Below are 57,671 nucleotides of genomic sequence, written 5' to 3'. Positions count from 1 at the left end.
AAAAGTAAAAATCACAAGATCAGCACGTTTAACTTTTTCGATTTCAACGGCAATATCAGGCGAAAGTGTATTGCTTTTTAATGCATTACGTTGCTCGAGGGCATAATTTAGATATTCGGTTTCATCAAAATCACTAAAATCATCAGCTGATGCAACAGGATTAAATTTCATTTCATATAAATCAGATACTTCAACTGTATGTCCAAGTTGTTCAAAAGTCTGTTGAACCGTAGTTTTCATAGCAGTTGTAAATGATCGTTTTTCAGGATGCGCGTGAACAATTAGTACATTCATTGGAAAATAAACCTTTAATCTTGGATTTTTTACGAACTTACTATGCCGTAAAGCTAAATCGTGGCATAGTTCATAAACCGCCAATTTTTACCAATTTACGCCAAAATATTAGCTGTATAGGATCTAAAAATATGAATCCTGAACTTCCTGGTAGTTATGTGAATTTATTAGTTGATGTACTTAAAAAACGGGGCATTGCACCCGAACAACTATTATCTGGAACAGGTATTTCAATTGATAAACTCAATGCACCTTTTTGGTATGTGGATTTTAATATTTTCAATTACTTGTTAGAACGAGCTGCACAGATTACCGATGAACCAGCAATCAGTGTATATCTTGCAAAAGAAATGAAAATTTCTTGTTATGGACATATCGGAGTCGCTGCAACAGCTTCAGAAGATCTTGGTTCCGCGATTAAAGTTTTGGAGCAATTTATCGGATTGCATTGTACAGTATTTAAGCCCAAACTTCAGGTGAATGATGGAAAAGCATACTTGTATTTTAATCAACCTTTACAACAATTTAGGTTTAACAGACATGAGATTATATTCTTGGTTTTTGGTTTTGCTCAGATAGTAGAAAATTTAGCTCAACAGCGGTTAGATATCCGTTTTGAATTCCAGCAAGATAAGCCAGATTTCTACAAAAAAATATTTAATATTAATCAGTTAAATGGTGAGTTCAACGCAAAAAATGACTGCTTAATATTGAATCAAAATGTATTATCTTTACCATTAAAGACAGCCGATGCATTGGTTGCGCGATTAACAATTCAGCAGTGTAAACAGGATATTCAAAAGCTATTTTTAAAAAGGAAAAATGTAGATAGTGCGGCAAAAAATGTGAAAGAAGAACTATATGATGAAGCACTTGGATTTCTATCGCTTAAACAGGTTGCTGAAAGATTACATTTGTCAGAGAGAACATTACAGCGCCAACTCGCGAAAGAACAAACTTCATTTCAGTTGTTAGTTGCTGAGGTTCGTAGAAAACAAGCAGAATTTTTATTAAAACAACAACATCTATCTATTGAACAAATTGCAGAACGATTAGGATACGCAGATATTTCTCATTTTTCACGTGCATTTAAAAAATGGACGAACGTTACACCTAAGTTTTATAGAGAGGTTGAGCGATACAAAACAAGAGTGGTTTTGTAGTATATATTAGTAATCTACAGAATAAATAAATTATTATATATCAATATCTTATATTGGTTAGTTGCGCATAATAACCGCATTATGTTACTTGCCGTTGCCATTGACTAGAAAGCTGATTTTCATTTGAGAATCGGCTTTTTTGTCAATGGTGCTAAGCTTTCTAGCGCACGTGCAGGCATTTAACATCAATGCTCATTATGCGAACATCGAAGAAGTGCGCGGGCGGGAGGAGGGACGTTCGACCAGACGCGCACTTCTTAGTGTGCGTCAAATCCTGTCGCTAAAGTAAATTTCGTCCACCATCTCTAGTGGTGGACTATGGTCCGGAAAATAGGACTTTAACAACAGCACTAATTTGGTGCATTCTAATTTTATATTATTTTTCAATTGTTTAATGTTGTGCATTGGATTGTCTTTTCAGTAAAACTTGTCAAAATTATTTATAAAAAATGTTGACAAATACATACCTAGTATATATTTTGTATATACAAATGCTTATTATTGTAGTGTTTATATGGCTAATTTCGAACATATAGCCCAACAGATTCAAGAAAGAAAGTTTTTAAGAGATCAAAAAATAGAGAAACTTATGGCTTCTTTAGATGAACTGGATGGCGTGGTGAATTTTAGAGTTAGTAGCTCGTTAAAAGAGGAATTTAATAAAGTATGTAAAGAAAATCAGTCAACAATCAGTCGAGAACTAAAGAGATATATGCTTACAGTAGTTAAGCAAGGTCGTTTTTAAATTTTGTTTTAAATAATCACTGCATGACTAGATGGCAGTCTAGTCATGCAGCTAATCACAAGGATCTAAATAGGAGATCATCATGACTGTTGCACATAGTACATTGCTTAGTTATCTAGGAAAACAAATCAGCTTTAAATATCCGGTTCCAGTAGAATATAACTCATCAGGTTTTGACCAAATTTCAGGTCAAGTAATTTCTGTCCTTATTGAATTAAATGAAAATCACCAACTTTGTGTGCTTCATGATGAAAAGACTGATTCAGCTGATTTTTTTGAGTTTGATCAAATGATATTTATGAAATAAATATCATTTGGTTGACCTGGATTTTTCAGGTCAACATTTTTAATATTTTAGTAGGCCTCGAAAGATTCACTTTTTAGATTTAATATCATTTTATATCAATCACTTAGTTTGTTTTGATTTATTAAAAATTTGAATCTTGTGATCTGGGCTTATTAGACTAGATAGCTAATTAAATGCGCCTTAGGGCGCATTTTTATTAGTTTTAGAGCGAGTGTCTACGAGCGAACTGATATTGTATGATTCTCGGTTCTTTTTCCCTGATTACAGGCTCCCATATGTATAAACACGGTAAGAACCGAGCTACGCTCGCCGAAAGTACGTTGCCGTATTTAAGGGATATTTCTCAATCATGGGTAAGATGCTCTTATTGTGGCCGTACAGTTGTATATTCGCAGTTAATCAAGCATCAGCGTATTTTTCATAATTATGGAGAAAAAGGCGGTTTAATTATCGATTTTTGAGCTTTATATGGATTTTATATGATGTGGGGCTTAGCAATCATAAAACGGCTTTAGAAACACGCTCAGGATCAGCTATAGGTGCTGGGTTGCGTTAGGGATTGAAGTGGGAAATAACAAGAGCCAAGAAGTTAGGAAAATTTATTTTTTAACGGCTCATAGAGACTAAAAAAATAATAATTTTTCAACTTAAGGGCTGAAGTTATTGAAACGAAAAAGCCCGACCGTTTACGGGAACGCCCAGATGATCCAGAGCATCATGCAAATTATTCTAAAAATTAAAATGGAAAAACATCTAACTGAGATTTCGCATAATGTATATTATGTTAAATAAGATATCTAAAGACTGTGGCCTACACACAACCATCCATCACGCGACATATAAGTTGTCATTTGCGACAGATGTTACGTCATTCACATGTCTATGTTGTGCATAGCATTCAAATTTAAATTACAACTTGGGTATTACGGGTTTACCTAATTTGATGATTTTTTTAATATCGTTACACATGCATGTACTTCATTGACCTGACTCTTGAAACTTTTCGGCTCAACTTTTCCCTATTTTACATGCTGTCCTACCTAGAGTTCTTAGCAATTCTTTAGCTCTAATGAATGAGCCTCGAATTACTCCATAATACAATTTAGGTTCATCATATTCATCAATAGCATCTTCGATACGATGCAATACTTCTTTTAATAAGATCGCAGAATTTGCATTTGGTAGATAAAAGTATTTATAGTAATTCTCATTAAATTTTCTACAAATTCCAGCTAATTAAATACAGGGCTGATTTAATTCTATTATCTGACATTATTTATTCCTTATAAAATTATTTGTAATCTAAATAGTCAATAAACACTGAGTTGAGAAGACACAACCTAGTGTCTAAAGCTAATAACAAATTTTATCTATTTCTGAATCCATGTGCTTTAGCTTGTAATACAGCATAGACTGAAATTAATGATAAAATACACATTGCTATTGTGAATGATGATGGGCCGATTTTTTGAAGTAATACACCACCTAGCAACCCTCCTCCAGCAACAGCCAAATTAAAGACAGTAACTAACATAGACTGAGCTACATCAGCACCTTCACCAGCTGTGTCAGCAATTGCTGTTTGCAATAAAGTTGGAGCTCCACCAAAAGTTATACCCCATAATGCGATACCACTAAGTACTAGCCAAGCATAGTTACCATTACCACCTAACCCTATTAGAATGGCAGCAACAGTAAAGCCCGCTAAACTTAGCAAAGTTAATAGGCGTAATGATCTATCCACCCAAACACCAGTAACCCAAATCCCAATGATTGAAGATACACCGAATAACAAAAGGACTAGATCTACCCGATCACCAAGACCTACCGAGGTTAAATAAGGTGAAATAAAGGTATACAAAACATTATGTGCAAGTATCCACAAGAAGATTACAGCTAATACTGAGCGAATACCTGGATGTAAAAATATCTCTTTGATCGACTGGCGTTTTTCTGCAACCTGTCCAGAAACGTTTGGAATTGCAACTCTAATCCAAATTAATAGAAGTAACGCGAGTAGAGAAATGATCCAAAATACACCTCTCCAACCAAACATACTTCCCATCCAAGTCCCCAAAGGTACTCCCATACATAAAGCAATTGGTTGTCCTACACCAACAATAGCCAATGCTCGCCCCTGTAAGTTAGTAGAGACCATACTTCTAGCATAACCTGCCAGTACTCCCCAAATAATTCCTGCTGACATCCCCGCGATAAAACGAGCAACTAACACAACAATATAGCTAGAAGATAAAGCCGTTAAGGTATTGAAAATTAATAGTCCGCTTATTGCCATTAAGAATAATGGTCTTCTAGACCAACTGCGAGTAGCAGCAACGACAGGAATAGCAGCTATTACAGAACCTAGAGCGTAAACAGATACTAATTGTCCTGCTAAAGCTTCTGTTACCTGTAAATCTCTACTAATCAAAGGTAATAAACCAGCTGGAATTGTTTCTGTCATAATCGTAATAAAACCAGCAAGCGTAAATGCCAGAAGTTTTAAAATTGGAATATTTTCTTTAGTATTTCCAAATTCAGCCGCACTTAATGTCTTGTTTTGTATATTCATGTCTAATTTGCTTTAACCTAGATCAATTATTAAAGATGAGTCACACCATTTTGGAACGATCATTCCAAAATGGTGTGTAAAAAAACCACCCTTTCTGAAAGTGATTTTTAACTATTAAAAATTAAATTGCACTCATTGCCACATTTACAATATCAACTAATTTTGCTGAAAGCCCTTTTTTACTATTCCCCTTACTAAAAACACGTATTCCTTGAATTGTACTAACAATAAATCTAGCTAATATCTCAGGATTTTTACTAGGATCAATTTCACCATTAGTTTGTCCATGCTTCAGCAAAGTACAAATAGCTTTTTCCATTCTTTGTAAGTTCTTTTCTACTAATTCGGCTATCCCCTCATCATATCGAGCCATTTCCAAAGATGCATTAGCTACCATACACCCCATATTCTCAACGTCATTAATTTCATCTGAGACAATTTTCATAAGCAAACGTAGAATTAAGTCTTTAGCTTTCCCTTCTTCAGACAATATAGCTATATTATCAGCGGTTATTTCGTAATAACGTTTTAAAGAAAATTCATAAAGTCCATATTTGCTTCCAAAAGTGTTATAAAGACTGCCTCTACCAAGACCAGTCCCTTCAACTAGATCCTGAATACTCGTACCAGCATATCCTTTCTGCCAAAATACTTTCATAGCAGCTTCTGCTATTACATCTTGCTCAAACTCCTTTGGTCTCATTTGAAACTACCATTATGGAATGATCATTCAAGAATGATATCTTTTATTAGAATGGAAGGTCAATAAGAAATTTTTATTGATTTTCCATTCTTGAAAATTAGAAGCGTTAGTTCATGAACTTAATTAACTGTTTTTTGAAAAAATATCTGTATAAATTATTAAATTTAATAAATATATTTTTATTTATAATAATGATTCATCAAAATCTCTATCCTTCTTTAATAATCTTCCTCACAATATGCTCATGCGTCGGTACAAGACCTGCTTGTAATCCGAGTGGCTTAAATACTTTATCTAGGACAGATTGAGTGAGTTTTCCTTTGTCTTGTTCTATGTCTGTTAATGTTCTGCGACTGACACCAACCAAATTTGCGTATTGTTCCTGAGACATGCCAAGTATATTTTTTCGTAAATACGCCAATAATTGCCCCAAGGTAATTTCATTCAATAAGTACTGCATATATAGATCAATAAGAACTTGCTGGCGATCTTGAGGCTGATTTTTTATATTCATAATAGTTCCCATCTTTCTAATTTAGCTTCAACATAATCGAATGAAAGTGCTGGCATATCCATAATCTGTTTTGGGACACCTTTATCAATTAACCGTTGTTTTAGCCCAACAAGATTGCTTGCTAATGATTTTAATGTCTTCATAGACAAATTTGGATCGCATAAATGTGCAAGTTTTTGGGTAATTTGCTCCCAACGATACTCTCCTCCTTCTTCATAAGGACTTCCCCATGTCGTTGATCTTGTCACGACTTCTGGATCAGCTTTCATTGGTGCAAAATCATAAATTGGAGCAAGTGAAATTTTTCCAGATTTTTTTAGAAATGAGGTATTTCGCCCGTGATTATCAGAATTGCCAAAAATAATATTGAGCAAATCTCTTTGTAACCATTCACAAATGAATTGTGTAGCATCAAAATTTGAATCAATCACTGTCAGTAAATCACATAGGTTGTCTATTACTTCAAAATGATTAAGATGACTTCCTGAAGCCTTATTTAATACTGAATAAACAGACTCCAAACCATGACGATGCCATTGTTGATTGCGCCATTCCACATCAAATCTTGGCAACCATAATGATGGATATTTTTCACCTTCGATCAGCTTCATTTCCGTTGTTTCAATGGTATTGAAACCTAATTCTTTTAGTTCTTGATAGTAATAGTATTCCGCTCTGAGAATATTGCAGTCGATCTCACTACGATTATTTCGAGGAAATTTAATTAAATAGTGTTGATCAGGTTGATCAAAGTTTTGTTGATAGGTGTCAATCCAAATATTTTGATCTTTTGTCGCGCGAATCAGTAACTTGGGCGCTTCACCACCCGCTCCTGTTGCACCACCACTAATCGCGCCCATTTGCTGTGCATACTCAAGAAAATCAACATTTCGATCAGCAACATCATTTTGACTAAAATAACGTAAATGCAAAGTAGAGTCAGGATTTATAGGCGGAAGAGCTTCTTTAATTCGCAAGTTTCCTACGGGCGCAATTCCACCTTTTTCCAATAAAATACTATCTTGCTCAGCATACGTGAGTCGTTGTAAGCCTAAAAAATTGACCCAATAACGGCGTGCTGCACCTGAAGGAACAATATCATCCAAAAAACCAAACCATGAGCTAGATTCATGGTTTATAAGTATTTGTACAGGTAGTGAGAGACTACAGGCATGTTCATCTCGCTTGTCCAGATTTTGGATTGCGTATTCTAACTCGTAGACCAATTCACTGGCGCTTGCTGAGCCCAGCTTAGGTTCTATTAGTTTAAGTTCTGCGATATCTAACCAATTCTGGTCGAGTAAAGCCTGTATTGTTAATTTTTGCATTGATATAAATGAGCAATTATTTTCTCAAAAATACTATAAAACTTGTTTTTTGTGAATATATTTGCTCAAAAATATTTGTTACATGATTTTATGAGCATAATTTTGCTCAATTCTATTTGTTAAATATGCATATATTTGATTCAAAATTACTTTATTCGATCTCATCTAAGAGCACTCAAGCAATTAAAGAAAAGTGTATGATTAGCCTCCTATTTACTTATGAATTTATCACTTAAATGAAGAATAGTTTTTCTGGTCACAAGCAAATTAGTGTGGTTTCTACTTTTTCTGAGCTTATTGATTCTAATTTTCAAGGAGAAAGTAATGCAATTTGTTGGTATAGAAACTTAGTTGGTGATTTTCAAGAGATCATAGGAAAACTTGAGATAAAAGAGAATATTACAGAGGTTTCTGTTGACGAGCTTTTAGCATTGCAACTTTCAGAAAATGGTAATTTAGCAAGAGAAATTATTATTGCGGATATTCAACAATTAACAGCTCTCGGTGCATCACCAGTGCTTAACTTGATCCAAAACTACGAGCGAGATGATGAGTTCGATTTTATTTCGACAGATGTTTATTCATTTCATGTCGATCGCTCGCCTATTCCCACTGATACTTTTTTATGTACTTACCATGGTGCAGCAAGTGAGATGTTGCCAAACGATCAGGTCGAACAAAAGATTTTGATTCCTGAAATCAGAGAAAAACTTAAGCAACTACATAATGGCCCAGAAGATGAGTTTGATAATTTTCTAGAAGAAAATTTCTTTGATCTGCATTATCAACCCAAACCAAATACAAAACCTGTGAGTTTAGGTTTAGGCCATTTATGGCGATTGGCCGTTGACCATCCATCACAACACGTTTTACCTTGTGTGCATCGTGCGCCTATCGAAAAAGAAAATGAATATAGACTGCTGTTGATCTGTTAAATCATGAACAAATCGACGAGTGTATATTCACTTTTAAGATGGCCGATCTATCAGAAATTTACAGTCCAAGACAACTGTGCGGTACGTGGAGCGCCTAGGAACAGGTAATCATCCCCAAAGAAACTTCCTGCATCTCTCCAATACTTTTTATTGAATATATTATCAACATTGAACCTTAACGTATTCTCATAGCCATAAGCTTTGAAATTGTATGCTGCACCAGCATTGAAAACTGTGTATCTCGGAACTTTTACGCTGCCTATTTTATTGGCATATTTACTTGCACTATATTGCATACCTGTCAGTAATCTTAAGCCTTCCACTTGTGGCAATTGATATGATAAATAACTTGCAAAACGTACTTTCGGAACATTTTGGGTTTGATGACCTTGATATTCAGAGACACTGATCTCCTTTAAGCGTGAACGCGTCAGTGCCAAAGTTGAGATTATATCTAAATTTCCAGTTACCTGCCCTTGCAAACCAAGTTCTAAGCCTACGTTATGCTGTTTGCCATCAGTTAAATAATAGTTATCAGCATTGGTATATTGATGATCTTGCTCTAGATTAAATATTGCTGCTGTAAGCAACATAGATGGTAATTGATGTTTGATGCCCACTTCATATTGGGTGGATTTGGTTGGGGCAAGTGTTTCAAATGCATTCCCGACAATTCCTTTTTCTTCATTACCGAATGCATACCACGGCGCTTGTCCACCATCACTTAAACCTTTACTAAATGATGTATAAACCTGTGTATTTTCCCAAGGTTGATACATCACTGCAAATTGTGGCAAGAATCGGTTTAAATCCGTATCACGAATCTTATTTGCTGCTGCATCATAAGCTTTTTCATCTAAAGAAAGGATTTTTCCACCCATGAGAACTGACCATGAGTCATTAAAACGGATTTGATCAAGCAGGTTTAATGCGGTTTGCTGACTATCAAGGGACTTATAGCGATTGCCTAAGGCTACATCTGTAGGCGCATAGTTCACTGTATTGTTGTAGATGTTACCTGTACCAACGGGTTCATTGATTGCATCATATTGTGCACGTCGTTTATAGGTATGAGATAACTCGATATTTAAGCTATGTTGCCATGTACCTGTTGCGAACTTGCCGTTTAAGCCTGTTTTAAATTGATTTGTTAAATAACTATCATCTGGACTACGGAAATCATAAATATCGTAGTTGCCATTTTCATCAAAAGTGCCATCAAAACCGAAACCCCATGGGAATGCTGAATAGTCATCAACCACGACACGGCTTTGCGAAGCAGATAAGTTTGCTGTCCAATCATCATTGAGACGATGCGTATATTTTAAACTCGTATTCAGACTTTCATTAGTAACGGATTTACTCCAGCTTTGATAACCCAGTAAGCGATCCCATTCCACATTGGTAGGTACAGTTTTTCCATCTAATAATTGATAGCCTGGTACCGAGCGCTGACGTTGGCGTTGTGATTCAATATCGAACTCAAGTTTGGAATCATCAGAAATTTTCCAATCCAAAGCAACTGAACCAAACAAGCGTTTTCCATTGGTATGTTCAACATATGGATGAATCTCTTCATGCGCTAAATTGATTCGATAGCCAAATTGTTGATTTTCACCCAGCATATCGCCGATATCCGTTGCAACACGATAACCACCCTGACTATCTGTTTCTAAGGTAACTGAACGAATGTCTTTTGGTCGTTTAGTCACATAGTTAACGACTCCGCCCGGTGTAGACATACCGCTTTGGATCGCGCTAATACCTTTTAAGATCTCGACTTGCTCTTTATTTTCTAGCGCAACATTTTGTTCGCCTCTCAACAAATTACCATTGAGTAGATAACTTGATCCTAGATTGAGTGCAAAACCACGCATCACAAAGTTTGAATAATAGCCAATAGGTGCGTAGCCCTCGCCGACCGCCGCATCATTTTTTACAATATCTTTTAGCGTTTTTGCGTGTTGATCTGCAATAAGGTCGGCATTAATAATATTGATTGATGCAGGGATTTTGGCAATGGTTTGTTCAGTAAAGCCTGTTAAATTTACGCTGTTCTGGTGATTGGCATTTTGCTCAGCTGTAACTGTAATTGTTGGGAGACGTTGTATCTCATTTTCTTGTTCCGCATATGCTATTGTTGGAGTAAATCCGAGGTATGAAAATGAACCTACGGTTAATAATGCGCTTTGTAAACGAGAAAATGGAAAAGTTTTCACAGTATTGCTTAACCCCAAAAAAATAATTTTATAGCTTCAACTTTGTGGCATGAGTATTCACAATTTTATTGGATTGAACAAGCATATTCGCTTACATATCTCTGATTTTTTAATGTGCTCGATATTCCGACAAAGAAAATGCCAGATTGAATGAAAACATGCTAATATTTCGAAAATGACAATATGCTATGTCAAATTAAAAAAAGGAATTGATATGCTAAAAATGCAACAAGTCAATATCACTCAAGAGTTCAATGCACCTGTCGAGAAGGTATTTGCGATTCTCAGTGAACATGAAAATTTAAATAAACTTTTCGCTCCAGCAAAAGTGACTCGTTTGAGCGATGGTCAAGATGCACGTAATGGGGTTGGCTCAGCACGTAAGCTATCTATTCCACTGACGCCTTCATTTGTCGAAACAAATTTGGTGTATAAAGAAAATGAACTAATTGAATACGCAATTACCAGTGGTATCGCACCGATCAAAGCGCATCGCGGTGTGATGAAGTTTACTGATCTGGGAAATAATCGTAGTCGTTTGGACTATACGATTAGCTTTAAGGGTCGTGTGCCTTTTATTGGGCCAATTATCAAATTGGCATTACAAAATGGTGTGAGCCGTGGACTTAAAAAACTAAAAGTATAAGTTTTAGAGAAATTCCGTATTCTCTAATTTTAATCTTAACTCCCATAATTTCTGATTGTGGGAGTTTTTATTTGCTGTATAGATCAACTTTTCTTTGAAAAATAATGTCTAAAATAACATTTAGCTGATTTTTACGATAAATTAGACTTATTCAACAACTTCACTCAGGGAAAAAGATGACACTTAAGCAGTTAAAGGCATTTTTGGCACTTGCGCGTACTTTAAATTATGCCAATGCTTCGCTTGAGCTTCATTTGAGCCAATCTGCTTTAAGTCTGAGTATCAAAAGTTTAGAGGAAGAACTCGGCGGTAAACTTTTTAATCGCAACACGCGCCGTGTTGAACTGACTCAAGAAGGTAAATCCCTCATTCCCTACGCAAAAAAACTACTGGCCAATTGGGATGAAATGGAAAATGACGTTAAACAACGTTTTAAATTAAATCGCGGTACGCTGAGTATCGCCTCGATGCCCTTTTTTACCCATGCGATCTTACCCGATGTGATTCATTCTTTTTTATCTGAGCATCCAAATCTTAATTTCTCGATCCATGATATTCCAAATGAAACCATTATCGAAAAAGTCCAAGATGGTATCTTTGAGTTAGGCATTTGTTTTGAACCAGAACTGACAGAAGGCTTAGAGTTTGTGCCTTTGTTTGATGAAGACTTTCTCGCCTTACTTCCTAAAAACCATCCCTTAGCAGACAAAGCACGTATTACGTGGCAACAATTGTTTGCCAATCCTTTTATTACCCTACAAAAGCCATCAATTGTTCGTCACCTAGTTGAGCAAAACTGTTTGCGCAACAATATGACTTTAGATTTAAAAATCGAATGCCATCAGATCTCTTCATTATCCAGTTTTGTTGCGCACGGTATTGGGGTAAGCGCGATTCCACGTCATTTTGCTAAACATATAGATTTAACCGAGAACGTATTACTTGAACTTGAGGATGGAACAATCCATAAAACGGTCGGTATCGTCTATAAAAAGAATTTTGAAATATCTCATATTTCGGCACAATTTATTGAGTCGTTGATAAGGTATAAATTTTAAATAACTCATTATTGAAATTGGTTTTATATTTCCCACTCTCAAATAAATATTTTTATTACAAATATTTTCAAATGTTTAGCTTTATTAATTATTGTTTTTTTACGAATAAAATCTATCCAAAAAATTAATTCATTAATTTAACTCATTAATCCTTGAGAAAAATCAACTTCTATACGCTTAGTCCTAATGCTAAAACTAAATCACTAAGGGACAATAGGACAATAATAGAATGAATAAGGTATATGCCAGCGCTGAAGCTGCAATCAAAGATGTGGTTGCTGATCACCAAACCCTCGCCGTTGGCGGTTTTGGGTTATGTGGAATTCCTGAACAGCTCATTGTGGCGGTTAAAGAAAGCGGTGTAACAGGTCTGACATGTATTTCGAACAATGCAGGTGTAGATGATTTTGGTCTAGGTATTTTATTGCATACCAAACAGATTAAAAAAATGATCTCATCTTATGTGGGTGAAAATAAAGAATTCGAGCGTCAATATCTGAATGGCGAGCTTGAAGTTGAATTGACACCACAAGGAACATTAGCGGAAAAATTACGCGCTGGCGGTGCTGGTATTCCAGCTTTTTATACGAAAACTGGTGTTGGAACTTTGATTGCCGAAGGCAAAGAAGAACGCAGTTTTGATGGTAAAAAATACATTTTAGAAGAATCGCTTACTGCTGATGTTTCACTGATTAAAGCTTATAAAGCTGATAAAGCAGGCAATCTAATATTTCGTAAAACGGCTCAGAATTTTAATCCTGAATGTGCAATGGCTGGAAAAATTACCATCGCTGAGGTGGAGCAAATCGTTGAGATTGGTGAATTAGATCCAGATGAAATCCATTTACCAGGAATTTATGTGAATCGCATTATATTAAATGCTTTACCTGAAAAACGTATCGAACAAAAAACTTTAAGCACGGAGGCAGTTTAAAATGGCTTGGTCACGTAATGAAATGGCACAACGTGCTGCACAAGAACTCGAAGATGGCTTCTATGTCAACTTAGGTATTGGTTTACCTACCCTCGTTGCCAACTATATTCCAGAAAATATGAATGTATGGTTGCAATCTGAAAATGGATTGCTTGGTATCGGTGCATTTCCTACTGAAGAAACCTTAGATGCAGATTTGATCAATGCTGGAAAGCAAACGATTACTGCACGTGCGGGTGCGGCATTTTTCTCAAGTTCAGAATCTTTCGCAATGATCCGTGGCGGTCATGTCAATATTGCAATTTTAGGCGCTATGGAAGTTTCTGAACAAGGCGACTTAGCCAATTGGATGATTCCAGGTAAGAAAGTCAAAGGCATGGGCGGTGCGATGGACTTGGTTGCAGGTGTTCAAAAAGTTGTGGTTCTGATGGAACACTGTGCGAAAGATGGTACACCTAAAATTGTGAAAAACTGTAGCTTACCACTGACAGGTCAAGCCGTTGTTCATCGTGTGATAACGGATTTAGGTGTCATGGATATTACGTCTGAAGGTGTTGAACTGATTGAACTCGCAAAAGATGTGACACTCGAGCAAATTCGTGCGGTAACAGGTGTGCCATTAATTTTTGATAAATCTTTAGTGGCTTAATGAGATTGGATATTCTGCTCTAGTCTGTTGAACTGGAGCAGTTTTATAACAACATACATTTAAAGAGATATAAAAATGAGTTCTATTGTTATTGTGTCAGGTAGTCGTACCGCGATGGGTGGTTTTCAAGGTAGTCTTTCTAGTTTAACCGCCCCAGAATTAGGTGCTGCTGTAATCCGTGAATCTATCCAACGTGCTGGTATTGCACCAGAGCAAGTCAATGAAGTGATATTTGGTTGTGTATTGAGTGCTGGCATTGGTCAAGGTCCTGCGCGTCAAGCAATGCGTAAAGCGGGTGTTCCAGATCATGTTGGCGCTGTGACCATCAATAAACTATGTGGTTCTGCGATGAAAGCAGTATTGATGGCATCAGATGCTTTGAAAGCTGGTAGTGCAAATATTGTGGTTGCGGGCGGTATGGAATCAATGACCAATGCACCATATATCTTACCTAAAGCACGTGGTGGCTATCGTATGGGACATGGTGAAATCAAAGATCATATGTTCTTGGATGGTTTAGAAGATGCTGAAACGGGTCGTTTAATGGGTTCATTTGCTCAGGATATGGCTAATACCAAAGGCTTCACCCGTGAGCAAATGGATAACTTTGCGATTTCTTCACTGAAAAAAGCTCAAACAGCGATTACAGAAGGATATTTCAAAGATGAAATCGTCGCTGTTGAAGTTAAAACACGTAAAGGTGTTGAAGTGATTGATCAAGATGAGCAACCACTCAAAGCAAATCTAGATAAAATCCCAACGCTACGCCCTGCTTTTAGCAAAGACGGTACGATTACGGCAGCCAATTCAAGTTCGATTTCGGATGGTGCCGCCGCTTTGGTGCTTTCTACAGAAGACTATGTTCAAGCAAATGGTTTAAATGTCTTGGCTAAGATTGTAGCTACTTCGAGTCATTCGCAACATCCAAGTGAGTTTACGATTGCTCCAATTAGTGCGATTCAAAAAGTACTTGATCGTGCTGGCTGGTCGGTTGAAGATGTCGATGCATGGGAAATCAATGAAGCTTTCGCGATGGTGGCTATGGCACCGATTCATGAGTTAGGTATTGATGAAGCTAAAGTCAATATTCACGGTGGTGCATGTGCGTTAGGTCATCCGATTGGTGCGACAGGTTCACGTATTATTCTTTCATTGATCTATGCATTAAAACGTTTAGGCAAGAAGAAAGGCGTTGCTGCATTGTGTATTGGTGGCGGTGAAGCAACAGCTGTTGCGATTGAAATCTAAATTATCAAATATCAATAAAGCATCTCAATAGAGATGCTTTTTTTTCATAAAAATGATGTGTGGAAAGGGTTTGGTCTGAGTTAGATTTATTTTTCTTTCTAGATTGAATGAAAAATAGATACTAGTCTCATGGAAATCCAAGTGTTTTAATGAATTAAGGGTGGTCAGGAATTGAGCCAACTCACTTCTATTCTTATCCTTTTGATTTTAAGTTCTGTCTGAAATAAAAAAAGCACATCAGCCTATCTGATGTGCTTTTAGTGTTTTATAGAAGAATCAAATCATATTAACTTAAGCATTATTCGGTTAAATTGGTTTTAACTTCTTCTACTTGTTGTTCTTCATCAAATTTATGACGTTTTAGGCTTAATATCGCACAGATTGCAATCATCGCCGGAATAGAAATCATCACAAAATTCATGGTATGCGGTAAGTTTAAGGTCAATAACAACCCTGTCAAAATAGGTCCTACGATAGCACCAATTCGCCCAACACCAGAAGCACAGCCTATCCCTGTAGAGCGAACGCTTAATGGATAATATTGCGCAACATAGCTATAAAGAAGAATTGAAGTTCCAATCGTCGCCGCACCCGCAACAGTCACTAAACCATATAACACATAAGCTGGAGAGTTAAATCCTAAGCCGATCAGTGCCACAACACCTGCCATGAGCATACCCATGATCACAGGTTTCAAATGGAATTTATCTGAAAGAATACCGCCACCAATTGAACCAATCATTGCGCCAACATTCAAAGCAAATAAGAATAAGATACTCTTACCAAGTGAATACCCTGCTGCAAGCATGAGTTTTGGTAACCAACTACTTAGTGCGTAAACCATCAGTAGGCACATAAAGAACAATACCCAGAACATCAGTGTGTTGAATGCGCGACCTTGTTGGAATAAACCTTTCACTGAGCTACCAGTTGGAATATTTTCCTCATTTAGCGTTAAACGAGTATTGCTGCTGATTGCCTGTTGAGGTGAGATTTTTTGTACAATGCTATTTGCTTGCTCAGTTTTTCCTGTTTTAACCAAAAAAGTTAAAGACTCAGGTAAGAATTTCCACATAACTGGTAATAAAATTAATGGAATCCCCGCAATCAAGAACATGATTTGCCAACCCTGACTTTCAACCAAATAGCTTCCTATCAGTGCTGACAAGATTCCGCCGATCGCATAGCCACTAAACATCGTGCCGACTAAGGTACTGCGAATACGTTTAGGGGCATATTCTGAGGTGAGCGCCACGAGGTTTGGCATTACCCCACCAATGCCTAGACCCGCCAAGAATCGTAAAATACCGAATTCAAAAGGATTAGATGCGAATGCACCTAAAAAGGTAAACCCACTAAAAAAAGTCACACAAATTAAAATTACATTTTTGCGTCCGATTTTATCTGCCAATGCACCGAATAGCATGGCGCCGAACATCATGCCGCACAATGCGGTACTGGCAAGCATGCCTGCTTGCACAGAAGTAAGTGACCACTCCTGCATCAGTAAGGGTAAAACCACACCATAAATGACCAGATCGTAACCATCAAAAATAATAATCAATAAACACCAAAGTAAAATACTCCAGTGAAAAGGCGTAAACTTTGCTTCGTCAATTACTGCATTTACATTAACTGTAGATGTTGTCATTCTGCATCTCCTCAATGAGATAAATTCCTAATCATTATTAAAACGACATACTGCACCTTAAAGAAAAAACATATAATTCAAGGTCTTATTTATATTAAAAATCATAACTCGCCATCATGTTGATACGGTTATCTGCACCTGTACGGCCATCAAAGGTTTCACGTTCACCGTAGACATATTCCATACCCAGCGTGATAGGTTTGTACGGGTTGTACATGCCATTGATCCAGCCTTGCCATAATTCTTTATTTTGATTTGAACTGTCTTTATTTAGGCGAGCGAAGCTATTGTCACTTTTGGCTTTCATATAGCCGTAGCCTAAGGTTGAACGGAACTGCGAGGTGAATTGATGTGTGATCCCTGTAGAGATGGAATCAAACTCATTGCTATGTATATTGTTTTGATCATCAATGGCATAACTGCTATTGCTCCACATCAGGAAGCGTCCATCGCCTTTGATATGGTTATAATCTGCTTTTAGAAAGGTGGTTGGCGTTAACTGATATTTTCCACCGATACCCACACCCCATGCCCATTCATCATCATTGCTAGTTTTTTTCTCTGCCACAAAACTACGCCCAGACAGCATCGAACCATTGTCGAATTTATGATTTACACGCCCAACAAAGGCAGGTAAACGCATTTTATTTTCAGGATCAGAGCTTGCTGTGTATTTAGGATCTTCAACCGATAATGCAAAGCTGGTATTCGCTGTAATATTGTCACTATAACGAACCAATGGTGAGCGTTGTAATGCCCCACCCACATAGGTCGCTGCATCAATTGTTTCTGGATAATACTCAGGTGCAATGAAAGTAGACCATGTTTGACCCAGTAGCCATTTGTCAAAGGTTAAATAGGCATGACGGATACGGAATTGATCGCGTGAAGCGCCACCAAAGAAATCCATTTCTAATTTTCCGCCCACATCGCCTGCTGCTGTTGGTGTGGTGAAATTGAGTCCTATGCGTGAGACATTGGCAGTTGAATGTAAACGATCTTTTTGTTGTGCTGCTTCCGCTGTACCTTTGAGTGGTACAGCACTGATATTGTTGTACATCGTGGATGCGCCTTTCGCTTGATAAGACGCATCGGCACGGATATAACCATATAAACTGACTTCTGCACCAGATTTTAGTTTAGGTGTCGGCGTTTGCGTGGTTACTGGAGTGGCTGCTGCGTTTAGATTGTTTGCTGGCTGTGTCGATGCAGGTTGCTGTACATAATGTTGCAACATTGCCCTTAACTCTTGTACTTCTTGGCGAAGCTGTGCAATTTCGGCACTCTCCGAAGCTGCATGAGCAGATGACATGACTGCCACAATCGACAGCGTCAGCACGCTTTTTTGCACCGTTAGTATGAACTTTTTCATTAAAATAAGTTTCCTTCTTTTTTGATCTTAAATACCGTTTTAAGATCGCTATTTGTTTGCGTTGTATCCTTTGCAGAAACCATGACTGCATCGCATTTTTTGTTTTAAAGCATTAACACATTGATTTATTTGGTTTTCACCTCCTTTAAAATACTTATATTGATAAACTAACTCTTTTTTTAGGACAAAAAGATCTAGCAGCGGCTATAAAAGTCACTGTTAACCATTTGGTAAAAAATAAGTTTAAATGAGTCCTTTAATATTTATTCCATCATAGATGCAAGACCTTGTTTAGGACGCTTGTGCAGAAAACGTTTGACGCCTCTTTTTCTGCGCGATCAATCCTTGATACATTAAAATTTGGCTATATGAAGACACATTCATAAAACCTGTGTGGTGAAGTAATTCCTGATATTCATCAAATGAAACAGTGAAAAAATCGCTTTCCATTCGTTCTAACATTTTCTGACATTGTGCTTCAGTCAAACCTTGTGCCAAGCAGACATAACGTAAAGCTTGAAATTGCTGAGGGTCTGTACAGGTCATCAAATCATAGGTCAGTAAGATTCCATTTTCTTTTAAATGATCATGGATCTCTGTAAAAAAAGTAGGCTTGTTTTCATCAGCAATAAAATGCGCCACCAAAATAGTTAGAGCTGCATCAAAACAAATTTGATCAGGTAAATGTGAAGTGTCACCATGCACAAATTCAACTTGTGCGCACTTATTCAATTGACTGACTCTCGCCTGTGCTTTCTCAAGCATGGCTAAGGAAGGATCAAGCGCTGTAAATTTCCAGTGCGGATGCCTGTTTAAAAGATATTCCAGCTCATAACCCGTCCCACATCCTACAATCAGGATATGAGCATCTGCTTTCAATCTGGACTGTAATATCGCATCTACTTGTTGATGAATGATTTCATATCCTGGTATTAATTTACGGATATGCTGATCATATTCTTCAACCACTTTTGGACTGCTGAAATCTTTTGCCATGGGTCCTGATCCTTTGCCTTTGCAACTTTAAAATGCTGCTTTTTCTACTTGATGTAAAACATCATTTAGTCGAATACAGTCCCTGTTAGATTCAGTTCAGCGCGCATAATTTCCTGTAACTTAAACTTCTGCGCTTTGCCTGATGCGGTCATAGGAAATTCATTAAAGAATTTGACATAACGAGGCACTTTATTATGTGAGATATGCTCTTTACAGAAATTACGGATACTTTCTTCATTGGTCTGGTGGTGTTCATGCAAAATAATGCAGGCGCATAGCTCCTCACCATAACGTGTATCAGGTAGACCAATCACTTGTACATCACAGATCGCAGGATGGGTGTATAAGAAGTCTTCTATTTCTTTTGGAAATAGATTTTCACCGCCGCGAATCACGACATCTTTGATACGACCTTTGATTTTGACGAAGCCCTCTGCATCCATCTCCGCAATATCACCAGTATGCATCCAGCCAGCGTTATCAATCACTTCACGAGTTTTTTCTTCTTCGCCCCAATATCCAGCCATCACAGAGTAACCTCGAACACATAGTTCACCTAATGTGCCTTGAGGAACAATTTGCCCTTCGAGATCAACAATTTTAATTTCTACATGAGGATGAACATGTCCAACCGTACTGACGCGTTTATCAATGGTGTCACTCACTGAGCTTTGTACACTTACAGGTGAAGTCTCAGTCATGCCATAACAAATCGTAATTTCTGACATATGCATGCGATCAATCACACGCTGCATAATTTCACGTGGGCATGGGCTTCCCGCCATGATCCCTGTGCGTAAACTGGAGAGATCAAACTCGTTAAACTGTTCATGCTCTAAGATGGCGATGAACATGGTTGGTACGCCGTATGCTGCTGTACAACGTTCGTTGTGAATTGTCTTTAGTGTTTCAAGTGGATTAAACACTGCTGATGGATACACCATGGTAGAACCATGTGTGATACAGGCTAGATTTCCCATGACCATACCGAAACAGTGGAATAAAGGTACTGATATACATACTTTATCTTGTGGCGTTAAACGAATACCCTCTCCTACAAAATAACCATTATTCAAAATGTTATGATGGGTGAGCATCGTGCCTTTAGGATTGCCTGTTGTACCTGATGTAAATTGGATATTAATGGTTTCATCAAACTGCAACTGTTGCGTTGCTAACTGTAATTGATCGAGTTGTTGCTGCGTTGGTGGTACGACCAGATCACTGAAACGATGAAAACCTGTATGTTGTTTTTCATCAATTTTGATCACAAACTTTAAGAAAGGCAGACGTTCTGAATGGATTTGTTTATTGGTACAGAAATCAATTTCAGGAGCTATGCGTGTCAGAAGCTCTTGATAATCTGTGGTTTTAAACTGCGATGCGATAATCAATCCTTTGCAAGAAACTTTATTTAACACATATTCGAGTTCATGGCTTTTATAGGCGGGATTTAGATTGACTAAAATAATCCCTGCTTTAAATGCTGCAAACTGAGTGACTGTCCATTCGACACAGTTCGGTGACCAAATACCGAGTCGATCGCCTTTTTTCAAACCAAGCTGAAGCAAGCTACAAGCAAAAGCATTTACTTCATCTTGCAACTCTTTGTAGCTTAATCGTCTATTCTGATGTGAACTTACGATTGCTTCTCGCTCAGCGTATTGCTGGCATGCTTGGTCGAATTTTTCTCCAATCGTCATCCCAATTAAAGGCTGCGAACTTGGTCCAGAGGCGTAGCTTAACCGTATGTGTTGCATTGAATCATTCTCCTTGATTCTTTCTAATTCTCATCTTAACTGGTCTAATTGTTGTTACTGCAACTACTCTTCAAACCGCCTATTCCATGATGTTAATCGCCGTACAAGTCTATTTTTTCCGTACTGCATCCACACAAAAATCAGCTATTTGCTTTGAAAAATAGTCTTTGTGTTGCTGGTCGAACTTCGTATTTTGAGCAGGGTCTAAAGGCTCAACTACAACGTAAGTCATTGCACCAACTACACAGAGTGCTGTGGTATTTAGATCTTCCAGATCGAACTCACCACTTGCCTTTCCATCTGCGAGTATTTTAATCACACTCTGTTTAATCAATTGCTTCACACGAAAACGCTCATGTTCTACCAATGAATCAACTGGCTCAAACATGAGTGAATATGCAAGCTGAGGACTGTTTAACGCCCGTTTTACAAAAGTTGCTACTGCTTTGTGCAACTTATGCTCTGCTGACAAATCACTGTCTGTAATCGCATCAATTACCAAAAGTTCGGTATTGATTGCTTCTGACAGAACTTCAATGAGTACCTGACTCTTATTGTCAAAGTAGCGATAAACCAACCCACTCGAAACGCCTGCTTGTTCCGCAATCGTTTGTATCTGTGCGTCTTTAAACCCTCCCTCCGAAATTAACTTTCTGGCAGAACTTAAAATCGATTTGCGATTTTGTTCCATCCGTTCTTGCATTAAAGATGATCGTTTATAACTCATGAAATTTATTCTCTAACAAATAAAGTGAATTGTAAATCATTTTATGAATCTCTATTCACTTTTTTAAAAAATCATTGTATGGTAATTCACAAGCACCTACAACAATGCTTATGGAACAACAAATATAACCAATGGGATGTATACAATGAACCTACGTAGCTTGAATTTTGGTCTAGATGAAACACTCGTTGCACTTCAAGACTCAGTTGCCGCATTTTGTGCAAAGGAAATTGCACCAATTGCTCAGCAAGTTGATCAAGACAATAAATTCCCTGCTCATCTTTGGAAAAAGTTTGGCGATATGGGCTTACTAGGCTTAACAGTCTCAGAAGAATACGGTGGCACTAATCTCGGCTATCTTGCTCATATCATTGCGATGCAAGAAATTTCGCGTGCTTCAGCGGCGATCGCTCTTTCTTACGGCGCACATTCTAACTTATGTATCAACCAAATTAACCGTAATGGAAATGAGCAACAAAAGCAGAAATATCTGCCTAAATTAATCTCTGGTGAATACGTCGGTGCCCTTGCGATGTCTGAACCGAATGCGGGTTCTGATGTGGTCAGTATGAAGTTACGTGCTGAGCAGAAAGGCGATCATTTTGTTTTAAATGGTTCAAAAATGTGGATTACCAATGGCGGTGATGCAGATGTCTTAGTGGTATACGCAAAAACTGATCCACAAGCAGGTGCAAAAGGCATGACCGCTTTTTTAATTGAAAAGGACATGAAAGGTTTTAGTCATGGTCATCACTTAGACAAACTTGGTATGCGAGGCTCAAATACCTATCCATTATTTTTTGACAATGTAGAAGTACCTGTTGAAAACGTGTTGGGTGGTGTCGGTAATGGCGCTAAAGTCCTGATGAGTGGTTTGGACTATGAGCGTGCAGTTTTAAGCGCAGGTCCACTTGGCATTATGGATGCCTGTATGGATGTCGTGATTCCGTATTTACATCAACGTGAACAATTTGGACAAGCTTTAGGTGAGTTCCAATTAATGCAAGGCAAACTTGCTGATATGTATTCAACTTGGTTGGCGTGTAAAGCGCTTGTATATGCGGTTGGTGCGGCATGTGACAAAGCAGATCACGATCGTAGCTTACGTAAAGATGCTGCCAGTGCCATTTTATATGCAGCTGAAAAAGCGACATGGATGGCAGGTGAAGCGATTCAAACTTTAGGTGGCAATGGTTATATCAATGAGTTCCCTGCTGGTCGTTTATGGCGTGATGCAAAACTTTATGAAATTGGTGCAGGCACATCTGAAATTCGTCGTATGTTGATCGGACGTGAATTGTTTAATGAAACCAAATAATAACGATAAATCAGGATGCATCATATGAATCAATTACAAAGCAAAATTAATGTGCGAAGTGAAGACTTCAGAACAAACCAACAAGCTATGCAGACTTTGGTTAATGATTTGACACAAGTTGCCCAAAATATTGCATTAGGTGGCGGAGAAAACGCACGTCAAAAGCATTTAGCACGTGGAAAATTGCTTCCACGTGAACGTATAGATCAACTGATTGACGTTGGCACAGCTTTTTTAGAAATCGGACAACTTGCTGCGTATAAAGTTTATGAAGATGATATTCCTGCTGCGGGTGTGATTGCGGGTATTGGACAGGTTAATGGTGTGACATGCATGATCGTTGCCAATGATGCAACGGTTAAAGGTGGTACTTATTATCCACTTACGGTTAAAAAGCATTTACGTGCTCAAGAAATTGCTGAACAAAATCACTTACCTTGTATTTATCTTGTAGATTCAGGTGGTGCATATTTACCTATGCAGGATCAGGTCTTCCCGGATCGTGATCACTTCGGGCGTATCTTCTACAATCAAGCACGTATGTCGAGCCAAGGTATTGCCCAAATTGCGGTCGTCATGGGGAGTTGTACCGCAGGTGGTGCTTATGTTCCTGCAATGTCAGATGAAACCATTATTGTACGTAATCAAGGCACGATTTTCTTGGGTGGCCCCCCTCTGGTTAAAGCAGCAACAGGTGAAGTTGTAAGTAGCGAAGATTTGGGTGGTGGTGATGTACATACGCGTCTCTCAGGTGTTGCTGATCACCTCGCTGAAAATGATGAACATGCGATTGCGATTGCACGCAATATTGTTGCCAATTTGAATAAAAAACCAAACGAACTCAATAAGCAGATTGATGAACCATTGTTTGATGCGAAAGAGTTGTATGGCGTAGTTCCTACAGATGCACGTAAGCCATTTGATGTGCGTGAAGTGATTGCACGTATCGTTGATGGTTCTCGTTTCGATGAGTTTAAAGCTCGTTTTGGCTCAACCTTGATCACAGGGTTTGCATCACTTTATGGGATGCCTGTCGGAATTATTGCCAATAATGGCATTCTATTTTCAGAGTCAGCTCAAAAAGGTGCACACTTTATTGAGTTATGTACCCAACGCAATATTCCGTTGTTATTTATTCAAAATATCACTGGCTTTATGGTCGGTCGCCAATACGAAAATGAAGGTATTGCCAAGCACGGTGCCAAACTGGTGATGGCGGTGGCAACTGCAAATGTACCAAAACTTACACTCATCATTGGCGGTTCTTTTGGTGCAGGTAACTACGGTATGTGTGGACGTGCTTATTCTCCACGTTTCTTATGGACTTGGCCAAACTCACGTATTTCGGTCATGGGTGGTGAGCAAGCAGCCAGCGTACTTTCGACGTTGAAGCGTGATCAGATCGAGCAAAAAGGCGCAGAATGGTCAGCACAAGAAGAAGATGAATTTAAACAACCGATTCGTGATCAGTATGAACGTCAAGGTCATCCTTACTACGCTTCTGCTCGTTTGTGGGATGACGGTGTGATTGATCCAGCGCAAACGCGTCAAGTACTTGGTTTAAGTCTAGCCGCTGCAATGAATGCTCCAATTCAACCGACTAAATTTGGCGTGTTCCGCATGTAAGAGGTGTTTATGAGCTATCAATTTTTACAACTGGAACAGCATGATCAAGTGGCATATGTGTGGCTGAATCGCCCTGAATTACATAATGCTTTCAATACAACGGTGATTGAAGAATTGCATACTTGTTTTAAGACCTTAAATAGTCGTGATGACGTTCGAGTGGTGGTTTTAGCAGGTCGTGGCAAAAGCTTTTCAGCGGGTGCAGACCTGAATTGGATGAAACAAGCGGGTCAAGCTTCTGCAGAAGAAAATGAAGCCGATGCTTTAAAACTCGCACAGATGCTTGAAGCACTCGCAACCTTAAAACAGCCAACGATTGCACGTGTTCATGGCATCGCTTTTGGTGGTGGTATGGGGTTGGCATCTGCATGTGATATTTGCATTGCCAGCACAGATGCCAAATTTGCAACCTCTGAAGTTCGATTAGGTCTTGCCCCTTCTACGATTAGTCCATATGTGATTCGTGCGATTGGCGCTAGACAAGCTTCACGCTATTTTTTAACTGCTGAACGTATCTCAGCGCATGAAGCAAAACAAATCGGCTTGGCACATGAAATTGCGGATGCAGAAGATTTAGATAAAAAAGTTCAAGAGATTATTGATGCTTTATTGCTGGGTGGACCACATGCCCAAGCAGCATCTAAGCAACTGATTCAAATGGTCAGCAATCAAAGTATGAATAATGAATTACTTCGACTAACTGCTCAACATATTGCACAAGTCCGTCAAGGCAGTGAGGCAAAAGAAGGCTTAACCGCTTTCTTAAGTAAGAAAGCCCCTGCGTGGACTTCAAATTCTAATAACAACAATTAAGGATGATCAACATGTTTGAAAAGATTTTAATTGCGAACCGTGGTGAGATTGCTTGCCGTGTGATTCGTACCGCCAAAAAATTAGGTATTGCAACGGTTGCGGTTTATTCAGATGCAGACGCACATGCACAACACGTTAAACTTGCTGATGAAGCGATTTATATTGGTCAATCTCCTGCAACACAAAGTTATTTACAAGCTGATCGTATTATTCAAGCGGCGATTGATACAGGAAGCCAAGCGATTCATCCCGGTTATGGTTTTCTTTCGGAAAACGATCAATTTGCCTTAGCTTGCCAGCAGCATAATATTTGTTTCATTGGTCCTCCAGTCGATGCCATTTTAGCGATGGGCTTGAAAGCAACTTCTAAAGCTTTGATGGAAAAAGCAGGTGTACCTCTAACACCGGGCTATCACGGAACAAATCAAAATGCTGAATTTTTAAAACAACAAGCAGATCGTATTGGCTATCCTGTATTGATCAAAGCCAGTGCTGGCGGTGGTGGTAAAGGCATGAGTCTGGTGGAACGTAGCGAAGATTTCCTACATTCTCTTGCGTCGTGTAAACGCGAAGCCAAATCGAGTTTTGGTAATGATGATGTACTGATTGAACGTTATGTGATTCAACCACGTCATATCGAAGTACAGGTATTTGGCGACACACATGGCAACTATGTACATTTATTTGAACGGGATTGTTCTGTTCAACGTCGTCATCAAAAAGTATTAGAGGAAGCCCCTGCTCCACAAATGCCTAGCGAAAAGCTCGATGCGATGCGTCAAGCTGCAATCGATGCTGCGCGTGCGGTAAATTATGTCGGTGCAGGTACGGTTGAGTTTATTGTTGAACAAGACGGTACGGCGTATTTCATGGAAATGAACACACGCTTACAAGTCGAACATCCTGTGACTGAAATGATTACTGGAGAGGACTTAGTTGAATGGCAATTACGTGTTGCCTATGGCGAGCCTTTACCAAAATTACAACATGAATTAAAGATTCACGGGCACGCCCTCGAAGCACGTATTTATGCCGAAGAACCAGAAAAAGGGTTTTTACCTGCGATTGGTAAAATTGACTATCTACGCTACCCAGCGCAAAACCAATTTGTTCGTGTAGATAGTGGCATCGTTGAAGGTGATGAAATTACCACTTTCTATGACCCAATGATTGCCAAATTGATCGTATGGGGTAAAAACCGTGAAGCTGCTTTGATTCAAATGCAACACGCGCTGAGTCAATTCCATGTCGATGGTTTAGGCAATAACATTGCCTTTTTGGAAAAGATCGTACGTTGTGATTCGTTCAAACAAGCAAAATTGGATACGAATCTAATCCAACGTGAAGAACAATTTTTGTTTAGTCCAGCGAATATAAAACCTGAGTTTGTTGTTGCGACTGCATTTATTGAATTTCTAAGCCAAATGCAAAGCAATCAATCAACTCAAAAGCAACTGTGGTTGGCACAACCCTTATGGCGTAGTAATGTCACATATCAACACAGCATTAAATTGAATTATTTAAACCAAAATATTCAGATTAAGTTTTCTGCTGCTGAACAAGGGTTTAACGCAGAATTTAATGGTCAGCAGTATCACATCATAGGTCAATTGACTGATCAGCACAGTGCAAATATTCAAATTGGTGGAATTCAGCAAAAATTCGCCTTTAACCGAGGTTTGCAAGGCATTACCCTGTTCAACGCTGGACAAAGTTATAAGTTTAGCTACTTACGTCAGGATTATAATCAAACTGATGGTCAATCTGAGCAAGGACATCTCAAAGCACCGATGCCAGGCGTGGTGACACAATTACTTGTGGGCGCAAATCACACCGTGAAGAAAGATGATGTGCTTTTGACGCTTGAAGCGATGAAAATGGAATATACCATTCGTGCTCCAAAAGATGGTGTCATTTTAGATGCTTATTTCCAAGTGGGTGATCAAGTCAAAGCTGGCGATGAACTTGTGGACTTCCAAGCTGCTGAGGAGGAAGTTGCATGAGTGACTATGTAAAGATTGTAGAAGTTGGACCTCGTGATGGTTTGCAAAACGAGAAACAAGCTTTAAGCATTGAGCAGCGATTGAGTTTTATCAATGATTTAATTGATGCAGGTTTAAAGTCTATTGAAGTGGGTTCATGTGTATCAGCCAAATGGGTACCACAAATGGCGCAGAGCGATGAGTTATTTAAATTGTTGCCACAACGCAATGATTTAAATTTGAGCTTGCTCACGCCTAATCTTAAAGGCTTCGAAGCCGCTCTAGCAGTTGGATGTAAAGAGGTTGCGGTCTTTACCGCAGCTTCTGAGAGTTTTACTCGAAAGAATATCAACTGCTCGATCGATGAAAGCTTAGAACGATTCTCTGAAATTTTCAAAGCGGCGCAAGCAAACAATGTTCGTGTACGTGGTTATGTCTCTTGTATGGTGGACTGTCCTTACGAAGGTGCAATCGATCCCAAACAAGTCGTGAATGTCGTCAAACGGCTGCATGACATGGGATGTTATGAGATTTCATTGGGTGAAACCATTGGGACAGCAACACCAGATCGAGTGCAGAAAGTTTGGCAAGCATGCTTAGCAGAACTGGATAGCAAGATTTTGGCAGGACACTTTCATAATACTTATGGCATGGCAATCGCCAATATCTATCAATCTTTACAGCAAGGTATTCGAGTTTTTGATTCTTCGCTTGCTGGACTGGGTGGTTGTCCTTATGCCAAAGGCTCATCAGGGAATGTTGCAACTGAGGACTTGTATTATTTACTGTCTCACATTGGATATGAAACAGGCATTCATCTCGAAAAATTGATGTTGGCTAGCCAAAATATCAATCAGACATTGAACCGAAAAAACTTATCAAATTATGCAAATACTTATCTTCAGCAGTCATGTGCATAAATAAATTCACTGATCCCAAATGCTCCGCAAATTTAGTTTGAAGGAGCATTTAAAATTATTATTGTGGATGATTTATTACAGTTATTTTGTTTTTTAAAAGTCCTATTCACGATGGGTTAATTGATAAAAATAAGAAGTATCCTGTTCTATTTTTGGTGCGATATATTGCTCTACCCAATTTAACCATGCACGTGTTTTCGCATCGATAAAGTGCCGTGAAGGCAATAAGGTATAAACACCAATATCCGGAGAGCGCCAAGCTGGCAAAATGTGACATAAGTGTCCAGCCCGAACCGCATCAATCACAGCAAACATAGGCAATAGTGCAATTCCCATATCTTGTTGCACCATATCTAACAAGAGTTCAGGTGTATCTGCGATTAACTGTCCTGAAATATCAATTTGATAGGAACAGCTATTTTCACCGACGAGGTGCCATTGTGGTGTGATGGATGGATTCACCAAACGCAAACACGCGTGATCATGTAACTCATCTGGTGACTGAGGAATGCCATGTTTTTGTAAATAAGCGGGTGAAGCACATAAAACAGAAAAAATGCTACCGATTCGACGAGCAACAAATCTTGAATCAGTCAAAGACTCTGTTAAATACAAACTAACATCAATCCCTTTGGCTAAAAGATCTGGCGCATTTTGCGATGTGCGATATTCAACCGTGAGATCTGGATAAGTTTGGCAGAATTCAGCCATTACAGGTGCAACATAATAATGTCCAAAACTGGCCATACTCTGGATACGTAATCGACCTTTGGGTTTTGCAGCAGTCCCTGTTGCCTCTGCTTCGGCCTCTTCTATGATTGAAAGTACTTGACGACAGCGTTCCGCATAGGTTGCACCAATATCGGTCAATGCATGCTGTCGAGTTGAACGTTGCAACAACTTTACACCCAAACGCGTTTCTAATTCGCTAATCAGACGTGACACCTGTGCTGTGGTCAAATCCATCTGTTCTGCTGCTGCCGTAAAACTTCCACTGTCAATCACTTTCAGGAAAGCATGCATGGCATGTAACAGTCCACCCTCGTGATTTTTGCGCATAACGTAAATATCTTTTCCTAAATTACGCATTGTTGCACCAGTTTAGATCATCCACAATGGTAAATATGTACATACATTGAGCCAGCCCTCTGTTTTAGACGCTAAGCCCATTTTAATTTTTTGTATGTCAATTGCTCCAAACTTCAACTCGGATGTTGAGAAAAGAAAGTCGCACGAACGACCACAATACTAAGGAGACATAAATGAATATAGCGACAAAATTTACTCCAAGAATGATCGCTACAAAGGATGTATCACTTGACGATAAATATATAAGTGATGACGGTACTGCATATATGACGGGAATACAGGCATTGGTTCGTTTACCACTCGCCCAAACACGTCGGGATACTTTACAAGGTTATCAAACTGCAGGTTTTATTTCAGGTTATCGCGGTTCACCTGTAGGTAATTACGATAGTTTCCTTTGGCAAATCGATGGATTGCTTAAAGACCATCATGTAGTCTTTCAACCCGGAGTAAATGAAGATCTAGCTGCAACCGCAATTTGGGGTACACAACAGGCTAACCTTGCTGGACAAGGTAAATATGATGGTGTGACCTCTTGGTGGTATGGCAAAGGTCCTGGTGTCGATCGTTCTGGTGATGTACTTCGCCATGCCAATCTCGCAGGTACAGCCGAGCATGGCGGTGTTGTTGCCTTATTTGGTGATGATCATTCCTGTAAATCTTCGACAGTTCCACATCAATCAGAACATGTCATGATTGGCTGCGGGATTCCAATTTTCTATCCAACATCGGTGCAACATATTTTAGATCTTGGCGTACATGCCGTTGCCATGTCTCGTTTTGCAGGTGTTTGGACCTCAATGAAATTGGTCAGTGAAATTGTTGAAACATCGGCGTCAGTCAAGGTCAGCCTAGACCGTGTAACCCCCATTATTCCAGAAGATGTCGAATTTCCTGAGGGTGGTGTCAATATCCGTTGGCCAGATCATGGTATCCAACAAGAAGAACGACTGTATAAATATCGCCTACCTGCTGTTTTGGCCTATGCACGTGCCAATAAATTGAACCGTGTGACTTTGCCATGTGAAAATGCTCGGATTGGTATCGCTGCCAGTGGCAAAGCCTATTTAGATACCATTGAGGCATTACGTATTTTAGGAATTGAAGGTGAAACAGCAGAACAACTCGGATTACGTGTTTATCAAGTTGAATTGATTTGGCCCTTAGAACCTCAAGGTATCCGCGAATTTGCACAAGGCTTACAAGAGCTGATCGTGGTCGAAGAAAAACGACCGATCCTTGAAGCACAGATCAAAGATGAACTCTATTCCCTCCCAGATGGTCAACGTCCTCGAGTCATTGGTAAAGCCTGTGATGGCAAAGGTGAATGGAGTACCTCAGTTGAAGAAGCGCCACTCATTGGACATTATGAATTCCAGCCTGAACCGATTGCTAAAATGCTTGCAACTCGATTCTTAGGCCTTGATTTACCAGAAGCGTTAAGAACACAAATTCAAAATAAAGCAGACTTATTACTTAAAGCAGAACGCGAGTCTCGCGGTGTAACCGATCTCGCAGAGCGCAAACCTTATTTCTGTAGTGGTTGCCCACACAACACCTCAACTGTCCTTCCTGAAGGAAGTCGTGCGCTTGGTGGTATTGGTTGTCACTATATTGCGGTTTCACTTGATCGCGGCACAGAAACCTTCTCTCAGATGGGCGGTGAAGGTGTGAGTTGGGTTGGTGCATCCCCTTTCACCAATGAAAAACATATCTTTGCAAATCTTGGTGATGGGACCTATTTCCATTCAGGTTATCTTGCCATTCGCCAAGCGATCGCCGCTAAAGTGAATATTACTTACAAAATCCTTTATAACGATGCGGTTGCCATGACAGGTGGACAACATGTCGATGGTCACTTGAGTGTCGCTCAATTAACCCGCCAGTTAGCAGCGGAAGGGATAAAAAAACAAGTCATTGTGACAGATGAGCCTGAACTGATTCATGCGGAAGAAGGAATTGCCGCAAATGTAGAAATTCATCATCGAAATGAATTGGATGCGATTCAACGTCAATTGCGCGAAACGTCAGGTGTTACTGCTTTAATTTACGTACAAACTTGTGCCAGCGAAAAACGTCGTCGCCGTAAACGTGATGCCTATCCTGATCCAGCAGAACGTATCTATATCAATACTGATATATGTGAAAGCTGTGGTGATTGTTCTAAAAAATCGAATTGTTTATCCATTGAAACTGTAGAAACTGCATTAGGACCAAAACGCCAAATCAATCAAAGCACGTGCAATAAAGATTTTTCTTGCGTGGAAGGCTTCTGTCCAAGTTTTGTCACGGTACATACCCGTGATATGAAACGTTCTTCAAAATTTGAAGGTGTTGCTGCAGGTTGGCCTGAAACACCAATCATTCCAGTACTTGATGATGTGCCAAATCGTATTATGGTAGGTGGCGTTGGTGGTACAGGTGTAGTGACGATTGGTGCCCTACTCGGTATGGCAGCACATCTTGAAGGTAAAGCAACACGTGTGATGGATATGGCTGGACTGGCTCAAAAAGGCGGTACAGTTTATTCCTATATCCAAGTCGCAAATTCAGATGAGTATATTTCTTCAACCAAGATTCCAGCGGGTCAATGTGATCTTTTAATCGGTGCAGATGCCGTGGTGGCTGGTAGTGGGGCTGCACTTTCTCGCTTAAAAGAAAATGCGGTGGTGATTGTGAATGAAGATGCTTCACCGACATCAGACTTTATTGACTCTCGTGACTGGTATGCGCCTATCAGTGACTTAGTTGACCGTCTACGTGGTCGTACCCGCAAAGGCACACTAGTATCACTATCTGCGACACGTATCGCAACTTTAGTACTGGGCGATGCAATCTTTACCAATCAACTATTACTTGGTATGGCATGGCAATCAGGTCGTATACCGCTATTACGTCAAAGCATTGAAAAAGCGATTCAACTCAATGGCACTGCCGTAGAAAAGAATCTAGAAGCTTTCCGAATTGGGTGCCATCTTGCCAGTGATCCAAGTTTAGCGCCACGATTGCTTGCAGCCATGCAAAAAACTAAAAAGCCTGAAACATTGGCTGAATTAATCGAGGATCGTTCAGCACGTTTGGTTGACTATTGGAATGAAGCCTATGCGATGAAGTATCGTCGTTTAGTTGAACAAGCATCGAAAGCATTACCAGAAGAATTGACCGCGACCATTGCCACACAACTGTATCGTGTGATGGCTTATAAAGATGAATATGAAGTCGCTCGTCTTTTAACCGGTAAAAAATTCAAAGAGTCGATTGAAACCCATTTTGGTAAAGGTTTGCGCTTAACTTACCATCTTGCTCCACCGACTTTAGGTGCTGATCAAAATATTCGTAAGCGTGCTTTCGGATACTGGATTCGTTTCCCAATGATGTTACTTGCACGTTTGCAGTTGCTTCGGGAAACCTTCCTCGATCCATTTGCACGTCATGAAGAACGCAGACGTGAACAGGCTTGGCGTGATCGTTATATCGCATTTGTTGAAGCACTGATTGCTTCACCTGAACAGTATGACTTAACTATTGCTGAGGAAATTGCTCAGTTACCTGTAGAAGTACGTGGCTTTGGTCATATCAAAGCACAAGCCATGCAAACAGCGATGCAACGTTGGGATGAGTTAATGTTGCTAGTAGAGAAATAAGAAAATCCTATTTATTATGATAACAACTAAACATTATCTGAGTTTGATCTCAAACGGTAATGTTTAGTTGATTCTTGTGCTGTATTACTAATATATAGATTTATCAGAATATTTTAATTACTTTATTTCCAATGCCTCAATAATTGCCTCAGCAGTAACACGTGCCGAAAATGGATTCTGACCAGTAATCAAGTTTCCATCTTTAGCAACATTTGGGGCAAAAGGGATAAACTTTTTCTCGTATAATGCACCACGCTCTTTGGCTAGCTGTTCTGCATTGTATGGCACTTTTTTTGCCACTCCTGCTAATACTTCTTCACACCATGCAAAACCAGTCAGCTTTTTACCTTTAATCAAATACTCGCCATTCGAAAGCCGAACATTTAATAATCCGCAATAACCATGGCAAACACTCGAGACGATTCCACCGTTTTCATAAATATTTTTAGTAATTTCTTGGAGTTCTGGGTTATCTAAAAAATCCCACATGACCCCATGCCCGCCTGTGTAATAAATTACATCGTAGTCATGCCAATTGATTTCAGAGGGTTTCTTTGTATCTTCAAGTAATCTCATAAAGTCTGGATCATTTTTACGTTTTAATACTGATTGATCAGCCACAAAACGTCCCAATGACTTAGGTTCAATTGGTGAATTTCCACCAAGCGGACTTACAATATCTTGAATATAGTTATATTTTTCGAACTCATCATAAGCATGGGTAAGTTCTCCTAACCATAGCCCTGTCGGGTAATCCAAGCCCTCATAACTACCCACATTGGTGACAATGTGTAATATTCGTTTAGTCATAGCAACCTCTATTTTCAATTTTATTGATCTTGCTTTTGATTCACTATAAGTCTAAAGTTGGCTTTAATGTCAAGTGGAATTAAGTGAAATGAATATAAGCGAATTATCAAAACTAAGTGGTCTAAGCACACCTACGATTCGTTATTATGAGCAAATTAAGCTGCTTCCAAAGGCAAAACGTAAAGCAAATGGTTATAGAGAATATAGCGAGAACGACCTCAAACAGCTTTATTTAATTCAACAAGCTCAGCAAGTTGGCTTTTCTTTAGCAGAAATAAAATCATTTTTGCCATCTAATGTGACAACATGGGATCATGATATTTTGATTGGTTTATTGGAAAGCAAGATTAAAGACATTGAGGAATTAGAGCAAAAGTTAGCGATGAGTAAAAATAATCTACGTAGCATGATAAATGCGATTAATAACAAACCTGATGAAATTACCTGTGAAGAAAATGCGCAACGTTTACTTAATCTTTACTATGCTAATGCTAATGATCAAGCATAAGTCCTCCATTTGTCGTTAAATCATAAAAACTATTGACCTTAAACTGAACTTTAAACATAGCATTAGAGACAGGTAATCTATGAGGAACCTGTCATGTTTAAATCTTGGACTCTGCAAAATTGGTTCATTGGCTTTTTTGTATTAATTTTAGCAAGTACTTTTGCCTATGCATCTGAACCGACTAAACATTCAGCTTCGAATGGAAAAATTTTAGTGGTGATGACCAATCACTCTGCTTATCCTGATCGTAAAGATACTACGGGTTTGTGGTTGACAGAACTTACCCACTTCTACGATGCTGCACTTGCTGCAGGTTATGAAATGGATTTCGTAAGTCCTCAAGGGGGTGCTGTTCCACTTGATGAGCGCAGTTTAAAAGCAATCTATCTAGATAAATCAGCAAAAGTACATTTAACTAATCCTGAATTTATGCAACGTCTCAAAACAACGTTGGCACCAAATGTAGTTGTGCCATCTCAATATAAAGCAGTGTATTACACGGGTGGTCACGGCACGATGTGGGATTTTCCAAATAACCAAGAATTGAAAAAGATTAGTGAAACAATTTATCAGCAAGGAGGTGTGGTTTCTGCGGTATGTCATGGTGTTGGCGGATTATTACCATTGCAGGATCAAAACGGTAAATCACTTATTGCGGGGAGAACGGTAACGGGTTTTGCAAATATTGAAGAGACTTTATCAGGCATGAAATCTCAAGTCCCTTTTCTACTTCAGAACCAATTGATCGAACGCGGGGCTAAATATAAACGTTCTTTTGTTCCATTCACCTCTTATGTGATTACTGATGATCGAATCATTACAGGACAAAACCCTCAGTCGAGCAAAGAAATTGCAGAGGCTGTAATACAACGCTTAAAAACCATGCATTAATCTAGCTTGCGCTCAACTTCTGAAACCAGATTTATATAATCTGGTTTTATTTCATTTTTTATAAAAAATAAAGATAAAAATAATTCCATCATTAACGATAAAAAGCTTGACCTTAAACCTTACTTTAATCTTAGCATTTGATTAAGGTTAATAGGAGGAACACCCTAATGTTCAATCAAGTTAAATTTCGTCGCTCAGCTTCTGCTGCCTCAATTGGTGTATTTTTGAGTTTATCTGCTCATGCTACAACACCCAATATCACCACTAGCAATGTTGAGAATAATGATCAACAAACGACCATAGTTGAATTTGGACCCTATAAAGTCCATGTCCCTAAAGGTGGTTATTATGATCGTTTCCGCATGAATCCAGACTTGGATGAAGTTGCTAAAGACCCTGCTGCTGGAAATATCGATTATTTCCGTACTATCCCTAAAAAAATGGTAGAGACTCGTGTTGGCAAAGTTTGGTCGCCAAACTTTTACTATCGTACCAGCAATGTACAACTGTTAATGCTTGCTCCAGTATCCAAGTTAAAAGCAAAACTCCCTGCTCCACTTGAGCCATTACAACCCTTTCCTGGCTATGGCTTAGTTTCCCTTACGTTCTTTTCCTATGCTGTAGGCGATGTTGATCCTTACGATGAAGTATCTGTAGCAGTGGTGGTTCGCCAACCTGGCGCACATAAGTTCCATACCACAGAGTTGCTAAGTTCAATGCGTAACCATAAATATTATGGTCATGTTTTGGCATTGCCAGTAGATACAGAAATTGCTCGTGTACGTGGTGTATATGGTTATCAACTGCCTAAATGGTTGACAGCAATTGATATGACGATTGGTAATAAAAATGTAGAAGCTGAAATTTTTAATACTGACGGCAAACCAGATGTAAGTTTAACTGCACCGTTACCAAAGATTAAGCATGTAAAACCGCAATCTCATATCGAAACTAAAACGATGTTTAATCTAGTTGATGGCCAATGGCACAGTACATCCGTAGAATCTAATACACTTGCCTTTGGACAACAGCTATTTCCTAGAAATGTAAAGCTTGTTCGAAATGGCGGTCCTATCACTAAACTACTTGATGAACTCGGTGCTGGTAAAGTATTGCGTTTAGATGTGGTCAAAGATGCTCAGTTGGCTTTGAATATGCCAATTCCATTAAAGTCTTTAGGTAATGAAAGCAATAAAAAGTAAGCTATATTCAAATCAAAGTACTTCCAAGTGAAGTACTTTTTTGTTTGTATCTGCCATAGATACTAATTTTTGAGCTTTCACCTAATAAGTAATTTTCATGATTATTAAAATGTTTTTAGTATTTTAGTCATCACGAGATAAGATAAATCTACATGGCTATATTTAATATCAACTTGTCATCATTTAAAAAACTAAAGTAATAAAAAAACCAATTCTAAATAAAATATTTGGAATTGGTTTAAATTCATTAGGATCACAAACATTTAAAAAAGATGATAGATCCTATCCCTAGTACATTTAAGAAATTACAATATCACTTGAGCCTTCGATCTGAGTCACAAGGCTGTAGCCCATTAACTTCGCTGGTGTATATGTTGCACCCTTAACATCATGCTCAAGTAAATAACGAACGACTGTTAAAGCGCCATTTACGGTTAAGCTATAAGCATTTTGAGTTTGTATTCGTGCGGTTTTAATTTCACCTTTTGCATTTTTTGCTTCGCCCCATACATAGGTCGGCAATTTAGCGCGTAACTCTTTATCAGGCCCCACCACAGATTTCTCAATGATTGATTTCATCAAGTTTTGAACTGATTTAAGTTTGAATATAGGACGTATGCAATTCAGCATTTTTGCACCCCAAATCATGGTCGTTGGCGCTGGTACAAAAACCTCGATATTAGGAATACCTGTGGTATAAAAAGCTGTTGAAACATCCCCCCATGGCACACTCATTGCGCTCTTCTTTCCATCACCAAAATCTATTTGACGTACGCGATGTGCTAAAGCAACGGTAGTGATTTTTCCATTTTTCCTTATTTTCCCGCCATCTGCCATCCCTTCTGTACTGGTTTTGGCTGTACCTGGTGATAGACCTGTTTTTGAATCAAAACCGAGTGCTAAATGCGTCGCGTCGGGTAACGCTTCTTTCAGTGCAGCAGCAACACAATCTGTTGGAATCACATCGAAACCTACACCAGGGCACAGCACTATATTTGCTTGTTGAGCCTCTGAAGTTAGTGATTGTGCTAATTCAAATACAGCAATTTCGCCCGTAATATCCAAATAGTGAGAACCGGCTTTAATACAAGCTTGCATCATGGGCTGTGAAGTTGCGGAAAAAGGGCCAGCGCAGTGCATGACCAACTTCATACCATTTAATTGTTCACTCACCGCCATCACATCATCTAAACCAAAAGCTTTGTATTCAAGCCCTAATTCTTGAGCAAGTTGTTGTACTTTGGCTTGTGTACGCCCTGCTAAAACTGGCTTGAGACCTAAACGAACAGCTTCACGGGCAATTAACTCGCCCGTATAGCCATTTGCACCATAAATCATCCAATTGGAATCATGTGTATTTGTCATCAAATCTACCCTCGATATTTAAGATGAAAATGCATAATCACGCATACGCTTTTTATATTGACGAGTACGACGTGCCATCGCTGCTTGTTGTAATATTAATGCCCATAAAGGTGAAACTTTAGGATTTGGTTTTTTGCCAAGACTTAACTTGCGTAGTTGAAATTTGACTGTTGCCATATTCGCAAGTGACGCTAAGGTTTTATTGTCCCAAGTAATTGGTTTTAGTTCGGGTGCGGTATTTTGCCCTTGTTTCCATTCATTGGGTAAGTTTGGATTAATCGCGAGTGCAGTCGCAATCCCCACCATATCTACACCACTTTCAATTACTTTTTCAGCGACTTGTTTACGACGTATTCCCCCTGTCACCATGACAGGCATGTTGGCAACTTTACGAATCTCTTGAGCAAATTCTAAGAAGTATGCTTCACGCGCTAATGTACGACCATCTCGTGACTGACCTTGCATCGCTGGTGCTTCATAACTGCCACCTGACAGTTCTACTAAATCGACAGCTAATTCATTCAACATGAGAACGACTTGTTGTGCATCCTCAGCACTAAAACCTCCACGTTGAAAATCAGCAGAGTTAAGTTTCACTGCAACTGTAAATGTTGGTGAAACCACAGCACGGACTGCTTTGACAATTTCAATTAAGATCCGTGCTCGATTTTCCAATGAGCCACCCCATTGGTCTTGGCGTTTATTGCTTAGCGGTGAGAGGAATTGACTTAATAGATAGCCATGTGCAGCATGGATTTCAACACCAGTGAATCCTGCTTGCTCACCTAAACGTGCAGTATTTGCAAAACGTTGGATGACTTCATGGATCATGTCTTGAGTCATTTCAATCGGAATACTAAAACGATCAGACATTTTTCCTAGATCTAATCCAACAGCAGAGGGTGCCCATGTTTCTTGTCCAAGATTTGATTGCATTTGGCGACCTGGGTGATTGATCTGCAACCAAACTTGTGCGCCTTGTGAGCGTCCTACCCGTGCCCAACGTTTAAAATTATCTATAAATTTATCATCTTCTAAAACCACACCACCTGGACCCGTCATAGCACGACGATCAACCATAACATTTCCTGTGATGATAAGACCTACACCACCATTTGCCCATGCCTGATATAAATGCATCAGTTCTTCTGACGGCACATGATTTAAATCAGCCATATTTTCTTCCATTGCTGCTTTGGCAATGCGGTTTTGTATTTGGGAGCCATTTGGTAAAACTAATTTCTCAAACACTTTCATTTCGGTGTCCTCTTTCGGTATAGTTATACTTTAAGATTAAAGCCAACTTTAATGTCAATGGTTTTTATAAATTTATTAGCCTAATAGTTTAAATAGTTATTAATTAAAGTTTTATACTTCAGGTCTATAAAAAATAGAGGCTTTATTTGCCTCTATCTTTTAACAAGTTTTAAAGTTGATTAATACTCATCATTCACGAATAAATGCTAGTAAATCAGGATTAATCACATCCGCATTCACGGTGAGCATTCCATGTGAAAAGCCCTTATAAGTTTTTAAAGTTCCATTTTGGACGAGTTTGGCAGACAAAGCGCCAGAGTTTTCATAAGGTACGACTTGGTCATCATCACCATGCATAACCAATACTGGAACTGAGATCTTTTTTAAATCCTCTGTAAAATCAGTCTGCGAGAATGCAACAATCCCATCATAATGTGCTTTGGCTCCACCCATCATGCCTTGACGCCACCAATTCCAAATAATAGGTTGAGATGGCTCAACACCATCACGGTTGAACCCATAAAATGGTCCCGCTGGTAGGTTGTAATAAAATTCAGCACGATTTTTAAAGAGCTGATTTTGTAGATCATCAAATACTTCTTTTGGAAGTCCTTCAGGATTATTTTCCGTTTTTACCATAATGGGTGGAACTGCGCTAACCAATACAGCTTTTGCTACGTTCTCTTCACCATGACGTGCAATATAATGTGCAACTTCACCACCACCAGTGGAATGACCAATATGAATAGCCTTTTTCAAACCTAGATGTTTTACTACTGCCGCAACATCATCAGCATAATGATCCATATCGTGACCGTCCCATACTTGGCTAGAACGACCATGTCCTCGACGATCATGGGCCACCACACGGAAACCCTCATTTAAAAAGAATAATAATTGAGCATCCCAGTCATCAGAACTCAGTGGCCATCCATGATGGAAAAATAAGACTTGGGCATCTTTAGGCCCCCAGTCTTTGTAAAAAATCTCAACACCATCTTTTGTTGTAACGTATGCCATTGTTTGTTTCTCCTGTGCAAAACTTACGCATTTCGATTGCTAATGTATGTTCTAATCAATGTCAGTAAATTGGATAAATATGGCACTATCTCTTCAGATAGTTATTCAATACTAAGATTAAAGTTCACCTCAAGGTCAATGCTTTTAGTCAGCTTTTGATTGCAAAAATGTAAGTTTAAAAATTGAATTTTATTTAATCGGTCTGTTGATTATTGAATAGAAAAAGATTTATTTACACACCACTATTTCCTATCAAATTTTATTTACACATTTCCTACAACTCTTCAAATTATTTTCTAACTTTTAATTTATTAGAGTTGACATTAAAGTTAGCTTTAATCTTATAGTCATCTTAACGAGTTCCATATTCATGTAGACATTAATCGTTGTCTTCATATCGTGAGGTGAAAAATGAATGCTTTAAATAAAACCCACCCAACTGAAAATTTGAATAAAATTTTGGATCAACAACGCCAAGCTTTTCTCCAATCAGAGCCACCAACTTTGTTTCAAAGAAAAGCTAATCTAAAAAAATTACGTGATGCAGTGCTTGCACATCGCACAGAATTGCAGACCGCCGTAAGTGAAGATTTTGGACATCGTTCACATCATGAAACGGATGTGATGGAGTTGGTGGGTATCATTCAATCTATAGATTACCTGACTAAAAACTTAGGTCGTTTTATGAAAGCTGAACGTCGCCATGTCAGTTTATTTTATCGTTCAGCGACTGCCCGTGTGGAATATCAACCTAAAGGTGTCATTGGTGTCATGGCACCGTGGAATTACCCTATATCATTAACATTGATTCCATTGGCTACTGCTTTAGCTGCTGGAAATCGAGCTATGTTAAAACCATCAGAATTAACACCTCGCACTAGTGATGTCATTTATCGAATGTTGGCAAATACATTTCAAATAGATGAGGTTGCAGTTGTTCTTGGAGGGCCTGAAATTGGTGCGGAATTTAGTGCTTTGCCCTTCGATCATCTTTTATTTACAGGCAGTACACCTGTTGGTCGTAAAGTAATGAAAGCCGCAAGTGATAATCTTGTCCCGCTTACGCTTGAGTTAGGTGGGAAAAGTCCTGTGATTGTCGCTAAAGGTCATGTTAATCCAAGAACTTTGACGAGCATCACTTATGGAAAATTGTCTAATGCGGGGCAAACTTGTGTTGCACCAGATTACGCTTTGATACATGAAGATGATCTAGAAGCATTTATTAATGAATACGATGAAACAGTAAAAAAATTCTATCCAAATGGGCCTGATACCGTGGATTACACCTCCATTGTGAATGAACGACATTACAGCCGTTTGCAAAATCTGATTCACGATGCTGAGAAAAATGGTGCACGTATTGTTCAAGTAGGTATGAGACCTGAATCTGCAATCAATCGACCACGTACACTAACCCCAACGCTTGTTATTGGTGCAAAAGATGATGATGCCATTATGCGAGAAGAGATATTCGGTCCAATTCTTCCTGTTCGTACATATCGAAGTGTTGATGAAGTAATTAACTATATTAATGCGAGAGATAGACCTTTAGCACTTTACTATTTTGGTGAAAAAGGTGCAGATTGCAAAAAAATACTACGTCGTACCACATCAGGGAATGTAGGCATTAACAATACCCTTATCCATGTTGCACAAGATGATCTTCCATTTGGCGGAGTAGGCCCAAGTGGCATGGGTGCTTATCATGGGATAGAGGGCTTTCGCTCTATGAGTCATGCCAAAGGCGTATTTGATCAAGGTCGGTGGAACTTTCCAAGTCTGCTGCATGCACCTTTTGGTAAGTTCATAGCATTTGCCTTAGCGATCACTTTAGGTAAGAAATCATCTCCTCATTAATTTTTATTCAGAAATTGACAATCCCCTTTCCAACACTCAACCTATTTAAGACATGATAAGGAAAAGACATTTATGAAATGTATTACATTTAACGGTGCAGGCGGTCCTGAAGTTATTGCCGTAAGTGAACGACCTATTCCTGAGCTAAGCGATGATGGTGTCTTAATCGAAGTGGTTGCAGCAGGCATTAACGGCCCAGATGTGATGCAACGTCAAGGGTTATATGCCCCACCTCCTGGTGTAACAGACATCCCAGGTTTAGAGGTTTCGGGGGTAGTTAAAGAAGTAGGCGCATCTGTTCATAAGTTCAAAGTTGGTGATGAAGTATGTGCTTTGGTACCAGGCGGTGGTTATGCTGAATATGTGGTTGCACATCAAGATAATGTTTTATTTATTCCAGAAGGTTTAACCTTGGTAGAAGGTGGAATTTTGCTTGAAACCTTTATGACAGTTTGGTCTCACCTGTTTCAACATGCAAAATTTAGAGAAAATAGTTCTATTCTGATTCATGGTGGTACTTCAGGTATTGGAACCACAGCAACCATGTTGACACGAGCCTTTGGCGCAACTCAAATTTTTACAACAGTTTCTAGTGCCGCACACCAACAAGCAAGTTTAGAAATTGGCGCTGATGTTGCCATTAATTATAAGCAACAGGATTTTGTTGAAGAAGTTAAAAAGCATACCAATGGTCATGGTGTTGACTTTGTCTTAGATATTATTGCAGGCGATTATATTCAGAAAAACTATGAAGTTGCAGCGATGAATGGCACTATTTTACAAATTGGTGTCTTGAAAGGGCTTGCAGAGAAAGTCAACATTTTCCCAATGTTGGCAAAACTTCTTACGCATACTGGCGCAACGTTACGTTCTCAATCTGCTACAGCCAAAGCTGAAGTTATGTCTGCCCTTCAGGAAAAAGTTTGGCCTTTAATTTCAAAAGGACAACTCAAACCGATACTTTATCAATCCTTTGATCTTGAAAATGCCCGTCAAGCTCATGAATTATTACAGCAAGGAAAACACGTTGGAAAATTAGTTCTAATTGTTAAAAAGTGATGGTTTAAACTCTGTCTCAAAGCGTTAAGAGTTTGGCTCTTAACGCTTTATTTATGAAAATGCAGAATTACATACTATAGCAAGTGTATAACCAATAAAATCAGAAATAGCACTGCGACTACAGCATTCACTTTCAATATCTTTTTAGGCGAATAGGTCAATAACAATCCGACCGCCAAAGCTGCAAAGCTAATGCACCCTAACCATTCTGAAAGTCCAATTGAAATGCCTTTAAAGTATGCAGTGAATCCCGCAGATACAATCAGCAAGCCCCAACCTACAATTTGAAATAAACGACAATTTTGTTGACTGACTGGACTTGAGAAAATCTCACGTTGGTGCTTCGCCATCGTACAGGCCAGACTCGACAATCCAACCACACAAACACACCACAATAACAAAGCAGTCATTCTATAGACTCCTGTGCATTCTTGTTTTTAGGCTGCGCTTTTTTCTTGATCGGTAAGCCTTGATAACGTTTTAGCTTGTAGTAAGCGTAAATAAAGATCAGTCCTAAAGTGATCGATACCAGATCAAAACTTGCAATCATCCATTGACCAAGATAGATACTTTTCCAGAGTGGCATACCTCCAGTTAAGACATTGAGTATTGGAATCAATAAAAACATGACCGCAGCCAAAGCGAGTTGATCCAACCATGCAGGACGATGTTGACGAATCGCAGCATGGACTAAACACAATAACCATGCGATAAAAAATGCCTTAATTTCAATGGGTGAACGTTCAATAATTTGAGCTGGAATCAGTCGATTGGCAAAGAAATATGAAGCACAAGCAATTGGTAATCCTGTAATCGCTGCAATATTTAATACTTCAACTACACGATGCCCGACAGGTTTGTAGCCCAACTTTTGGACATCTGGTGCGCGTTTAACCACCCATAGAATAAGTCCAGATGCGATCATCATCGTACCTAACACACCTGATAAAAATAACAACCAACGTAAAACTGAATCTACGCCATGTGCCATATGAAGCCATGTCACTAAGGTATAAATCGCTTTTGGAGTTGAATTGACAGGTTTCGCCTCGTCTATTTCTCGACCAGTTACCGCATTGAATTTTAATGACGGGATACTTTCTCGATCCATTAACGTTGTGGTACGCATAGCGTTATATTGTATTTCGGCTTCTACAGTATTGGGTTTATTGACCCTGATCGAAGAGATGGGATTGTTTAACCAACTGTGTTGAACAGTCTTCGTCAACGCAGTTAAATTAACCATTTCTGCCGCCTCGACAGGCTTATTTTCTTGCACTGATTCAACACGACCACCGCCACGATTTCCTCGTCCTGTCAGCAACCCTTTTTGTTTTTGTTCTTCCAGTAAACGGGCTTGTTCAGGTGTTTGAGCAACAGGTTGATTGAGAATCTGATAGAAACTGCGCACATCGCCATAATGTGTATTCATCGCCCAAGGCATAAACAAATGCATCAGCAGCAATAAACCACTAAAAGTAATCATGATGTGAAAAGGTAAAGCAAAAACCGCCGTCGCATTATGCGCATCCAGCCATGAACGTTGCCCTTTGGCAGGTCGGAAAGTAAAAAAATCTTTGAAAATCTTTTTATGCGTGATAATCCCGCTAATGATGGCAACAAACATAAATAAAGTTGCCACACCTACGATCCAGCGTCCCCAAATACGCGGCATGCCATATAGCTCAAAATGGAAACGATAGAGAAAAGCTCCACCTCTAGTTTCTCTCGCCTTAATCTCTTGGCCTGTTTGAGTATCTAAGTAAATCTCTCCACCACGTCGTCGTTCTTCACCGGCTTGGCGGATATTCAGCATAATGGCGGGTTGTCTTTCATTGGCAAAACGAATATTCCAACTCTCGGCATTTTGACCTTTCTGATTCAAATAAGCCAAGGCATGGCTAAGTTGTTGTTGCTGTGAAACTGTATTCACAGATTGGTGTAGCTCTGGTTTCATCCAAACAGTAATTTCATTTTGGAAGAAGCTCAACGTTCCTGTTAAAAATACTGCATATAACAACCAACCTAACAGTAAACTCGCCCAAGTATGCAGCCAAGACATCGATTGGCGTGGTCCCTCATTTTTACCATCAACACGCATGATGTCATCCTTGTAACGATAAATAGATCAGTGTCATCAATACACTCGGCAGTACTACAGAGAGCCAGACTTTAAGCGTTGAATTGACCATAAAGACCCAAATGAACAAAGCACAATGAATGATAAAAGCCAGCATGGTGACGCTTAAGACCGCATTTGCTTTTAAAGGTTCAGTCGGAAATAAAAATACAATCAGCATTGCTGTGATCGCTGAAAAGTAATAACCACCAAAAATTGCTAAGACAAAGCGAGATAAGACCATCAAACGATATTTAATTAACGCTGATCGTTGAATAGTCTTTTTGGAGATGGTCTTAGTGGCGACGAAGGGAATTGATGCTTCAATAGTCATAACGATACCAATAGTGGTGACGACTATTCAGGATCATCCCCACCTTAATCTATGATTAAAAAATTGCTTGGAGCATACACAAAACTAATAAAAATAACAATAATGATAATTATTATCACAAGTAAATGATTCAATTTTATGCATTCAGTATGTACAGATCGACATAAACTATTTGCTCCACATCCAGATCAAGACTACAGCCATACATGCAATGAGAGGATATACCACCCAAGGATGCGGAATGGTCCAGATCATAAGACCTGCAGCGACACTCATACTCACCGTTGACATATATTTTGCTTTTTTAGGTATGCGACGATTTTCCCTCCATTCTTTTATGATCGGACCGATAAAACGATGGTTTAACAACCATTGATGAAGCTTTTCTGATCCCCTCGCCGCAAAGAAGACTGCCAATAAAATAAAATCGACGGTTGGTAAACCGGGAATAAAAATCCCGAGCACTCCCAAAGCAATGCATAACCAAGCGAGACATATAAATAACATGCGCCACCAAATCGAACGTGCAACTTTACTTTCTGATGATGGTGCGGAAGTTAGTTCCATATTTAACTTATTCTCTGTGTGATCCATATGTTTCATACTCAGTTAGGCATAGTTTGATGAGTTAAGTGCTTTAAGAATTTTCTAATCTTTGCTGTGTATTTCCCCAATCTGGATAAATAAAAATTGCTTCTCAAAGATTTAGTGCATTTCATCCAATCGATTGAGTGCGTTACCAAAATAACCAAAAGCATCTAAAGCACCTTGGATCACACGGTCTTGCTGAGATTGATCAAAGCCTGTCTCATCCAAAGCTTGTACAAAACGTTTCCACACCTTGGCACGTCCTTCGGGATAGGCAGCAAGATTTCGAGCAGCAAAAGTTTCAGAAAAACCTAAATGCTTTTGTGCTTCTTTAAATAAAAAGGCTGCACCTAAAGTTGAACCCTCCGAAACGTAGATCCAACCTAATGCTTCAGGCATTTCGACATTTTTACTTTGTAATGGCTCGCCTTTGGGTTGTAGCCCCAAGTCTTGCAAATCTGCCAGTGCTTGTTGAGAACGTCCACGAATCCCTAAATCCGGAATGAGTTCCGCCACGCCTTGCTTTTCGAAAAGATGTTCAATCTCTTTCTGAAAGTAGTATTGTGACAAGGTGAATTGCGTATATCGCTCTTTACTCGAAAATACCGCTGCTTCAGCCATCAATTTGTGCATACGTTCATGTTCAGTTGCGGTTTCATGTTTTAAACGTTGGGACAATTGATTAGCAATCATCTGTTCTGTTGCTGCATTCATTTTCTTTCTCCTAAAAATAGATAGCATGGATGGTTCAACGATTCCGACTGAGTTTAAGTTGGACTGGGAAGTCCACGACCACGGCCACTGCTCGACCGTTCACTTGATAAGGTTTAAATTTTGATTTAAGTGCAGCTTGTATGACACGTTGATCCAAGCTGCTGATGCCTGAGCTTTGTTGTAGTTGAATATCTGTCGCCTGACCGTTTTCATTAATACGTATACGAAGTTCAACCGTGCGATCTTGTTGTTTTAGTTCACGATCCTCATAGCTTAGTTTTGCAAAACTTAATACATCTACACGACTCACTTGTAATGGTTCATTTGGGGCGACTTGGCTATCTGGAGCACGTGCAAGTTCCTGTTGTGTCGCGGGTGTCATCACTCCACCAGCGTTGGAATGGCTCTCTCCTTGTTGTTTTGATACATTTGGGTTTTGCTCCGATGTGAGCTGTTGTTCGATCTTTTTTGTTTTTAAGGTCAGATCTTTATTCAGGGATGGCTTTGAATCTACAGATACTTGAGTTGGGGTAGCTTGCTCATTTTTATGATTATGTTTTGGCTGGCTATCTGATATCACACGATCAGCATGTGTGCTGCTGAGTGTGCGAGTATTTGCGGCGGGTTTGGATGATACAGTTGCATTTGAACTCTCTGATACGCTTCGTTTTTGCTTCTCTGACTTGATTGCAACAGCACTTTGTCCAGACGATCGTGGTGATGATTGTTCGGCACTGGACAATGAAACGAAATGCACTTTTAATGCATTCACTTTAGGTGCGCTATCCAATGTATACGGTTCTATCAGATGGCTGAGCAACCACAATGCTGCAATATGCAAAAGCATGACCGTACCTACAACGCCCCATTTCCCGAAATGATGAGGATGCAATTCAGAGAAGCGAGGAAATTGTTGTTTATAACTTGGAGATAGATTTTTTAATTTCATCAGCCTCTCCTAGAAACGGTGTTCGAGTTTCAGGCTGACATTGTGCTTGTCATAAGTGTACAACCAGTCCACATTGCTATCATTGTGGTTATAACGATAAGTTAAATTCGGCGTTACGCCATAAAATTTGAAGCGTGGCATTTGCACAACAAACGTATAATTTTGTTCAAAATCATGTCGTCTTGCTTCATAAACCTTTGCGTATTTATCAAACTGTCGCCAACGATAAGAACTTAATAATGTTGTATTAATTCCAATATTCCATGGTTTGCTTATACCTAGACGAATTCCTTGTTGCTGGTAAGCCGCGGTATATTGTTCTTGTGTCGAACGATCAAGGAGGTCGAGTCCACCAAAGAATGTCCATTGTTCTGGTAAAATTTTCCAAAAAGTCGCCAGTACCGAACGCTCTTGCCCATTAAGTGTTTTATAGGTGTGATAATCAAAATCTTTAATTTCTGCTTCAAGTTTGAGTGCTTTATCTCCTGAAATAAATCGCATCCATTCAATCCGTCCGCCCCAAGCATCGTACAAACTCTCGTTGCCATAACGTTTGTGTTCAAATAGTGGACTGAAATTAATTTGGTTTTTTAAATCGTAATAGCTATAACCTGCATTTACGTTGAGGGTGGATTCGTTATAATTGCTTTGGTTATCGTAGGACTGTCCATAAGCTAGAGCACGTAGTGCAACACCATGATTTTCTTTGATGGAAAAACGTTTGATCAGGCTTACGTCATAATCTATACCATTTGCTGAAACTGCTTTTGGACTTCCTCGTGTAATTTGAGCTGGGATAATGTTGCCATCTTTATCCATGCCATACAGCGTCCAAGTTTTGCTTTGTTCTGATGAACTGTTTAGATTGCTCGCATAAGTCGGACCTATAGCAATAGAACCTTGCCATGCATCTCGTTGAGCAAGCGCTTTGACGAAAAGCTGAACCGTTTTTTGTACTTCTGGTGGAATGACACTGTGATCACTTTGTTCTAATTTATTTTGAATCGTTATAAAAAGGTGTGCTGCCTCTTTGTTCTTCTGTTGTTCAAACAGCACACGCGCTAACTCGAGTTCACAAATCAGATTGTTCGGTTGTTTATTTAAACTGCTTTGGAATTTTTGTTCAGCCAGTTTTAGTTGTCCCTGAGCACGTGCCAATGCACCTTCAGCGAAATCAGTTAAAGCCTGATCATACTCAGGATAGTTTTGATAATGCACTAAATAGATTTGAACATTTACCCAGTGTTTTTGCATAACCGCTAGATATAGCGCTTTGGCTAGATCATCTTGGTTCTTCTCTACGACATAGACTTTTCCGTTGATTTGGAGTTCAGGTAGTTTTTCAGTGCTCCGAATCGTGCCTTGTGCTTGTAGTGAACGTTGTTGTTGTAATAACTGCTGATCAAGGCTCTGATTTAGGCGAAGTTGAGTGTCATCATCTGCATAGAGTGATGTATTTCCCCATAAAGCCAAGCAACACAGCAATGTTCGTTTCATATCAACCGCAAACCAAAATGTAAAATCATCAACGCATAAAAAACAAAAGGAACCTACAGATGTAGATTCCTCTCGCCACGATTAGTTTTTCGCACCGCCAAATGCAGTGTTATAAGATGCGTTATTAAACTCGGCGATACCTGCCAAAGCTGCAGCATTTGCACCAAAGAAATGTCCTTGGACAATACCTGTATTATTTAACCCAGCTGTACCATTGGCGCTTGCTGCACCAGCAAACTCAGCAGTACCTGGATTAAATGTCACACCATTCAATGTTAAGTTTGAAACCGCTGTACCTGTTCCATTTAAAGAACCTTCAAGCGTCCCCGTACCAAAATTCGCAGTGAAATTACCAGTTAACAGATTCGTCGCAGATCCATTAATCCCTGCAACGGTATAAGTTGCAGTACCTGCTGTTGGTACGGTGGTATTGCTATTGTCACCCGCATAATAAACCGTATGGCTCGCACTCGCTGCTGTATCGCCAGCCTTCCACCACTCACCAAAATATACTTCCTGCGTACCCACCTGACCAAAATTAAAGTTACCTAAAGCACTATGTGAAGGTGGCATAGCCGATACAGGAATGTGCGAAATATTGAAGCTCTTGCTACCCACCGTGACATTGGTATTACTGGTACCTTGTGCAGCAAATGCTTGTGCCAAGCCTTTTAATGAACTAAAACCTGTAAATGCATTGTATGGTGCGCCTGCTGCTTCTATTGATATGGCTGCTACACCGTCTGGATGGCTAGCATTTGCAGCCGCGCCGATTCTGATGTTTGCTTCATTGCTAGAAGCACCATCAATGGCTGCATGAGAAAATACAGCAGAACATGCGACTAGACCGATGAACAGTTGAGAGATTTTCATTTATTGTTACTCCATTTATTTGAAGATAAGTTATTGTTTCAATGAGGATAACGTTATCGTTATCATGTCGTTGTATGAGCAGTTGAATCTATAAAACTGCTTTTTAGTTATGTAAATAATAATCATTCAAATCTATTATTTACGCCTATCTAATCCCAACTCACCAAAAGCAGGAATTAAATTCTGAGTTAAAACTTAGTGGTCCAACTGATTTTAAGGGTGCGACCAGGTGCGGCCATCGCACTCCGAGTAAGCGGATCGATATAAAATTGGTTTGAAAGATTATTTCCTACAAACTCAACGGTGTTGTAGGTATCTACTTGATAACGTGCATAAGCATCAAAAATCCATGTATCGTCCCATGCCAAAGGAACATTGAGGTAATAGCCTTTATTGACGCTATCATCATTGTTTTTACGCAGTGGGCTTTCATAAGCTTTATAGAAAGTTGCACGTGCCCCAAGTTCAAGCGCTTCATCAAAGAAACGTGCGCCGAACAATGCATGTGCACTGAGTTCTGGTGTAGACATTGTCACCAGATAACCATTTGGAAAGCCGTCATCGACGCAGCGTTGGTAAGCATCACGGAATTGAATGCCATGATCTGTTTGCACAACGCCACTATTGATCATCCTGTCAATTGCACTATTGCTATCACAGACCTCATTTTTGAGGTTATAAGCCAAACTTAAATCTGTGAAGAAAGCACCATTGTCAAAACGGCTTTGCAGTTCTAAACCTGAAAGTTTTTGCTCATCCATGTTGGTAAAAATCAGATTTTGATTTCGCTCAATCACGTTTTTGGTCTTGTTGTAGTAATACGCCAACTTAAAGTCAGCATTGCGTGCTGAACTGAACCAGTCACGCATATCATAGACATAACCCACTTCATAGTTAAAAGCATGTTCAGGTTTAACAGCTTGATAAGGCATCATTGCGGAAAAACCGACAGTGCTTTCAAATAAACTCGGCAAACGATATTCTTCAGCATATCGTGCATAGAGTCGGTTATTTTCGGTCAGTTGAATCGCTGCACTTAACTGAGGCGCCCAACCGCTATCTTTAACTTTGTTTACAGATTCAATTGGAACTTGTTCAATTACAGCGGGCTTAAAGCCATTTCCGATTACTACATATTTCTGATCTAAAGCGTTCAGTTGATCCAAAATGTTGTCAGCCAAAGCCAAATGACCATTTGGATCTGCTTTCCATGTCAACGTATTGATTTGTGACCAAATTCGGCTATATAAGTTTGTCTCTGATGCAGGTACCGTCTCTAAGCGGCCATCCCAATCAGGATTGCTCGTTGCATAGCGTTGCGATAGTAGGTTGATCATGCGCTGCTGCTGAGCATCATAACTTTCAGGCATAGTTCGATATTCAAAACTATATTCTTTGAGTCTATTTTTCTTGGTAAATAATGGATTGAGCGTAGGATCAACCCCATCGCGTATTGATTTATTTAAGAAGTCATCAAAAGCCCAATAAGACCGGTAACGCATACCCGCATCGAAGCTTAACCAAGACAAGGGACGATAATTAAAATTAAAATCAAAAGTTTTCTCTTCACGTCGTCCAGCACGCGGTAAAGCTTGGTATAAGGAATAGCTTGAACCATGATCACCATAGACATCATCAGATGTCAGCTTTTCTTTTAAGAAACTTCCACCCAACGTCAAATCAAGTTGATCAGTTAAATGTGCTTTATTGCTCACTGTAATGCCCTTGCGGGTATTATCTGAATGACTGACTGCGGTATTAATAATTTTGTTATCACGAAAGTCTATCGTGGTTGGCCAGCCACCACGAGTATAAGTCTGACTTTCAGTATCGGTTTGCCAAACATTGGCATAAAAATCGACCCACTGATTGCTTTCAGGTTTAAATTTGTATTCCAAACTGTACGCTTTTGAACGGATATCACTGAGGGGCCATTGAGGTACACCCAAATCAGGTGTTATTCCCCATTGAATACGAGATGGCATGATTTCGCCAAACTTATTTTTAGTATCTCGATAAGTGAGTTTTAAGGTTTGGAAATCTGTAGGTCGATAGGTTCCTTTGAAAAGCCAAGATTCCATCTGGCTAGATGTATTTGGAACTTCATCACCCGGTTTGTAAGCATGTGCAAAATATGGAATAAAATCGAAATTGTCATTATTGGGTTCAGCACGTTTGTAATAACCCGCACCGTGTGTTCCTGAAAAATAATTGCCACGTTCACGTACAGCATAAACAGCCAATAAATCGAATTGATCTTGCTTCATTGCCAGTGCGAGTCGACCGGCCAAATCATCGCCAGAGAAATTAGAGTTATCTTTTCGGGTTCTATTTTTCTTGTAAAAATCAGGATCATATCGGGCGCGATCTATTTCAATCCATGGTGTTGTCTCACTATAATCACGACCCACTTTACTCATGTCGGGTAGCGATGGATCTATTGAATTGGTTGAGCCTTCTACTTTTAATTCAGCACCAAAGGTTTTTCCTGCACGGACAATATCATCAGCTTCAAGTGTTTTTACCAACACCCCACCACCAACAGATGTTGTGGCATTACGTTCTAGTGAAGCTCCTTTGATGACCTCGATACCAGCAATCAAGTTCGGATCAATATAGTTCCGATTGTTAACACCGTTATACCCTCGCCAAACAGCGACCGATTGCTCTGTTCCATCAATGGTTAATGGTACTCTACCAACACCTTGCACACCGCGAACACTTGGATCAAGTGCGCCGCTATTCCGCGCATCACCACTATACACCCCGACCATACCTTGTAATACATCAGCAGGATTTGTACCTTTAAAACGCTCTACATATTCTTTACCTGCATACACTGAAGAATGATTTGCGTCATAAACCTTGTTATAACCTTGTGTATCACGATCTTCTTGACCGTAGACAACGATGGGAGCTAAACGAGCTGAGGCTTCATTCATTGAATCGCGCTGATCACTCATAGGAGAAACTGAAGCAACTTGATTGGCCGTTAATGGTGGTGCTTTTTTTGTGAGTGTATAGCCTTGCCCAACTTTCACAGCATAAAATTCTGTGTTCATAAGAATATGTTGAAAGCCTTGCTCTATGGAGTAACTTCCTTTTAAGCCAGTACTATTTTTGCCTTTTAACTGTTGTGCATCGATTGCAATCGAAGTGCCCGATTGTTCTGCAAATTGATTTAATACATTTGCCACTGTACCTGCTGAAATATTATAAGATTTGGCATTTGTCGTTGCTGCATATGCAGAATGTAACGGTAAGGCTATACTCCCGATTCCCACGGTATAGATTGCAAGCGCAAGCTTTGATAGTTGAAACAGACTGTTTCTCTGTTGCTGGCCATTTCCCAAGTTTTCCATTACACACCCCAGTAAATAGAAATAAGAATCATTCAACATAAACAATTAAAATGATCCAAATTTATTGCTTCTATTTACTATGACGAACAAGTAAGAAAAAAGTGGAACCAAAAAATTAAAAAAATGTGCTAAGTCGTCACAAAAATCACATAAGGCGTAATTTGATATATTTTTAATTGAGGAAAAACTGCGCCGAGTAGCTTAAGTGCGTCTTGTGTTTGGTCTAGTGGTAATACAGCATTAACTTGTATCTTATTCAGTGCTGAATCATTAAAAATAATTTTTCCTTTGTAGTTCTGATCCAAGGCTTTTAGCACCTGATTCAGTGGTAGATCTTCAACCATCAGTTGATGTTTATTCCACTTTTGCTGCTCATTATAGCGATTTAGTACTGAAATTGGTGTTAAGCCATTTTGATCTATTCCAATCGTTTGCCCTGCTTCCACTATTGCTTGATTGACTTTATTTACAGGTGTTGTCTTGGATGGTTTGGCTCTCACTTGAACTTTTGAATGTAGCATTTTTAATGCTGTTATCTCGGGTTGATATGCAACACTAAAAGCTGTTCCAAGTGCCTGTATTTGTCCATGAGATGTTTTGACAATAAAAGGTCGATGCTGATCTTTAGCAACATCAATAAATATTTCCCCTTGCACCAGCTCAACCACTCTTTGGTCAGACTTAAAATCAATATTGACTGCACTTTTGCCACGAAGAATGATTTGTGAGCCATCTTGTAATGTTTGAGTGGTCCACTGGCTAGAATTACTGCGAATATCCGCAGCAATATAACCTAGCGATGTATCTGATAAATATAATGTACCAATACCCAAAGTGCATAGGGCGATTGCAAATGCTGTACCAGTTCGAATATTTTTATAAACCTTTCCTGATCCCAGCCCAGCTTTGAGTGCCGATTTGGTAATTTTTTTATGATGATTATGTGATAACTTTTGAATCGAACCGAGACAGCGTTCAATATCGTTGGCAATCTTTTGATGTTGCTGACTATTTTTTTTCCATTGTTTGAATTGTACTTCTGCATTACGACGAGTCACCTCATCATCCGCGCTTAATTGAACAATCCATTGTGCTGCCTCTTCAACCAATTGCTGGTTATGATTCTTTGTCATTTAAACCAACACATCCATATCCATTCGGGTTTGATAGCACTGTACCAAACAACTGGCCAAATACTTTTGGATCATCTTGGTCGAAACACCGAGTTTTTCAGCCGTTTCTTTATGGGTATAACCCTCTAAATAATGCAAGATAAAAGCCTGTTGCGCTTTCTCAGAGACCGCTTCTAATGCTTTGCATAACTGATGAATTGCTTGAATGATTTGCACCTGTTCTTCGGGAGAAACAACTGCATCGAGCATGTATTCCATTTCACTCAAACCATCTAGATACGCTTGTTCAATTCTTTTCCGTCGTACTTGATCGATCAATAAATTTTTCGCAATTGAAGTCAAATATGCTTTTGGTTCTTTGACACCCAACAACTCATCGCGCGTCTGAAGGATTTTAATAAATGTATCTTGAACTAAATCAGCAGCTTGCTCAGAACTTCCAATTTTCTTTCGCAGCCAATGATGAAGCCACCCGCTATGGTTTCTGTATAATTCATCAACGAGTATCGGGTTTTTGTTCACAATCATTGACTCAAAAACAAAGTATTTACAAATGATAATAATTATCATTTGTAAAATCAAGAAAGAATAAGAATAAAGTTTTACTGCCTGCCTATTTTCACCGCAAATTAGTCTTAGTCTGATTGGCACTTATTTTGCTTAATTAGTATTACGTTTTATAAAAAATGTAATATTAAGAGGCAAACAATATGAGTTACGTTGCACGCGAACTCAGCCAAACCAACAAAGTGTTATTTGGTCTCGGGTCATTTTTAATACCAATTTTGTTATGGTGTGCTGTGAGTTATTTGCCATTTTTATGGCACCCACAAGTCAAAATTACGGATATAGGCAGCGTGGCATATCTACAGATTGATAGTCGTATTGCCAAAGAAGTGTTTTATTCTGAAGCACAAAGTGCTGTAGATCATGGTTTAAAACCACCTCAAGGAATCTTAGTCAACCCAATTTATTTGCCTGCTCCTCACGAAGTTGCCAAAGCGCTTGTTACAGCGTTTACGACGCCACCTGTTCAAGCCAATGCGCCGTGGTTTCATGAAAGTCTTTGGCACAGTATTAAACTGGTCTTCACTGCATTTTTTATCTCATCGCTCATCGGTATACCTTTGGGGATTTTATGCGGTTTTTCTAAGAAAATTTCACAACTTACAGAGCCGTTTGTTGAATTTTTCCGTTATTTGCCTGCCCCTGCCTTTGGTGCCTTAGCTGTTGCTATATTAGGTATCAATGATGCACCAAAAATAGCCATCATTATCATCGGTACGCTATTTCAACAGATACTTATTATTGCCAATACCACTCGATTGGTCGATCGCAGTTTGATTGAAGCAGGTTTTACCCTTGGCACGAACAAAACCAAGAGCTTATTTCATGTGGTGATTCCTGCTGCTTTGCCAGAGATTTATCGAGATTTAAGAGTTTTACTCGGTTGGGCGTGGACTTACTTGATCGTTGCTGAGTTGATTGGGAGCACATCAGGTATTACATGGTTTATCACCCAACAAGCGCGTTACCAAAATTTTGACAATGTTTATGCAGCCATTCTCATCATTGGTGTGATTGGTCTGATCTGTGATGTCATTTTAATGAAACTTGGACAGCAGCTTTTTAAATGGAAATCAGGAGCACACTAATGACAAATACCCATTTCAATGCTCGTGAATATTTTGATCATATTTATGAACGTGCTGTCATCTTAGAAGCGAAACAACTCACGCAAAGCTTCAAACACGGTAAAACTGAACGAACTGTTTTAAATCAAATTGATTTAAAGATTCATAAACGTGAGTTTATTTGTGTGATCGGTCCTTCTGGCTGTGGAAAGTCAACGTTCAGTCGGATTGTTGCTGGGCTTGATTCTTATTCAGGTGGAGAGATTTTGATTGATGGGCAACCGATCATGGGGCCTAGTCCTGAGCGTGGTATGGTGTTTCAAGGATATACATTGTTTCCGTGGAAAACCGTCAAAGAAAACGTGATGTTCGGCCCAAAAATGAAGGGACAAAGTGATAGTACGGCCGAGGCGCAAGCACGAGAATGGATTAATATTATCGGCTTAGAAAAGTATGAAAATCAGTATCCTCATCAACTCTCTGGAGGGATGAAACAACGTGTTGCGATTGCCAGAGCATTGGTGAATGAACCCAAAATTCTATTGATGGATGAACCCTTTGGCGCACTTGATCCGCATACTCGTCAGAAGATGCAACGGCACTTGATGGATTTATGGCAAAATATTGATATCACCATTATTTTTGTCACTCATGATATGGATGAAGCGATCTTACTGGCTGACCGTATCGTCGCACTGAAAGCCAATCCTGGTGAAATTAAAGAAATTATCGAAGTAGATTTACCTCGCCCACGTCATCCAGATCAAATGCTTTGCCCTGAATTTAAAGCATTGCGTCAACGTGTGGATCAACTGGTTCATGCCGATGAAGATCAACTCGATCCAGCACTCGAGGATTTGCCGTTAATTCCTCGTATGACTAAAGTAAGCGAAGATTGAAACGCTGATAGATCAATAAAGTAAAAAAATTTACAGCCCACTTACAAGAGTGGGTTTTTTATAGTGAAGTATTCATTGATATATTTAATAGATAAAAAATCTCCCTAATGAAAGGGAGATATTTAAAAGCCAATGATTAAATTTATAAAAGTATTGTTGATCAATAGCGAAACTATTTTACCTCTTCAACAAGCGCTGGGAATATCACGCCATCAACATCCACTTTAGTGGCGTAAACACCATTTTTAAAATTAAATTCGTTGACGTGATAACTTGAGCCATAGATAGAATCAAAGCTGTCGGATTTGGTAAATACCTTCTTATTTGCTTGCAGATCAAGTAAATGGGTTCCGTCAATAAATTGAGCATATTGGGCGGCATCTAAAC

50 protein-coding genes (2 of these 50 running past the window's edge) are annotated in these 57,671 nt (G+C 39.2%); 22 read left to right on the top strand and 28 right to left on the bottom strand.

Going from position 1 to position 57,671, the window contains the following annotated elements:
- Window positions 1-294 carry the 5' end (the start) of an NAD(P)H-dependent oxidoreductase gene (locus DS737_RS08465; RefSeq protein WP_113997310.1) on the bottom strand. Its footprint begins 408 nt before the window's first position, so the window shows 294 of its 702 coding nt (coding positions 1-294); the start codon lies at window positions 292-294; its stop codon lies beyond the left edge, outside the window.
- A 131-nt stretch (window positions 295-425) separates the two neighbouring features.
- On the opposite strand from DS737_RS08465, the gene DS737_RS08460 reads away from it, so the two are divergent.
- The 3 genes from DS737_RS08460 to DS737_RS08450 all read left to right on the top strand — a co-directional run bounded on the left by DS737_RS08460 (window position 426) and on the right by DS737_RS08450 (window position 2,509).
- Window positions 426-1,457, top strand: a complete 1,032-nt coding sequence (locus DS737_RS08460; RefSeq protein WP_171287610.1) for an AraC family transcriptional regulator — start codon at window positions 426-428, stop codon at window positions 1,455-1,457.
- Window positions 1,458-1,971: 514 nt separating this feature from the next.
- On the top strand, window positions 1,972-2,202 hold the full coding sequence (locus DS737_RS08455) for a hypothetical protein (RefSeq protein ID WP_113997308.1): 231 nt from the start codon (window positions 1,972-1,974) through the stop codon (window positions 2,200-2,202).
- Between the two features lie 82 nt (window positions 2,203-2,284).
- Window positions 2,285-2,509, top strand: a complete 225-nt coding sequence (locus tag DS737_RS08450; protein ID WP_113997307.1) for a hypothetical protein — start codon at window positions 2,285-2,287, stop codon at window positions 2,507-2,509.
- A 1,366-nt stretch (window positions 2,510-3,875) separates the two neighbouring features.
- Here the strand turns inward: DS737_RS08450 and DS737_RS08440 are convergent.
- From DS737_RS08440 to DS737_RS08425, 4 genes are all read right to left on the bottom strand, one after another.
- Window positions 3,876-5,081 (bottom strand): MFS transporter, encoded by a 1,206-nt coding sequence (locus DS737_RS08440; protein ID WP_113997306.1) that lies wholly within the window; start codon window positions 5,079-5,081, stop codon window positions 3,876-3,878.
- A gap of 121 nt (window positions 5,082-5,202) precedes the next feature.
- Window positions 5,203-5,784 carry a TetR/AcrR family transcriptional regulator gene (locus DS737_RS08435; RefSeq protein WP_113997305.1) on the bottom strand — a complete coding sequence of 194 codons (582 nt, stop codon included), beginning with the start codon at window positions 5,782-5,784 and terminating at the stop codon, window positions 5,203-5,205.
- 208 nt (window positions 5,785-5,992) lie between these two features.
- A complete protein-coding gene (locus DS737_RS08430) occupies window positions 5,993-6,298 on the bottom strand; it encodes a helix-turn-helix domain-containing protein (RefSeq protein ID WP_005080719.1) in 306 nt (101 codons plus the stop codon).
- Window positions 6,295-7,626 carry a type II toxin-antitoxin system HipA family toxin gene (locus tag DS737_RS08425; RefSeq protein ID WP_113997304.1) on the bottom strand — a complete coding sequence of 444 codons (1,332 nt, stop codon included), beginning with the start codon at window positions 7,624-7,626 and terminating at the stop codon, window positions 6,295-6,297. The genes DS737_RS08430 and DS737_RS08425 overlap by 4 nt, the downstream gene beginning before the upstream one ends.
- A gap of 236 nt (window positions 7,627-7,862) precedes the next feature.
- On the opposite strand from DS737_RS08425, the gene DS737_RS08420 reads away from it, so the two are divergent.
- Window positions 7,863-8,561, top strand: coding sequence for a DUF1826 domain-containing protein (locus DS737_RS08420; protein WP_113997303.1), 699 nt, complete (start codon window positions 7,863-7,865; stop codon window positions 8,559-8,561).
- A gap of 50 nt (window positions 8,562-8,611) precedes the next feature.
- On the opposite strand, the gene DS737_RS08415 is transcribed toward DS737_RS08420, so the two are convergent.
- Window positions 8,612-10,780 (bottom strand): TonB-dependent siderophore receptor, encoded by a 2,169-nt coding sequence (locus DS737_RS08415; protein ID WP_113997302.1) that lies wholly within the window; start codon window positions 10,778-10,780, stop codon window positions 8,612-8,614.
- A 214-nt stretch (window positions 10,781-10,994) separates the two neighbouring features.
- On the opposite strand from DS737_RS08415, the gene DS737_RS08410 reads away from it, so the two are divergent.
- From DS737_RS08410 to DS737_RS08390, 5 genes are all read left to right on the top strand, one after another.
- A complete protein-coding gene (locus tag DS737_RS08410) occupies window positions 10,995-11,426 on the top strand; it encodes an SRPBCC family protein (protein WP_075316505.1) in 432 nt (143 codons plus the stop codon).
- Window positions 11,427-11,602: 176 nt separating this feature from the next.
- Entirely contained in the window at window positions 11,603-12,484 is an 882-nt protein-coding gene (locus DS737_RS08405) for a LysR family transcriptional regulator (protein WP_113997301.1), read from the top strand.
- 229 nt (window positions 12,485-12,713) lie between these two features.
- A complete protein-coding gene (locus DS737_RS08400) occupies window positions 12,714-13,418 on the top strand; it encodes a CoA transferase subunit A (protein WP_113997300.1) in 705 nt (234 codons plus the stop codon).
- A gap of 1 nt (window position 13,419) precedes the next feature.
- A complete protein-coding gene (locus tag DS737_RS08395) occupies window positions 13,420-14,067 on the top strand; it encodes a CoA transferase subunit B (RefSeq protein WP_113997299.1) in 648 nt (215 codons plus the stop codon).
- A 75-nt stretch (window positions 14,068-14,142) separates the two neighbouring features.
- Window positions 14,143-15,315, top strand: a complete 1,173-nt coding sequence (locus DS737_RS08390) for a thiolase family protein (protein ID WP_113997298.1) — start codon at window positions 14,143-14,145, stop codon at window positions 15,313-15,315.
- Window positions 15,316-15,613: 298 nt separating this feature from the next.
- Here the strand turns inward: DS737_RS08390 and DS737_RS08385 are convergent, their stop codons facing one another.
- The 5 genes from DS737_RS08385 to DS737_RS08365 all read right to left on the bottom strand — a co-directional run bounded on the left by DS737_RS08385 (window position 15,614) and on the right by DS737_RS08365 (window position 21,821).
- Window positions 15,614-16,966, bottom strand: a complete 1,353-nt coding sequence (locus tag DS737_RS08385; RefSeq protein WP_113997297.1) for an MFS transporter — start codon at window positions 16,964-16,966, stop codon at window positions 15,614-15,616.
- A gap of 94 nt (window positions 16,967-17,060) precedes the next feature.
- The gene (locus DS737_RS08380; RefSeq protein WP_113997296.1) at window positions 17,061-18,338 is read right to left on the bottom strand and encodes a DcaP family trimeric outer membrane transporter; all 1,278 of its coding nucleotides are present in this window, start codon (window positions 18,336-18,338) and stop codon (window positions 17,061-17,063) included.
- Window positions 18,339-18,629: 291 nt separating this feature from the next.
- Complete coding sequence (locus DS737_RS08375) at window positions 18,630-19,334, bottom strand: class I SAM-dependent methyltransferase (RefSeq protein ID WP_113997295.1); 705 nt, start codon at window positions 19,332-19,334, stop codon at window positions 18,630-18,632.
- Window positions 19,335-19,399: 65 nt separating this feature from the next.
- Window positions 19,400-21,094: an AMP-binding protein gene (locus DS737_RS08370; protein ID WP_113997294.1), complete on the bottom strand. Its 1,695-nt coding sequence runs from the start codon at window positions 21,092-21,094 to the stop codon at window positions 19,400-19,402.
- Window positions 21,095-21,203: 109 nt separating this feature from the next.
- Window positions 21,204-21,821 carry a TetR/AcrR family transcriptional regulator gene (locus tag DS737_RS08365; protein WP_109441350.1) on the bottom strand — a complete coding sequence of 206 codons (618 nt, stop codon included), beginning with the start codon at window positions 21,819-21,821 and terminating at the stop codon, window positions 21,204-21,206.
- 145 nt (window positions 21,822-21,966) lie between these two features.
- Between DS737_RS08365 and DS737_RS08360 the strand changes: the two genes are divergently transcribed.
- From DS737_RS08360 to DS737_RS08340, 5 genes are read left to right on the top strand one after another with little or no spacing between them, the layout of a single operon-like run.
- Window positions 21,967-23,139, top strand: coding sequence for an isovaleryl-CoA dehydrogenase (locus DS737_RS08360; RefSeq protein ID WP_113997293.1), 1,173 nt, complete (start codon window positions 21,967-21,969; stop codon window positions 23,137-23,139).
- 24 nt (window positions 23,140-23,163) lie between these two features.
- Window positions 23,164-24,765: a carboxyl transferase domain-containing protein gene (locus tag DS737_RS08355; protein ID WP_113997292.1), complete on the top strand. Its 1,602-nt coding sequence runs from the start codon at window positions 23,164-23,166 to the stop codon at window positions 24,763-24,765.
- 9 nt (window positions 24,766-24,774) lie between these two features.
- Window positions 24,775-25,578 (top strand): enoyl-CoA hydratase/isomerase family protein, encoded by an 804-nt coding sequence (locus DS737_RS08350; protein WP_113997291.1) that lies wholly within the window; start codon window positions 24,775-24,777, stop codon window positions 25,576-25,578.
- 11 nt (window positions 25,579-25,589) lie between these two features.
- Window positions 25,590-27,581: an acetyl/propionyl/methylcrotonyl-CoA carboxylase subunit alpha gene (locus tag DS737_RS08345; RefSeq protein WP_113997290.1), complete on the top strand. Its 1,992-nt coding sequence runs from the start codon at window positions 25,590-25,592 to the stop codon at window positions 27,579-27,581.
- A complete protein-coding gene (locus tag DS737_RS08340) occupies window positions 27,578-28,480 on the top strand; it encodes a hydroxymethylglutaryl-CoA lyase (protein ID WP_005090529.1) in 903 nt (300 codons plus the stop codon). Before DS737_RS08345 ends, DS737_RS08340 begins: the two co-directional genes overlap by 4 nt.
- Before the next feature lie 102 nt (window positions 28,481-28,582).
- Here the strand turns inward: DS737_RS08340 and DS737_RS08335 are convergent, their stop codons facing one another.
- Window positions 28,583-29,539 carry a LysR family transcriptional regulator gene (locus tag DS737_RS08335; RefSeq protein ID WP_035375238.1) on the bottom strand — a complete coding sequence of 319 codons (957 nt, stop codon included), beginning with the start codon at window positions 29,537-29,539 and terminating at the stop codon, window positions 28,583-28,585.
- 203 nt (window positions 29,540-29,742) lie between these two features.
- Between DS737_RS08335 and DS737_RS08330 the strand changes: the two genes are divergently transcribed.
- Complete coding sequence (locus DS737_RS08330) at window positions 29,743-33,213, top strand: indolepyruvate ferredoxin oxidoreductase family protein (protein ID WP_113997289.1); 3,471 nt, start codon at window positions 29,743-29,745, stop codon at window positions 33,211-33,213.
- 117 nt (window positions 33,214-33,330) lie between these two features.
- Here the strand turns inward: DS737_RS08330 and DS737_RS08325 are convergent, their stop codons facing one another.
- Window positions 33,331-34,023 carry a type 1 glutamine amidotransferase domain-containing protein gene (locus DS737_RS08325; RefSeq protein WP_113997288.1) on the bottom strand — a complete coding sequence of 231 codons (693 nt, stop codon included), beginning with the start codon at window positions 34,021-34,023 and terminating at the stop codon, window positions 33,331-33,333.
- An 88-nt stretch (window positions 34,024-34,111) separates the two neighbouring features.
- On the opposite strand from DS737_RS08325, the gene DS737_RS08320 reads away from it, so the two are divergent.
- From DS737_RS08320 to DS737_RS08310, 3 genes are all read left to right on the top strand, one after another.
- Window positions 34,112-34,531: a MerR family transcriptional regulator gene (locus DS737_RS08320; protein WP_113997287.1), complete on the top strand. Its 420-nt coding sequence runs from the start codon at window positions 34,112-34,114 to the stop codon at window positions 34,529-34,531.
- A 93-nt stretch (window positions 34,532-34,624) separates the two neighbouring features.
- Window positions 34,625-35,422, top strand: a complete 798-nt coding sequence (locus DS737_RS08315) for a type 1 glutamine amidotransferase domain-containing protein (protein WP_113997286.1) — start codon at window positions 34,625-34,627, stop codon at window positions 35,420-35,422.
- A 167-nt stretch (window positions 35,423-35,589) separates the two neighbouring features.
- Window positions 35,590-36,624: an acetoacetate decarboxylase family protein gene (locus DS737_RS08310; RefSeq protein WP_113997285.1), complete on the top strand. Its 1,035-nt coding sequence runs from the start codon at window positions 35,590-35,592 to the stop codon at window positions 36,622-36,624.
- Window positions 36,625-36,921: 297 nt separating this feature from the next.
- Here the strand turns inward: DS737_RS08310 and DS737_RS08305 are convergent, their stop codons facing one another.
- The 3 genes from DS737_RS08305 to DS737_RS08295 all read right to left on the bottom strand — a co-directional run bounded on the left by DS737_RS08305 (window position 36,922) and on the right by DS737_RS08295 (window position 40,266).
- Entirely contained in the window at window positions 36,922-37,989 is a 1,068-nt protein-coding gene (locus DS737_RS08305; RefSeq protein WP_113997284.1) for a saccharopine dehydrogenase family protein, read from the bottom strand.
- Window positions 37,990-38,007: 18 nt separating this feature from the next.
- Window positions 38,008-39,246: an NADH:flavin oxidoreductase/NADH oxidase family protein gene (locus DS737_RS08300; RefSeq protein ID WP_113997283.1), complete on the bottom strand. Its 1,239-nt coding sequence runs from the start codon at window positions 39,244-39,246 to the stop codon at window positions 38,008-38,010.
- A gap of 189 nt (window positions 39,247-39,435) precedes the next feature.
- Window positions 39,436-40,266 (bottom strand): alpha/beta fold hydrolase, encoded by an 831-nt coding sequence (locus DS737_RS08295; RefSeq protein ID WP_113997282.1) that lies wholly within the window; start codon window positions 40,264-40,266, stop codon window positions 39,436-39,438.
- A gap of 411 nt (window positions 40,267-40,677) precedes the next feature.
- Between DS737_RS08295 and DS737_RS08290 the strand changes: the two genes are divergently transcribed.
- Both DS737_RS08290 and DS737_RS08285 read left to right on the top strand, forming a co-directional pair.
- The gene (locus tag DS737_RS08290; protein ID WP_113997281.1) at window positions 40,678-42,123 is read left to right on the top strand and encodes a coniferyl aldehyde dehydrogenase; all 1,446 of its coding nucleotides are present in this window, start codon (window positions 40,678-40,680) and stop codon (window positions 42,121-42,123) included.
- A gap of 72 nt (window positions 42,124-42,195) precedes the next feature.
- Window positions 42,196-43,182, top strand: a complete 987-nt coding sequence (locus DS737_RS08285; RefSeq protein WP_113997280.1) for an NAD(P)H-quinone oxidoreductase — start codon at window positions 42,196-42,198, stop codon at window positions 43,180-43,182.
- Between the two features lie 74 nt (window positions 43,183-43,256).
- Here DS737_RS08285 and DS737_RS08280 read toward each other — a convergent pair whose 3' ends face one another.
- The 11 genes from DS737_RS08280 to DS737_RS08230 form a co-directional block, all read right to left on the bottom strand.
- On the bottom strand, window positions 43,257-43,592 hold the full coding sequence (locus DS737_RS08280) for a DUF3325 domain-containing protein (protein WP_005080672.1): 336 nt from the start codon (window positions 43,590-43,592) through the stop codon (window positions 43,257-43,259).
- Window positions 43,589-45,283 (bottom strand): PepSY-associated TM helix domain-containing protein, encoded by a 1,695-nt coding sequence (locus tag DS737_RS08275; protein WP_113997279.1) that lies wholly within the window; start codon window positions 45,281-45,283, stop codon window positions 43,589-43,591. Before DS737_RS08275 ends, DS737_RS08280 begins: the two co-directional genes overlap by 4 nt.
- Window positions 45,284-45,287: 4 nt before the next feature.
- Window positions 45,288-45,635 (bottom strand): hypothetical protein, encoded by a 348-nt coding sequence (locus tag DS737_RS08270; RefSeq protein ID WP_005090518.1) that lies wholly within the window; start codon window positions 45,633-45,635, stop codon window positions 45,288-45,290.
- A gap of 168 nt (window positions 45,636-45,803) precedes the next feature.
- Complete coding sequence (locus tag DS737_RS08265) at window positions 45,804-46,229, bottom strand: YbaN family protein (RefSeq protein WP_113997278.1); 426 nt, start codon at window positions 46,227-46,229, stop codon at window positions 45,804-45,806.
- Window positions 46,230-46,340: 111 nt separating this feature from the next.
- Complete coding sequence (locus DS737_RS08260) at window positions 46,341-46,937, bottom strand: biliverdin-producing heme oxygenase (RefSeq protein ID WP_113997277.1); 597 nt, start codon at window positions 46,935-46,937, stop codon at window positions 46,341-46,343.
- 34 nt (window positions 46,938-46,971) lie between these two features.
- Window positions 46,972-47,886 (bottom strand): energy transducer TonB, encoded by a 915-nt coding sequence (locus tag DS737_RS08255; RefSeq protein WP_113997276.1) that lies wholly within the window; start codon window positions 47,884-47,886, stop codon window positions 46,972-46,974.
- 9 nt (window positions 47,887-47,895) lie between these two features.
- Complete coding sequence (locus DS737_RS08250; protein WP_113997275.1) at window positions 47,896-49,383, bottom strand: surface lipoprotein assembly modifier; 1,488 nt, start codon at window positions 49,381-49,383, stop codon at window positions 47,896-47,898.
- Between the two features lie 81 nt (window positions 49,384-49,464).
- Window positions 49,465-50,256, bottom strand: coding sequence for a Slam-dependent surface lipoprotein (locus tag DS737_RS08245; RefSeq protein ID WP_113997274.1), 792 nt, complete (start codon window positions 50,254-50,256; stop codon window positions 49,465-49,467).
- Between the two features lie 188 nt (window positions 50,257-50,444).
- Window positions 50,445-53,618, bottom strand: coding sequence for a TonB-dependent receptor (locus DS737_RS08240; protein WP_113997273.1), 3,174 nt, complete (start codon window positions 53,616-53,618; stop codon window positions 50,445-50,447).
- Between the two features lie 128 nt (window positions 53,619-53,746).
- Window positions 53,747-54,751, bottom strand: a complete 1,005-nt coding sequence (locus DS737_RS08235; RefSeq protein ID WP_008941389.1) for a FecR family protein — start codon at window positions 54,749-54,751, stop codon at window positions 53,747-53,749.
- A complete protein-coding gene (locus tag DS737_RS08230) occupies window positions 54,752-55,273 on the bottom strand; it encodes a sigma-70 family RNA polymerase sigma factor (RefSeq protein ID WP_161401213.1) in 522 nt (173 codons plus the stop codon).
- Between the two features lie 188 nt (window positions 55,274-55,461).
- Between DS737_RS08230 and DS737_RS08225 the strand changes: the two genes are divergently transcribed.
- The gene (locus DS737_RS08225; protein WP_113997272.1) at window positions 55,462-56,406 is read left to right on the top strand and encodes an ABC transporter permease; all 945 of its coding nucleotides are present in this window, start codon (window positions 55,462-55,464) and stop codon (window positions 56,404-56,406) included.
- Entirely contained in the window at window positions 56,406-57,284 is an 879-nt protein-coding gene (locus tag DS737_RS08220; protein WP_004639185.1) for an ABC transporter ATP-binding protein, read from the top strand. The genes DS737_RS08225 and DS737_RS08220 overlap by 1 nt, the downstream gene beginning before the upstream one ends.
- A gap of 172 nt (window positions 57,285-57,456) precedes the next feature.
- Here DS737_RS08220 and DS737_RS08215 read toward each other — a convergent pair whose 3' ends face one another.
- Window positions 57,457-57,671, bottom strand: partial view of an ABC transporter substrate-binding protein gene (locus tag DS737_RS08215; RefSeq protein WP_113997271.1) — the 3' end only. 805 nt of this gene lie beyond the right edge of the window; the window shows 215 of its 1,020 coding nt (coding positions 806-1,020); its start codon lies off the right edge, out of view — the gene reads right to left on this strand; it ends in the stop codon at window positions 57,457-57,459.

The organism is Acinetobacter haemolyticus (genome assembly GCF_003323815.1).
Taxonomy (GTDB): domain Bacteria; phylum Pseudomonadota; class Gammaproteobacteria; order Pseudomonadales; family Moraxellaceae; genus Acinetobacter; species Acinetobacter haemolyticus.
The sequence above is the reverse complement of the archived record's forward strand: the minus strand, read 5'-3'. Positions and strand labels throughout refer to the sequence as shown.

Coding starts and splice junctions, on each gene's coding strand:
- DS737_RS08450 (WP_113997307.1), top strand. CDS start 2,285: ATGACTGTTGCACATAGTACATTGCTTAGTTATCTAGGAAAACAAATC.
- DS737_RS08390 (WP_113997298.1), top strand. CDS start 14,143: ATGAGTTCTATTGTTATTGTGTCAGGTAGTCGTACCGCGATGGGTGGT.
- DS737_RS08455 (WP_113997308.1), top strand. CDS start 1,972: ATGGCTAATTTCGAACATATAGCCCAACAGATTCAAGAAAGAAAGTTT.
- DS737_RS08365 (WP_109441350.1), bottom strand. CDS start 21,821: ATGAGTTATAAACGATCATCTTTAATGCAAGAACGGATGGAACAAAAT.
- DS737_RS08350 (WP_113997291.1), top strand. CDS start 24,775: ATGAGCTATCAATTTTTACAACTGGAACAGCATGATCAAGTGGCATAT.
- DS737_RS08425 (WP_113997304.1), bottom strand. CDS start 7,626: ATGCAAAAATTAACAATACAGGCTTTACTCGACCAGAATTGGTTAGAT.
- DS737_RS08285 (WP_113997280.1), top strand. CDS start 42,196: ATGAAATGTATTACATTTAACGGTGCAGGCGGTCCTGAAGTTATTGCC.
- DS737_RS08360 (WP_113997293.1), top strand. CDS start 21,967: ATGAACCTACGTAGCTTGAATTTTGGTCTAGATGAAACACTCGTTGCA.
- DS737_RS08380 (WP_113997296.1), bottom strand. CDS start 18,338: ATGAAAAAGTTCATACTAACGGTGCAAAAAAGCGTGCTGACGCTGTCG.
- DS737_RS08240 (WP_113997273.1), bottom strand. CDS start 53,618: ATGGAAAACTTGGGAAATGGCCAGCAACAGAGAAACAGTCTGTTTCAA.
- DS737_RS08225 (WP_113997272.1), top strand. CDS start 55,462: ATGAGTTACGTTGCACGCGAACTCAGCCAAACCAACAAAGTGTTATTT.
- DS737_RS08320 (WP_113997287.1), top strand. CDS start 34,112: ATGAATATAAGCGAATTATCAAAACTAAGTGGTCTAAGCACACCTACG.
- DS737_RS08260 (WP_113997277.1), bottom strand. CDS start 46,937: ATGAATGCAGCAACAGAACAGATGATTGCTAATCAATTGTCCCAACGT.
- DS737_RS08385 (WP_113997297.1), bottom strand. CDS start 16,966: ATGACAACATCTACAGTTAATGTAAATGCAGTAATTGACGAAGCAAAG.
- DS737_RS08440 (WP_113997306.1), bottom strand. CDS start 5,081: ATGAATATACAAAACAAGACATTAAGTGCGGCTGAATTTGGAAATACT.
- DS737_RS08250 (WP_113997275.1), bottom strand. CDS start 49,383: ATGAAACGAACATTGCTGTGTTGCTTGGCTTTATGGGGAAATACATCA.
- DS737_RS08375 (WP_113997295.1), bottom strand. CDS start 19,334: ATGGCAAAAGATTTCAGCAGTCCAAAAGTGGTTGAAGAATATGATCAG.
- DS737_RS08340 (WP_005090529.1), top strand. CDS start 27,578: ATGAGTGACTATGTAAAGATTGTAGAAGTTGGACCTCGTGATGGTTTG.
- DS737_RS08295 (WP_113997282.1), bottom strand. CDS start 40,266: ATGGCATACGTTACAACAAAAGATGGTGTTGAGATTTTTTACAAAGAC.
- DS737_RS08400 (WP_113997300.1), top strand. CDS start 12,714: ATGAATAAGGTATATGCCAGCGCTGAAGCTGCAATCAAAGATGTGGTT.
- DS737_RS08235 (WP_008941389.1), bottom strand. CDS start 54,751: ATGACAAAGAATCATAACCAGCAATTGGTTGAAGAGGCAGCACAATGG.
- DS737_RS08280 (WP_005080672.1), bottom strand. CDS start 43,592: ATGACTGCTTTGTTATTGTGGTGTGTTTGTGTGGTTGGATTGTCGAGT.
- DS737_RS08325 (WP_113997288.1), bottom strand. CDS start 34,023: ATGACTAAACGAATATTACACATTGTCACCAATGTGGGTAGTTATGAG.
- DS737_RS08395 (WP_113997299.1), top strand. CDS start 13,420: ATGGCTTGGTCACGTAATGAAATGGCACAACGTGCTGCACAAGAACTC.
- DS737_RS08435 (WP_113997305.1), bottom strand. CDS start 5,784: ATGAGACCAAAGGAGTTTGAGCAAGATGTAATAGCAGAAGCTGCTATG.
- DS737_RS08420 (WP_113997303.1), top strand. CDS start 7,863: ATGAAGAATAGTTTTTCTGGTCACAAGCAAATTAGTGTGGTTTCTACT.
- DS737_RS08310 (WP_113997285.1), top strand. CDS start 35,590: ATGTTCAATCAAGTTAAATTTCGTCGCTCAGCTTCTGCTGCCTCAATT.
- DS737_RS08315 (WP_113997286.1), top strand. CDS start 34,625: ATGTTTAAATCTTGGACTCTGCAAAATTGGTTCATTGGCTTTTTTGTA.
- DS737_RS08345 (WP_113997290.1), top strand. CDS start 25,590: ATGTTTGAAAAGATTTTAATTGCGAACCGTGGTGAGATTGCTTGCCGT.
- DS737_RS08270 (WP_005090518.1), bottom strand. CDS start 45,635: ATGACTATTGAAGCATCAATTCCCTTCGTCGCCACTAAGACCATCTCC.
- DS737_RS08305 (WP_113997284.1), bottom strand. CDS start 37,989: ATGACAAATACACATGATTCCAATTGGATGATTTATGGTGCAAATGGC.
- DS737_RS08335 (WP_035375238.1), bottom strand. CDS start 29,539: ATGCGCAAAAATCACGAGGGTGGACTGTTACATGCCATGCATGCTTTC.
- DS737_RS08275 (WP_113997279.1), bottom strand. CDS start 45,283: ATGCGTGTTGATGGTAAAAATGAGGGACCACGCCAATCGATGTCTTGG.
- DS737_RS08330 (WP_113997289.1), top strand. CDS start 29,743: ATGAATATAGCGACAAAATTTACTCCAAGAATGATCGCTACAAAGGAT.
- DS737_RS08355 (WP_113997292.1), top strand. CDS start 23,164: ATGAATCAATTACAAAGCAAAATTAATGTGCGAAGTGAAGACTTCAGA.
- DS737_RS08460 (WP_171287610.1), top strand. CDS start 426: ATGAATCCTGAACTTCCTGGTAGTTATGTGAATTTATTAGTTGATGTA.
- DS737_RS08220 (WP_004639185.1), top strand. CDS start 56,406: ATGACAAATACCCATTTCAATGCTCGTGAATATTTTGATCATATTTAT.
- DS737_RS08405 (WP_113997301.1), top strand. CDS start 11,603: ATGACACTTAAGCAGTTAAAGGCATTTTTGGCACTTGCGCGTACTTTA.
- DS737_RS08300 (WP_113997283.1), bottom strand. CDS start 39,246: ATGAAAGTGTTTGAGAAATTAGTTTTACCAAATGGCTCCCAAATACAA.
- DS737_RS08245 (WP_113997274.1), bottom strand. CDS start 50,256: ATGAAAATCTCTCAACTGTTCATCGGTCTAGTCGCATGTTCTGCTGTA.
- DS737_RS08430 (WP_005080719.1), bottom strand. CDS start 6,298: ATGAATATAAAAAATCAGCCTCAAGATCGCCAGCAAGTTCTTATTGAT.
- DS737_RS08265 (WP_113997278.1), bottom strand. CDS start 46,229: ATGGATCACACAGAGAATAAGTTAAATATGGAACTAACTTCCGCACCA.
- DS737_RS08255 (WP_113997276.1), bottom strand. CDS start 47,886: ATGAAATTAAAAAATCTATCTCCAAGTTATAAACAACAATTTCCTCGC.
- DS737_RS08410 (WP_075316505.1), top strand. CDS start 10,995: ATGCTAAAAATGCAACAAGTCAATATCACTCAAGAGTTCAATGCACCT.
- DS737_RS08370 (WP_113997294.1), bottom strand. CDS start 21,094: ATGCAACACATACGGTTAAGCTACGCCTCTGGACCAAGTTCGCAGCCT.
- DS737_RS08290 (WP_113997281.1), top strand. CDS start 40,678: ATGAATGCTTTAAATAAAACCCACCCAACTGAAAATTTGAATAAAATT.